The organism is Streptomyces sp. NPDC026575, from assembly GCF_055567415.1.
In genome coordinates this window covers 285,892-342,701 of sequence record NZ_JBVHQM010000004.1, presented here as the reverse complement: position 1 = coordinate 342,701, position 56,810 = coordinate 285,892, and the positions used below count along the sequence as shown (strand labels likewise).

Annotated in this window: 48 protein-coding genes, 1 tRNA gene and 1 riboswitch (1 of these 50 running past the window's edge); of the genes, 22 read left to right on the top strand and 27 right to left on the bottom strand. The window is 72.3% G+C overall.

The features are described from left to right. The 5 genes from ACZ4NB_RS07695 to ACZ4NB_RS07675 all read left to right on the top strand — a co-directional run. Positions 1-346 carry the 3' portion of a hypothetical protein gene (locus tag ACZ4NB_RS07695; protein ID WP_467659094.1) on the top strand. It extends 161 nt beyond the left edge of the window, so 346 of the gene's 507 nt are visible here — the last part of the coding sequence; the start codon falls outside the window, past its left edge; its stop codon occupies positions 344-346. Beyond that, a complete protein-coding gene (locus tag ACZ4NB_RS07690; protein ID WP_467659092.1) occupies positions 343-729 on the top strand; it encodes a transcriptional regulator in 387 nt (128 codons plus the stop codon). The genes ACZ4NB_RS07695 and ACZ4NB_RS07690 overlap by 4 nt, the downstream gene beginning before the upstream one ends. After that, the gene (locus ACZ4NB_RS07685; protein WP_467659091.1) at positions 726-1,679 is read left to right on the top strand and encodes an ABC transporter ATP-binding protein; all 954 of its coding nucleotides are present in this window, start codon (positions 726-728) and stop codon (positions 1,677-1,679) included. The genes ACZ4NB_RS07690 and ACZ4NB_RS07685 overlap by 4 nt, the downstream gene beginning before the upstream one ends. A 198-nt stretch (positions 1,680-1,877) precedes the next feature. Continuing rightward, the gene (locus ACZ4NB_RS07680; RefSeq protein WP_467659196.1) at positions 1,878-2,732 is read left to right on the top strand and encodes an ABC transporter permease; all 855 of its coding nucleotides are present in this window, start codon (positions 1,878-1,880) and stop codon (positions 2,730-2,732) included. A gap of 249 nt (positions 2,733-2,981) precedes the next feature. Beyond that, positions 2,982-4,316, top strand: a complete 1,335-nt coding sequence (locus ACZ4NB_RS07675) for a type III PLP-dependent enzyme domain-containing protein (RefSeq protein ID WP_467659090.1) — start codon at positions 2,982-2,984, stop codon at positions 4,314-4,316. Between the two features lie 35 nt (positions 4,317-4,351). On the opposite strand, the gene ACZ4NB_RS07670 is transcribed toward ACZ4NB_RS07675, so the two are convergent. The 3 genes from ACZ4NB_RS07670 to ACZ4NB_RS07660 form a co-directional block, all read right to left on the bottom strand. Next, complete coding sequence (locus ACZ4NB_RS07670; RefSeq protein ID WP_467659194.1) at positions 4,352-4,972, bottom strand: hypothetical protein; 621 nt, start codon at positions 4,970-4,972, stop codon at positions 4,352-4,354. Positions 4,973-5,193: 221 nt separating this feature from the next. Next, a complete protein-coding gene (locus ACZ4NB_RS07665) occupies positions 5,194-6,174 on the bottom strand; it encodes a MurR/RpiR family transcriptional regulator (RefSeq protein WP_467659089.1) in 981 nt (326 codons plus the stop codon). Positions 6,175-6,370: 196 nt separating this feature from the next. Further along, complete coding sequence (locus tag ACZ4NB_RS07660; protein WP_467659193.1) at positions 6,371-7,855, bottom strand: aromatic amino acid ammonia-lyase; 1,485 nt, start codon at positions 7,853-7,855, stop codon at positions 6,371-6,373. Between the two features lie 238 nt (positions 7,856-8,093). Between ACZ4NB_RS07660 and ACZ4NB_RS07655 the strand changes: the two genes are divergently transcribed. The 4 genes from ACZ4NB_RS07655 (at position 8,094) to ACZ4NB_RS07640 (ending at position 11,632) form a co-directional block, all read left to right on the top strand. Continuing rightward, positions 8,094-9,287, top strand: coding sequence for an ABC transporter ATP-binding protein (locus ACZ4NB_RS07655; RefSeq protein ID WP_467659088.1), 1,194 nt, complete (start codon positions 8,094-8,096; stop codon positions 9,285-9,287). After that, positions 9,284-9,961, top strand: a complete 678-nt coding sequence (locus tag ACZ4NB_RS07650; RefSeq protein WP_467659086.1) for an ABC transporter permease — start codon at positions 9,284-9,286, stop codon at positions 9,959-9,961. Before ACZ4NB_RS07655 ends, ACZ4NB_RS07650 begins: the two co-directional genes overlap by 4 nt. Positions 9,962-9,968: 7 nt before the next feature. After that, a complete protein-coding gene (locus tag ACZ4NB_RS07645; protein WP_467659084.1) occupies positions 9,969-10,640 on the top strand; it encodes an ABC transporter permease in 672 nt (223 codons plus the stop codon). A gap of 65 nt (positions 10,641-10,705) precedes the next feature. After that, complete coding sequence (locus ACZ4NB_RS07640; RefSeq protein WP_467659082.1) at positions 10,706-11,632, top strand: ABC transporter substrate-binding protein; 927 nt, start codon at positions 10,706-10,708, stop codon at positions 11,630-11,632. A 27-nt stretch (positions 11,633-11,659) separates the two neighbouring features. On the opposite strand, the gene ACZ4NB_RS07635 is transcribed toward ACZ4NB_RS07640, so the two are convergent. Next, a complete protein-coding gene (locus tag ACZ4NB_RS07635; protein ID WP_467659081.1) occupies positions 11,660-12,739 on the bottom strand; it encodes a sigma-70 family RNA polymerase sigma factor in 1,080 nt (359 codons plus the stop codon). Positions 12,740-12,970: 231 nt separating this feature from the next. Then, positions 12,971-14,020, bottom strand: coding sequence for a LacI family DNA-binding transcriptional regulator (locus tag ACZ4NB_RS07630; protein ID WP_467659080.1), 1,050 nt, complete (start codon positions 14,018-14,020; stop codon positions 12,971-12,973). 158 nt (positions 14,021-14,178) lie between these two features. Between ACZ4NB_RS07630 and ACZ4NB_RS07625 the strand changes: the two genes are divergently transcribed. The 4 genes from ACZ4NB_RS07625 (at position 14,179) to ACZ4NB_RS07610 (ending at position 17,691) form a co-directional block, all read left to right on the top strand. Continuing rightward, positions 14,179-15,150, top strand: coding sequence for an amidohydrolase family protein (locus ACZ4NB_RS07625; RefSeq protein WP_467659079.1), 972 nt, complete (start codon positions 14,179-14,181; stop codon positions 15,148-15,150). Next, complete coding sequence (locus tag ACZ4NB_RS07620) at positions 15,147-15,707, top strand: cysteine dioxygenase (protein WP_467659078.1); 561 nt, start codon at positions 15,147-15,149, stop codon at positions 15,705-15,707. Before ACZ4NB_RS07625 ends, ACZ4NB_RS07620 begins: the two co-directional genes overlap by 4 nt. Before the next feature lie 113 nt (positions 15,708-15,820). Continuing rightward, on the top strand, positions 15,821-17,233 hold the full coding sequence (locus ACZ4NB_RS07615; RefSeq protein WP_467659077.1) for a purine-cytosine permease family protein: 1,413 nt from the start codon (positions 15,821-15,823) through the stop codon (positions 17,231-17,233). A gap of 41 nt (positions 17,234-17,274) precedes the next feature. After that, positions 17,275-17,691 (top strand): hypothetical protein, encoded by a 417-nt coding sequence (locus tag ACZ4NB_RS07610; RefSeq protein WP_467659075.1) that lies wholly within the window; start codon positions 17,275-17,277, stop codon positions 17,689-17,691. 26 nt (positions 17,692-17,717) lie between these two features. On the opposite strand, the gene ACZ4NB_RS07605 is transcribed toward ACZ4NB_RS07610, so the two are convergent. Further along, a complete protein-coding gene (locus ACZ4NB_RS07605) occupies positions 17,718-18,344 on the bottom strand; it encodes an antibiotic biosynthesis monooxygenase (RefSeq protein WP_467659074.1) in 627 nt (208 codons plus the stop codon). Between the two features lie 351 nt (positions 18,345-18,695). Continuing rightward, on the bottom strand, positions 18,696-20,084 hold the full coding sequence (locus ACZ4NB_RS07600; RefSeq protein ID WP_467659072.1) for a cystathionine beta-synthase: 1,389 nt from the start codon (positions 20,082-20,084) through the stop codon (positions 18,696-18,698). A 193-nt stretch (positions 20,085-20,277) separates the two neighbouring features. Here ACZ4NB_RS07600 and ACZ4NB_RS07595 point away from each other — a divergent pair, with 193 nt between their 5' ends. The 3 genes from ACZ4NB_RS07595 to ACZ4NB_RS07585 all read left to right on the top strand — a co-directional run bounded on the left by ACZ4NB_RS07595 (position 20,278) and on the right by ACZ4NB_RS07585 (position 24,370). Then, on the top strand, positions 20,278-21,291 hold the full coding sequence (locus ACZ4NB_RS07595; RefSeq protein ID WP_467659070.1) for an SGNH/GDSL hydrolase family protein: 1,014 nt from the start codon (positions 20,278-20,280) through the stop codon (positions 21,289-21,291). Between the two features lie 232 nt (positions 21,292-21,523). Continuing rightward, entirely contained in the window at positions 21,524-22,744 is a 1,221-nt protein-coding gene (locus ACZ4NB_RS07590) for an acetyl-CoA C-acetyltransferase (RefSeq protein ID WP_467659068.1), read from the top strand. 669 nt (positions 22,745-23,413) lie between these two features. Next, the gene (locus ACZ4NB_RS07585) at positions 23,414-24,370 is read left to right on the top strand and encodes a hypothetical protein (protein WP_467659067.1); all 957 of its coding nucleotides are present in this window, start codon (positions 23,414-23,416) and stop codon (positions 24,368-24,370) included. Between the two features lie 70 nt (positions 24,371-24,440). Here the strand turns inward: ACZ4NB_RS07585 and ACZ4NB_RS07580 are convergent, their stop codons facing one another. Next, the gene (locus ACZ4NB_RS07580) at positions 24,441-24,800 is read right to left on the bottom strand and encodes a hypothetical protein (protein ID WP_467659066.1); all 360 of its coding nucleotides are present in this window, start codon (positions 24,798-24,800) and stop codon (positions 24,441-24,443) included. Between the two features lie 98 nt (positions 24,801-24,898). Between ACZ4NB_RS07580 and ACZ4NB_RS07575 the strand changes: the two genes are divergently transcribed. Next, entirely contained in the window at positions 24,899-25,126 is a 228-nt protein-coding gene (locus ACZ4NB_RS07575) for a DUF4287 domain-containing protein (RefSeq protein ID WP_384433449.1), read from the top strand. 133 nt (positions 25,127-25,259) lie between these two features. Here ACZ4NB_RS07575 and ACZ4NB_RS07570 read toward each other — a convergent pair whose 3' ends face one another. Then, on the bottom strand, positions 25,260-26,123 hold the full coding sequence (locus tag ACZ4NB_RS07570) for a Bax inhibitor-1/YccA family protein (protein ID WP_467659064.1): 864 nt from the start codon (positions 26,121-26,123) through the stop codon (positions 25,260-25,262). Between the two features lie 577 nt (positions 26,124-26,700). On the opposite strand from ACZ4NB_RS07570, the gene ACZ4NB_RS07565 reads away from it, so the two are divergent. After that, the gene (locus ACZ4NB_RS07565; protein ID WP_467659191.1) at positions 26,701-29,547 is read left to right on the top strand and encodes a bifunctional glycosyltransferase/CDP-glycerol:glycerophosphate glycerophosphotransferase; all 2,847 of its coding nucleotides are present in this window, start codon (positions 26,701-26,703) and stop codon (positions 29,545-29,547) included. Next, positions 29,547-30,716, top strand: a complete 1,170-nt coding sequence (locus ACZ4NB_RS07560; protein WP_467659062.1) for a glycosyltransferase — start codon at positions 29,547-29,549, stop codon at positions 30,714-30,716. Before ACZ4NB_RS07565 ends, ACZ4NB_RS07560 begins: the two co-directional genes overlap by 1 nt. Positions 30,717-30,817: 101 nt before the next feature. Here ACZ4NB_RS07560 and ACZ4NB_RS07555 read toward each other — a convergent pair. Then, positions 30,818-30,899 (bottom strand) — tRNA-Leu (locus ACZ4NB_RS07555). 481 nt (positions 30,900-31,380) lie between these two features. On the opposite strand from ACZ4NB_RS07555, the gene ACZ4NB_RS07550 reads away from it, so the two are divergent. Both ACZ4NB_RS07550 and ACZ4NB_RS07545 read left to right on the top strand, forming a co-directional pair. Continuing rightward, on the top strand, positions 31,381-32,163 hold the full coding sequence (locus tag ACZ4NB_RS07550) for an ABC transporter ATP-binding protein (protein ID WP_467659060.1): 783 nt from the start codon (positions 31,381-31,383) through the stop codon (positions 32,161-32,163). A gap of 51 nt (positions 32,164-32,214) precedes the next feature. Continuing rightward, a complete protein-coding gene (locus tag ACZ4NB_RS07545) occupies positions 32,215-34,749 on the top strand; it encodes an ABC transporter permease (RefSeq protein ID WP_467659058.1) in 2,535 nt (844 codons plus the stop codon). A 110-nt stretch (positions 34,750-34,859) separates the two neighbouring features. Here ACZ4NB_RS07545 and ACZ4NB_RS07540 read toward each other — a convergent pair whose 3' ends face one another. The 10 genes from ACZ4NB_RS07540 to ACZ4NB_RS07495 form a co-directional block, all read right to left on the bottom strand. After that, positions 34,860-36,182 carry a class I SAM-dependent methyltransferase gene (locus ACZ4NB_RS07540; RefSeq protein ID WP_467659056.1) on the bottom strand — a complete coding sequence of 441 codons (1,323 nt, stop codon included), beginning with the start codon at positions 36,180-36,182 and terminating at the stop codon, positions 34,860-34,862. A 207-nt stretch (positions 36,183-36,389) separates the two neighbouring features. Beyond that, positions 36,390-37,778 (bottom strand): NAD(P)/FAD-dependent oxidoreductase, encoded by a 1,389-nt coding sequence (locus tag ACZ4NB_RS07535; RefSeq protein WP_393487821.1) that lies wholly within the window; start codon positions 37,776-37,778, stop codon positions 36,390-36,392. A 465-nt stretch (positions 37,779-38,243) separates the two neighbouring features. Next, positions 38,244-39,209 carry a Ppx/GppA phosphatase family protein gene (locus ACZ4NB_RS07530; protein ID WP_467659055.1) on the bottom strand — a complete coding sequence of 322 codons (966 nt, stop codon included), beginning with the start codon at positions 39,207-39,209 and terminating at the stop codon, positions 38,244-38,246. Next, on the bottom strand, positions 39,206-39,748 hold the full coding sequence (locus ACZ4NB_RS07525) for a DUF501 domain-containing protein (protein ID WP_467659053.1): 543 nt from the start codon (positions 39,746-39,748) through the stop codon (positions 39,206-39,208). The genes ACZ4NB_RS07530 and ACZ4NB_RS07525 overlap by 4 nt, the downstream gene beginning before the upstream one ends. A gap of 108 nt (positions 39,749-39,856) precedes the next feature. Beyond that, positions 39,857-40,309 carry an FtsB family cell division protein gene (locus tag ACZ4NB_RS07520; protein WP_399149769.1) on the bottom strand — a complete coding sequence of 151 codons (453 nt, stop codon included), beginning with the start codon at positions 40,307-40,309 and terminating at the stop codon, positions 39,857-39,859. A 225-nt stretch (positions 40,310-40,534) separates the two neighbouring features. Beyond that, positions 40,535-41,821: a phosphopyruvate hydratase gene (gene eno / locus ACZ4NB_RS07515; RefSeq protein WP_467659051.1), complete on the bottom strand. Its 1,287-nt coding sequence runs from the start codon at positions 41,819-41,821 to the stop codon at positions 40,535-40,537. A 307-nt stretch (positions 41,822-42,128) separates the two neighbouring features. Continuing rightward, the gene (locus ACZ4NB_RS07510) at positions 42,129-42,782 is read right to left on the bottom strand and encodes a transglycosylase family protein (protein WP_467659050.1); all 654 of its coding nucleotides are present in this window, start codon (positions 42,780-42,782) and stop codon (positions 42,129-42,131) included. A gap of 7 nt (positions 42,783-42,789) precedes the next feature. Continuing rightward, positions 42,790-42,959, bottom strand: a riboswitch (cyclic di-AMP (ydaO/yuaA leader). Positions 42,960-43,209: 250 nt separating this feature from the next. Next, a complete protein-coding gene (locus ACZ4NB_RS07505) occupies positions 43,210-44,250 on the bottom strand; it encodes a LysM peptidoglycan-binding domain-containing protein (RefSeq protein WP_467659048.1) in 1,041 nt (346 codons plus the stop codon). A 279-nt stretch (positions 44,251-44,529) separates the two neighbouring features. Then, the gene (locus tag ACZ4NB_RS07500) at positions 44,530-45,804 is read right to left on the bottom strand and encodes a cytochrome P450 family protein (RefSeq protein WP_467659190.1); all 1,275 of its coding nucleotides are present in this window, start codon (positions 45,802-45,804) and stop codon (positions 44,530-44,532) included. 214 nt (positions 45,805-46,018) lie between these two features. After that, entirely contained in the window at positions 46,019-46,894 is an 876-nt protein-coding gene (locus ACZ4NB_RS07495; RefSeq protein ID WP_467659046.1) for a LysR family transcriptional regulator, read from the bottom strand. A gap of 140 nt (positions 46,895-47,034) precedes the next feature. On the opposite strand from ACZ4NB_RS07495, the gene ACZ4NB_RS07490 reads away from it, so the two are divergent. After that, positions 47,035-48,300 carry an MFS transporter gene (locus tag ACZ4NB_RS07490; RefSeq protein ID WP_467659045.1) on the top strand — a complete coding sequence of 422 codons (1,266 nt, stop codon included), beginning with the start codon at positions 47,035-47,037 and terminating at the stop codon, positions 48,298-48,300. Here ACZ4NB_RS07490 and ACZ4NB_RS07485 read toward each other — a convergent pair. From ACZ4NB_RS07485 to ACZ4NB_RS07455, 7 genes are all read right to left on the bottom strand, one after another. Further along, positions 48,290-50,560 (bottom strand): tetratricopeptide repeat protein, encoded by a 2,271-nt coding sequence (locus ACZ4NB_RS07485; protein WP_467659043.1) that lies wholly within the window; start codon positions 50,558-50,560, stop codon positions 48,290-48,292. The two genes, ACZ4NB_RS07490 and ACZ4NB_RS07485, sit on opposite strands and share 11 nt — an antisense overlap. Positions 50,561-50,594: 34 nt before the next feature. After that, positions 50,595-51,608, bottom strand: coding sequence for a nucleoside triphosphate pyrophosphohydrolase (locus tag ACZ4NB_RS07480; protein WP_467659042.1), 1,014 nt, complete (start codon positions 51,606-51,608; stop codon positions 50,595-50,597). Positions 51,609-51,716: 108 nt separating this feature from the next. Beyond that, on the bottom strand, positions 51,717-52,355 hold the full coding sequence (locus tag ACZ4NB_RS07475; protein WP_467659040.1) for a SurA N-terminal domain-containing protein: 639 nt from the start codon (positions 52,353-52,355) through the stop codon (positions 51,717-51,719). A gap of 120 nt (positions 52,356-52,475) precedes the next feature. Next, a complete protein-coding gene (locus ACZ4NB_RS07470; protein WP_467659038.1) occupies positions 52,476-52,700 on the bottom strand; it encodes a DUF397 domain-containing protein in 225 nt (74 codons plus the stop codon). Further along, positions 52,687-53,511, bottom strand: a complete 825-nt coding sequence (locus tag ACZ4NB_RS07465) for a helix-turn-helix domain-containing protein (RefSeq protein WP_467659036.1) — start codon at positions 53,509-53,511, stop codon at positions 52,687-52,689. The genes ACZ4NB_RS07470 and ACZ4NB_RS07465 overlap by 14 nt, the downstream gene beginning before the upstream one ends. 884 nt (positions 53,512-54,395) lie before the next feature. After that, positions 54,396-56,123 carry a protein kinase domain-containing protein gene (locus ACZ4NB_RS07460; RefSeq protein ID WP_467659034.1) on the bottom strand — a complete coding sequence of 576 codons (1,728 nt, stop codon included), beginning with the start codon at positions 56,121-56,123 and terminating at the stop codon, positions 54,396-54,398. Continuing rightward, positions 56,120-56,761, bottom strand: a complete 642-nt coding sequence (locus ACZ4NB_RS07455) for a hypothetical protein (protein WP_467659032.1) — start codon at positions 56,759-56,761, stop codon at positions 56,120-56,122. Before ACZ4NB_RS07455 ends, ACZ4NB_RS07460 begins: the two co-directional genes overlap by 4 nt. Between the last annotated feature and the right edge of the window lie 49 nt (positions 56,762-56,810).

Sequence of the window (56,810 nt, the reverse complement as noted above, 5' to 3'; positions counted from 1 at the left end):
AATCGACCTCCCCGACTGGGCCTTCTGGCTGGTGCTCGCCGCGTATGTGGCCCTGGTCAGCACCCTCGGAGTGCTCCACAACCGCCGCAGCAGGGTGCAGCTGCACCGCTCGCGGCACAGCTGGCGCTCGGTCGCCACCTTCTTCGCGGGCGGGGCGGTGACCCTCGCGACGATCCTGCTCTCGGGCTATGTCGTCGATTCGCTGGCGCTGCCGCTCGGCCATGTCATCCAGGCCACCGTCTCGGCCGCCGCGTTCGTACTGCTCGTCGGACCGGCCAACCGCTGGGCGGTCGGCGCGCTGCGCGCCCGCGGCGCGAGAGCCGTCCAGGAAGAGGTGAGCCGATGAGCACCCCGAGCGGGTTCGACGAACTGATCCACCCCTCCACCCGGCTGTCGGTGGTGGCGCTGCTCGCCGCGACGGAGTGGGCCGACTTCCCCTTCATCCGCGACAGCCTCTCGCTGAGCGACTCCGCGCTCTCCAAGCAGCTGCACACGCTGGAGGAGGCCGGATATCTGGAGATCCGCAAGGAGGGCGGCGGCCGAAAGCGCCGCACCAAGGTGCGGCTGACCAGCCGCGGGCGCACCGCCTTCGAGGGCCATGTGGCAGCGCTCCGCGCGATCGTCGAGGGCGCGGGTCCCACGGCTGCGCCGGTACCCCCGACACCATCCGCCGCGGGAGCGACCTCGGCTCCCCGGCACGACCAGCAGCACGCGGAGGCGGGCCGATGACGACGACCGAACCCCTGACGGCACAGCCGGCGCCCGGCGCCCCGCCGGCCGCCGCACCGCCCGTCATCCGGGCCCGCGATATGCGGATGTCGTACGGGGCCACCGACGTGCTGCACGGCGTCGATCTGGACATCCACCGCGGCGAGATCTTCGCGCTGCTCGGCCCCAACGGCGCCGGGAAGACCACCACCGTCGAGATCCTGGAGGGCTTCCGGCAGCGTTCCGCCGGTGAGGTCAGCGTCCTGGGGACGGACCCGGCGCGCGGCGGCGACGCCTGGCGCGGCCGGATCGGGCTGGTCCTGCAGTCCTGGCGCGACCACCGCCGCTGGCAGGTCGCCGAGCTGCTGACGCACTTCGCCGCGTACTACCCGCAGCCGCGCGATCCGGCCGGGCTCCTGGACCTGGTCGGCCTCACAGAGCAGGCCGGGCAGCAGGTCGACCGGCTGTCCGGCGGCCAGCGCCGCCGCCTGGACGTGGCGCTCGCCATCGTCGGCCGCCCCGAACTCCTCTTCCTGGACGAGCCGACCACCGGCTTCGACCCGGAGGCCCGCCGCGACTTCCACGACCTGGTGGAGCGGCTCGCCCGCGACGAGGGCGTCACGATCCTGCTGACCACCCACGATCTGGCGGAGGCCGAACGGCTCGCCGACCGCATAGCGATGCTGGTCAAGGGCCGGATCCGGGCCTGCGGCACCCCCGCGGAACTGGCCCGGCGGGCCGCCGCGCACGCCGAGGTCCGCTGGACGGCGCCCGACGGCACGGCCCGCCGCGAGCGCACCGACGACCCGTCCCGGCTGGTGTGGGAGCTCCACCGCGACACCGGCGGACCGGTGCCCGACCTGGAGGTCCGCCGCCCGACGCTGGAGGACACCTATCTGCACATGGTGCACCGGGACGAGACGGCCGGGGGCGCGGCCGGGGCACCGGACGGGGAGCGGCGGGCCGCATGAGGGGCACCCGCCGTATGAGAGACACGCGACAAACAGGGGGACAGAAGTGACAGGGGGACAGAAGTGAGCGCAGCACCGCACACAGCCACCGCCGTCGAGCCGAGCGCGCCGGCGGGCGGGACCGCAGGAGGCGGCACCCGCACGACGACCGTGAACACCCACGCCCAAGGCACCGGGCCGGCCGGGGCGGGACCCGCCCTGCGCCGCCGCTACTGGCGAGCCGGCTTCCAGCGCGGGGGGATCGAGCTGCGCCATCTCCTGCGCAACCCCAAGGAGATGAGCGGCCATCTGGTCAACATCGTCGTGGCGTTGCTGCTCGCCGGCTATATCAGCGGCGACGTGCCGGGCACGCACACGCCCATGGCCCATCTGACGCTCGCCGGCTTCGCCGCGTATCTGCTGTTCCAGATCGGGCTGGTCAACCTGCCGCAGATCCTGGTGACCGAGCGGGAGGAGGGCGCCCTGCTGCGGCTGCGCGCCACGCCCGGCGGTATACCGGCCTATCTCGTGGCCAAGTCGCTGCTGGTGGTCGCCATGGCCCTCGGCACCCTGGTGCTCCTCCTCACCACCGCCGCGCTGCTGGTGGACGGACCGCTGCCGCACGACGCCGGCGGCTGGCTGACGCTGCTGTGGGTCGGGGCGCTCGGGCTGCTCGCCGTCGTACCGCTGGGCGCGGCCATCGGTGCCGTGCTGCCCAACCCGCGCGAGGCGCTTGCGCTGATCATGCTGCCCGCGATGGGGCTGCTGGTCACCTCGGGCGCGATGTTCCCGCTCTCCTCCATGCCGGCGCTGGTCCAGAAGATCGCTTCGGTCTTCCCGCTCAAGTGGATGGCGCAGGGCCTGCGCTCGGCCCTGCTGCCGGACGCCGCACGCGCCGCGGAACCGGCCGGCTCCTGGGAGCTGCCCACGGTGGCCCTCGTCCTGGCCGCCTGGGCGGTGGCGGGCTTCCTGCTCGCCATACCCCTGCTGCGCCGCGCCGCCCGCCGCGAGTCCGGCTCCCGGCTCAGCGAACGCCACCGCAAGGCGAGCGCGGGCGGCACCCGCACCGCCTGACGGCACCACCCGCACCGCCTGGCGGCAGCACTCGCGTCTTCCGACCGCACCCACCCGCGCCGTTCGACCGCACCACCCGCACTGTCCCCCACAGACGCTCGCGCCGTCCGACACAGACGCTCGCGCCGTCCGACACAGGGGGCCGCGGCGACCGACGCGGGGGCCGTGCGGCCGAATACGGTCTCGGGCGCCTCGCCGCAGGCCGGTATGCGATGGCGCGGGTGCCCTGGCCAATGGTGCACTTGGGGCATGAGCTTCACGGACCGAGACCGTGCCGTACGGGCAGCCGTCGCGCAGGGGTTGGTGGGGGCCGACGAGCCCGTCGCCGGGCTGCTGGATGTGGCCGGGATCCGCCGGGCGGTGGGGGAACTCCGGGCCGCTTTCGAGGAGTTCACCGCGCCCGGCACTCCGGTCCTGCATGCGTTCGCGGTGAAGGCCGCCTCGCTGGTGCCCGTACTGCGGCTGCTCGCGCAGGAGGGGCTCGGCTGCGAGGTGGCCAGCCCCGGTGAGCTGGCGCTGGCCCGCGCCGCCGGGGTGCCGGCCGCCCGCACGGTCCTGGACTCGCCCGCCAAGACCCCCGCCGAGCTGCGCGAGGCGCTGGCCCTGGGGATCGCCGTCAACGCCGACAACCCCGAGGAACTGGCCCGTATCGACGGGCTGATGGCCGCCGCGCCGGGCACCGCCCCCGTCGGCCTGCGGGTCAATCCGCAGATCGGCGGCGGCAGCATCGGGGCGATGAGCACCGCCACCGACACCTCGAAGTTCGGGGTCGCGCTGCGCGACGAGGGCGCCCGCGACTGGGTCGTACGCGCCTTCCTCGGCCGCCCCTGGCTGACCCGGCTGCACGCCCACGTCGGCTCCCAGGGCATGCCGCTGGAGCTGATGGCGGCGGGTGTGCGGAGCCTGTACGAGCTCGCCGAGGAGATCAACGAACGGGCCGGGCGGCGCCAGGTCGACACCCTCGACATCGGCGGCGGCCTGCCGGTCAACTTCTCCTCGGACACCACCACCCCGACCTACCGGGAGTACGCCGCGCTGCTGCGCTCGGCCGTCCCCGGGCTGCTGTCCGGCCGCTACGGCCTGGTCACCGAGTTCGGCCGCTCGCTGCTGGCCAAGCACGGCACGGTGCTCGCCCGCGTCGAGTACGCCAAGTCGGCGGGCGGCCGACCCATCGCGGTCACCCACGCCGGCGCCCAGGTCGCCACCCGCACGGTCTTCGTGCCCGAGGCATGGCCGCTCAGGGTCGCGGCGTACGACTCCGAGGGCCGCCCCAAGACGGGCGAGCCGGTCGCGCAGGACATCGCGGGGCCGTGCTGCTTCGCGGGCGATCTGGTCGCCGAGAACCGCCCGCTGCCCCTGCTGGCGTCCGGCGACCACGCCGCTCTCCTGGACACCGGCGCGTACTACTTCTCCACCCACTTCGCCTACAACTCGCTGCCCCGCCCCGGGGTCTACGGCTATGCGGCCGCCCTCGACGGCACCGTCCACTTCGCGACCATCCGCACCCCGCAGACACTTCAGGAACTCACGGCGGAGAGCGGCGGCGCGCACACGGAGGCGCTGCGCGACCTCGGGAGCGAGTAGGGAGGACGGGCGAGGGAGCCGCCCACCGCCGCTCCTCAGCGGCCGACCCGCGCCGCCCGCGCCGCCCCGCCCCGCGCGCCCTGGGCCCGTGCGCCTCCTGTCCGCGCTCCCCCGGCTCGGGCGTCCCCGGCCGCCAGCCCGGTCAGCGCGTACCCGCGGACCTCCTTGCCCGCGGCGCCGCCCCGCCGGGCGGACTCCGTACGCACCCACAGCAGCGCCTCGTGCTCCCGCTCCCAGCGGCCCAGCCACAGGGCCTTGGCCCACAGCCCGAGCGCCGCCCCGGCCATCAGCAGACCGCCGGCCGCCGGCAGGGCGAACGACGAGCCGACCGCCGCCAGGAAGGCGAGCAGCAGCCACCAGCGGTGCGCCCGCCGCCAGACCCGGATGGTGACCGAGCGGTCCTGGAGGATGACGGCCTTCCCGGCGCGCGACGCCCCGCGCGCCAGCGCCGTATACCGCCCCCGACGCACCGCGAACACCGCGAACGCCGCGATCACGAACAGCGCCGCCCCCGCCGGCAGCCCGATCGCCCGCCCGGTCAGCCCCGGCACCAGCGCGCCGATCCCCGCGGCCAGCAGCCCCGGCCACCACAGCCAGCCGGCCGGCGCCCGCACCACCACCGCGACCCGCGCCAGCGCATACGCCCCGCGCCCCACGACAGACCTCCTCACCCAGAAGACCATCCGGCCGCCGTGTCGTACCCGTACGCCGGTGAACGCCTCGCGTCGTCCGGTGCCCGTACGGCGGCACGCCCCGGCGGCACACCGCTATGGGCGCCGGAGCGTAGCGGGCCCGGATGAGGATTCCCTGAGACGGCGCCCGGCCCTGAAGCGTCCGCACCACGCTTCAAGGGCTGTCCCGTAGCGGCGCCCGGCCCTCACTCCACGAACAGCCCGCGCGCCGCCGCCTTCGCGTCGAACTCCTCCAGGCGGGCCTGGGCGTCCGGGAGGGCGTCGCACATCGCCTCCAGCAGGACCCGGCCCAGGAGCATGGGGGCGCAGGCGGTGTCGAAGGCCAGTCCGGTGCCGACCGGGGCCGGCAGCAGCAGGTCGGTGTGGTGGGCGACGGGGGCGAAGGCGCTGTCCGCGACGGTGACGACGGTCAGGCCGGCCGTGCGGGCGTAGGCGAGGGCGTCGAGGACCTCGCGGGGGTGGCGGGGCAGGGCGAAGCAGAGCAGGGCGCTCGCACCGGCGCGTACGGCGGCGTCGATGCGGTCGGTGAGCATGGTGCCGCCCTCGTCCAAGAGGCGGACGTCGGGGTGGACCTTGCGCGCGAAGTAGCTGAAGCCGGCGGCCTGGGCGGTGGCGGCGCGCAGGCCGAGGACGGGCAGCGGGCGGGAGGCGGCGAAGAGCCGGCCGGCCTCGATGACCGGCGACGGGTCGGCGAGGGCGGCGGCCAGCTGGCGGAGGTTGTCGATCTCCGCCTCGACGGCCTGTTGGTACTCGTTGGCGGTGCCGGTGTCGCCGCGCTTGCCGGTGGGGGCGACCTCGCGCAGATGGCGGCGGAGCGCCGGATAGCCGTCGAAGCCGAGGGCGACGGCGAAGCGGGTGACCGACGGCTGGCTGACGCCGGCCAGTTCGGCCAGTTCGACGCTGGAGAGGAAGGGCGCGTCGGCGGCCCGGCGCACCATGCAGTGCGCGATCCGGCGCTGGGTGGGTGTCAGCCGGTGGCCCTCGAAGAGCTTCTGGAGGCGGGCGGCGGTGCCGGTGTCCGCGCCCTCGGCGGCGCCGGCCTCACGAGGCCGCGCCTGCCCGGCGGCCGGTGCCGTCCCGGCCGGCTCCCGCTCCGTCGTCGTGCCGGCCGGCCGGTTCTCGGCCGTGCCGCCGGTGCCGCCGGCGTTGTCCCCGTCCCCGCTCATCGCCTCTTCTTCCCGGCCCGGTGGGGGCCTTGTCCTGTGTCGACCGACTGTACGGAATTTCTTGCGCACACCGGGCCGCGGTACGCGTCGCGATCCGGCCGCGGTCGCCTGCCGTCCCGGCTCGCGGAGGCTGTCGGGGGTGCTCCCCCGCGCCCCGGATCGGCCCGATCCGCCCGGGGCCGCGCCCGGGCGGCCCTCACACCTGTGCCAGCGCGTCCAGGAGCCCCGCCGCCACCGCCACGTCGTCCGTCAGCGGCCGGTCCTCCATCCGGGGGTCGAGGGCGTCCGCCGCGAGGGCGTAGGCCGTGGCCAGGGGCAGTGCGGGCTCGGGTTCGAGGGAGCGCATGCGCAGGGCGCGCAGGGCGGCCACCAGTTCGCAGGCCAGGACCTGGCGGTAGTACGTGCAGGCGCGCAGCGTCTGGCGGGCGCCCAGGGAGGCGAAGCTGGCCTGCTCCTCGACGCCGCGGGAGAGCACGGCGTGCCCGAGCGAGGCCGGATGGGAGACGGCGCGCATCTCGCCGAGGGCGGCGCCCGCCGCGTATTCGAGGATCATCACGCCGGAGCTCGCCGGGGCGGCGTCGCCCAGGAAGGGCCGCAGCCGGGTGAAGTCCGGTTCGGAGAGCGCGGCGAGGCGGGCGGTGGACAGGCGGGCGGTCTGCAGGACGGCGAGCCGGAAGGTGTCCAGGGCGAGCGCGGCGTGCGCGGCGTAGAAGTTGCCGTGGTGGTAGGCGGCCTGGTCCTCGATGCTGATCAGCGGGTTCTCGGCGGCGGCGTTGACCTCGACGGTCAGCACGTGGTCCAGGGTGTCGGCGGCGTCCAGCGCGGGCCCGTGGATCTGCGGGATGCAGCGGAAGCCGTACGGATCCTGGATGCGGCCGAGGGGCGCCGTGGGGCGGACCGGTATGCCGGCCAGGGTGCGCATCCGGGCGGCGGCGGCCGCGGAGCCGGGGTGCGGGCGGGCGAGCATGACCGGTTCGGCGAAGGGTTCGTGGGAGCCGCCGACGGCCAGGAGGGAGAGCGCGGCGACGGGGAGCGCGGCGGCCAGCAGCCGGCGCATCTCGTCCAGGGCCAGCGCGGACTGGCCGAGGGTGAGGGCGTTGCTGCTGATCAGCGCGAGGGCGTCGTTGTTGTCCAGGGCGACGGGGGCCGGGGGCCGGGCTCCGGTCGTGCAGTGCCAGGGGTGTTCACCGGCCAGCGCGAGGCCGGTCTGGGCGAGCGCGGCCAGGTCGCCGGTGCCGACCGCGCCGTGTTCGTTGACGACGGGGTGGGCGCCGGAGTCCAGCGCGTCCAGGAGCGCGGTGATGACGGCGGGGTTGAGTCCGGCGCCGCCCGCCAGCAGCTGGTTGGCGCGGACCGCGAGCATGGCGCGGACCTCGCGGGCGGGCAGCGGGTCGCCGATGGCCCCGGCGTGGCTGCGCAGCAGCCGGAGTCCGTGTGCGGCGTCGGCGGCCCCCACGTCCTCCGTGCGGTTCGCGCCGACGCCGGTGCTGCGGCCGTAGACCCGTCCGGTGGCGGCGAGGCGGCGGGCGGTGTCCCAGGAATCCGCGGCGCGGGCCAGGGCCTTGGGGTCGGGCGGGGCGGGGCGCGCGGTGCGCTCCGCGAGGGCGGCGATATCGGCGGTGTGCAGACCGGTGCCGTCGAGTGCGATACGCGTCCCGGCTCGTCGGCCGTTGTCCAGCATGCGGGAAAGCAAGGGGCTCAACTCCCTCTTATAACGCTCTTTGTGGACGGAAGTCCGACACCACATTCCGTACGGTGACTCGAAGCATCGGGGGAAAATTTGGCGCCATAAAAGCAATAACTCGCGAGTAACACGCCATAAGGCGCGGTGTAACAGGTTGTTCACTCCCGCCTATTGACTTCTATTCACACACCTAAGACTGTGCATGACACTATGCAGGCCGGGCAAGGGGCAGCGGATGATCAAGTTCGACGCAGTCAGCAAGCGATACCCGAACGGCACCACCGCCGTGGACGAACTGACCCTGGATCTCCCCGAGGGCGGCGTCACCGTCCTCGTCGGGTCGTCGGGATGCGGCAAGACGACGACCCTGCGGATGGTCAACCGCATGGTCGAGCCGACGTCCGGCACGATCAGCGTCGGCGGCCGCGACATTCTGGAGGCAGACGCCGCCGAGCTGCGCCGCGGCATCGGCTATGTCATCCAGCAGTCCGGTCTCTTCCCTCACCGTACGATCCTCGACAACATCGCGACCGTCCCGCTGCTGCTGGGCTGGGGCAGGCGCAAGGCCCGCGCCCGCGCCGCCGAGCTGCTGGAGCTGGTGGGGCTGCCCTCGGACGCCGGCAGGCGCTATCCGCACCAGCTCTCCGGCGGCCAGCAGCAGCGCGTCGGCGTGGCCCGGGCGCTCGCCGCCGATCCGCCCGTGCTGCTGATGGACGAGCCCTTCGGCGCCGTCGACCCGGTCGTGCGCACCCAGCTCCAGAACGAACTGCTGCGACTCCAGGAGGAGCTGCGCAAGACCGTCGTCTTCGTCACCCACGACATCGACGAGGCGGTCCGCCTGGGCGACCGGATCGCGGTCTTCCGCACCGGCGGCCGGCTCGTCCAGTGCGCCGAGCCCGCCGAGCTGCTGGCCCACCCCGCCGACGACTTCGTCGCCGACTTCCTGGGGGCCGAACGCGGTCTGAAGCTGCTGACCCTCACCAGCCTCGCGGAGGTCCCCCACGCGCCCGGCCGGGCGATACGCGCGGACGAGCCGGTCGGCGCGATACCCCGCGACGGCGACCGCTGGCGCCTGGTGACCTCCCCGCACGGCGAACCGCTGGGCTGGCTGGACACCGACGCGCTGCCCGCTTCCGGCACGGCCGGCGAGGCCGCCCTGGAGGCCGTACGGCCGCTGCGCGACACCGACTCGCTGCTCTCGGCGCTCAACGAGGCGGTGTCCTCGCCGGCCGGCGCCGTCGCCCGTGTCACCGCGGACGGCGTACTGGCCGGCGTCACCTCACGGGAGGCGATCCACCAGCGCGCGCGGCGCAGCCACGCCGAGGCGGGCCGGGCGGCGGCGCCCACGGTGGCCCCGCAGGCCGCCGCGAGCACGTCCGCAGCGGCCCCCCTGCTCAAGACCGCGCCGGCCACGGAGCGCCCCGCATGACCGTCGAATGGGGCTGGTTCCCCGACCACGCCGACGAACTGACCCGGCTCACCCTCGACCACCTGGCCACCGCCGTGCCCGCCGTCCTCCTCGGGCTGCTGATCGCGCTGCCCCTGGCGGTCCTCGCCCACCGCGTACGGCCGCTGCGCGGCTTCCTCCTCGGCGCCTCCAACATCCTCTACACCATCCCCTCCCTCGCCTTCTTCGTCCTGCTGCTGCCGGTGACGGGGCTGACCCGCACCACCGCGATCGTCGGCCTGACCGCCTACACCCTGGTCGTGCTGGTACGGAACACCGTCGAGGGGCTGGACGCGGTGCCGGTCAAGGCCCGTGAGGCGTCGAAGGCGATGGGGACGAGGCCGCTGCGCACCCTGCTCACCGTCGAGCTGCCGCTCGCCCTCCCGGTGATCATGGCGGGCGTACGGGTCGCCACCGTCATGTCCATCTCCCTTGTCAGCGTGGCGAGTTACATCGGCTACGGCGGCCTCGGCCAGCTCTTCACCGACGGCTTCCAGCGCAACTTCCCCACCCCGGTCGTCGCCGGTGTGCTGCTGACCCTGCTGCTCGCCCTGGTCGCCGACGCCCTACTGGTGACCGTCCAATGGCTGTGCACCCCCTGGCGGCGCGGCCGCACCTCCCGTACGTCCGCCCCCAAGCTGTGGAAGCGAGCGTGATGCGACGATGCTCGAACTCCTGAAGAACCTCGCGTCCTGGCTGACCAGTTCGGCCCAGTGGTCGGGCCCCGAGGGCATCGCCACCCGCATCCTGGAGCACCTGGAGTACTCGGTGCTCGCCACCCTCGCCGCCGCGGTGATCGCGCTGCCGATCGGCCTGCTCATCGGGCACACCGGCCGCGGCGCCTTCCTCGCCGTCAACCTCTCCTCCTTCGGCCGGGCGCTGCCCACCGTCGGACTGGTCACGCTGGTCTTCCTCGCCGGCGGGCTGAGCGTCTGGCCGGTGTACGTCTCGCTGGTCGCGCTCGCGGTGCCCGTGATCATCACCAACACCTACGCGGGGATGGCCGCGGTCGACCCCGAGGTCAAGGACGCGGCCAAGGGCGTGGGGCTGCGCGGCCACCAGATCCTGTGGCAGGTCGAACTCCCGCTCGCCCTCCCGCTGATCATGACCGGCGTCCGGCTGGCGACCGTGCAGGTCGTCGCCACCGCCACCATCGCCGCCTACGTCAGCTTCGGCGGGCTGGGCCGCTATGTCTTCGACGGCCTGGCGCAGCGCGACCTGGTGCAGGTGCTCGGCGGCGCGGCCCTGGTCGCCGTGCTCGCCGTCCTCGCCGACCTGGCCCTGGGCGGTCTGACCCGGCTGCTGTTCCGCGGCCGCCCGGCCACCGCCCGCTGAAGCGCCCGCCGCCGTCGCGACGCGCCCGCCCCGCCCCCGTACGTACGTCCCGAGGAGCCCCTCCCATGAACCGTCGTACCGTCCTGACCTCTCTCCTCGCCGGCGCCTCGGCCCCGCTGCTGGCCGCCTGCTCCTCCGGCATCACCTCCCTCAAGGGGGACGGCGCCGGCGGCGACAGCGGCAGCAGCAGCGGCGGACTGACCATCGGCACCGCCAACTTCACCGAGAACCAGATCCTGGGCTACCTCTACGCGGGCGTGCTGTCGGCCGCCGGGGTGCGCACCACGGTCAAGCCCAACCTCGGCTCCCGCGAGATCGTGGTGCCCGCGCTGCGCTCCGGCGATATCGACCTGCTCCCCGAGTACCAGGGCAGCCTGCTGCTCTACCTCGACCGCAAGGCCACCGAGACCGAGGCGGGCGCGATGCAGAACGCGCTGGCCACCGTGCTCCCCGACGGCCTGGAGGTGCTGCCGTACGCGGCCGCCGAGGACCGCGACACCTTCGCGGTGACCCGGGCGACCGCGGACCGGCACGGCCTGCGCACGCTCGCCGATCTGCGCAGGGTCAACGGCGAGCTGGTCTTCGGCGCGGCCGCCGAGATGAAGAAGCGGGTGGTCGGGGTCGTGGGGCTCAAGGACGTGTACGGCGTGACGTTCAAGGAGTTCAAGGCGCTGGACTCGTCCGGGCCGCTGGTCAAGGGCGCGCTGAAGAAGGGCGATGTCGACGTCGCCAACGTCTTCACCACCGACGTCGACATCGCCGAGAACGGCTGGGTGCTGCTGGCGGACCCCGAGCACCTCATCCCCGCCCAGCACATCGTCCCGCTGATCGCCGCCCGCAAGGCCGACTCCAGGGTCCGCAAGGCCCTCGCCCGCCTCGGCAACACCCTGACCACCGCCCAGCTCACCGAGCTCAACCGCCTCGTGGACAAGGAGAAGCAGGACCCGGACCGGGTGGCCGACGCCTGGCTGAAGAAGCACAAGCTGGCCTGAGGCAGGCGGCGCGGGGACCGGCGGGACCTACGAGCCCGGCGCGGCCGGCGTCCGGTCCCCCGCGGGCGGGCCTGCATGGCGCGGCGGCAGCCCGAACAGCGGGAAGAGCCGCTCGGTGTCGAGGAAGGACTGCAGGGCGGTGACCCGCTCGCCATCCGTCTCGACGACCTGGATCGCCCAGGGCGAGCCGTCCGCGCGGTACTGGCCGAACGCCGGCCGGCCGTTCGCCGCGACCGGCACCAGATGCGAGCCCTCGCAGCCGCAGCCCGGACCGAGCAGCCACGTGAGGATGTCCGCGCGGCCGCGCAGCCACAGCTCGTAGGGCGGCATGGAGAGCGTGGAGTCCTCGTGCAGCAGGGCCGTCAGGGCGTCCATGTCGAAGCGTTCGAAGGCGTCGACGTAGCGCGTGAGCAGCGACCGCTGGGCGTCGTCCAGGGGGCGCGGCGGTGCGTCGGCCGACTCACCGCCGGCGGCGAGGGTGGCCCGGGCCCGCTGCAGCGCGCTGTTGACCGAGGCGACCGAACCGCCCAGCAGCTCCGCGACCTCGGCCGCCGACCAGCTGAGCACCTCGCGCAGGATCAGCACCGCCCGCTGCCGGGGCGCCAGCCGCTGCAGCGCGGAGACGAACGCCAGCCGGATCGACTCCCGGGCGACGGCGGTCTCGGCCGGGTCCCCGGCGGACGCCAGGACCCGCTCATCGGGCACCGGTCCGATCCAGGTCGCCTCGGGCAGCCCCGTTCCGATCGGGGTGTCCACGCTCGACGGGGAGGAGAGGTCCATCGGCCGGGCCCGGCGCCGACTGCCCTTGAGCAGGTCCAGGCAGACGTTGGTGGCGATCCGGTAGAGCCAGGACCGCAGCGACGACCGCCCCTCGAACCGGTCGTGTGCGCGCCAGGCCCGCACCATGGTCTCCTGCACGGCGTCCTCGGCCTCGAAGGCCGAGCCCAGCATCCGGTAGCAGTACCCGGTCAGCTCGGTGCGGTGCGCCTCCAGGCGGTCCGCCAACTCCCCTTGCGGCGCCGCCCGCTCACCGCGCTCACCACCGGTCGGCGCCGATACCGCCGATCCGCCCGCCGCCGTCGTACCGCTCGCCGAGGACCGCTTCATCGAGGACCGCCCATCCGCCCGCCGACCGACCACCGGCCGCCGCGCCCCGACGCTACCGGAGCGCCCGGCACCAGTCTGCTCCCCCGGCATGCCCCTCGCGAGCGGTGGGCGCTCGGGGGCGCGGGCCCGGCCAGGGCCCCTCGGACAGGCCCTGAGGTGCCGTCATGCCCGACAATGGCGGCGACCGCGAGGCGGGCGGCCTCAGGGGTCCGCGGCGCCCAGCCCGGCCGATCAGCCCGGCTCGGCCGCGCGCAGCGCCGAGCCCCGCTCGGACAGCCGCGGGGCGCACAGGATGCGCTTGCGGCGGACCCGCCGGCCCTCGATGGCGGCGACCGCGAGGCGGGCGGCCTCCTTGGCGATCTCGGTCAGGCCCCAGTCGACGGTGGTCAGCGGCGGGGTGAGGACCCGGGAGACGGGGTGGTCGTCGAAGCCGACGACGGACAGGTCGCGGCCGACGGCCAGGGACGCCTCGGCGGCTGCCGCGTAGACGCCGTAGGCGATGGAGTCGGAGAAGCAGAACACGGCGGTGGGCGGGGCGGGGCGCGCGGCGCGGCGCCGCCGGCCGTCCGGGTCGCCGGTCAGCACCCGGCGGGCGACTTCGGTGGCCTCCCCCAGCTCCTGGGCGCAGGGCAGGACCTCGACCTCGATGCCGAGGCGGTCGGCGGCCTCGCGGACGTAGACGTCGGCGGGGCGGTCGGGGGTGGAGGGGCCGGTGGGCGTCAGTACCGTGACCCGGCGGTGGCCCAGGCCGCGGAGGTAGTCCAGCACCGCGTCGATGCCGGCGCGGTTGTCGAAGAGCACCTCGCCCGCGGTGCGCGCCCGGCTCAGGGCGTCGCCGATGGAGACCACCGGCACCGCTTCGGCGATCTTCGACCAGCCTTCGGCGGAGGGGTCGACGGGCGAGACCAGCAGACCGTCGACGCGCTGGTCGCGCAGCTGCTTGGCGAGGGCGAGCTCGCGCTCGGGGTCGCCGCCCGCGTCGAGGATGAGCGCATAGCGGTCACCGGCCAGCAGTTCGCGCCCTATGGCGGCCATCAGCTGCTGCTGCCACAGGTCCTGGAGGTCTCCGGCGAGCACGCCGACCGTGCTGGTGCGGCCGCTGGCCAGGGCGCGGGCGATCGGGTCCGCCTCGTAGCCGAGGTCGGCGGCGGCCTTGCGCACCCGCTCCTCGGTCTCCTTGGAGACGTGCTTGCCGCGCAGCGCGTATGAGACGGCGGCGGTGGAGAGTCCGGTGGCCTCGGCCACCTCGCGGAGGGTGGTGCGCTTATTGGGCCTGGCCATGTCCGGAAGCCTACCCAAGGAGGCGGCCGCCTCCCGCGCAGGAGGCGGCCGCGGGCTCGGGCGGATGCCGCGCTCCCTTGACAGCCGAGTCGGTTAACCGCTTCACTTAATCGCATCAGTTAAGCGGTTAAGTGAAGCGGTCGAGGAGGTCGCCGCCGGTGCCCACCGACGTCCATCAGCACATCTGGCCCCCCGCGTTCCGGGCTCTGCTGCGGGCCCGCAGCGCACCGCCGCGGCTGGACGGCTGGACGCTGCACCTGCCCGGTGAGCCGCCGTACGCCGTCGACCCCGCCGATCACGACATCGCGGCCCGCACCGCCCTCGCCCGCGCCGACGGCCTCGACCTCGCCCTGGTGTCGCTCTCCAGCCCGCTCGGCATCGAGTACCTCCCGACGGAGGAGGCCGCGCCGCTGCTGGCCGCGTTCCACGACGGCGCGCTGGAGCTGCCCGCCCCCTTCGGCGTCTGGGCCTCGGCCTGCCTGTCCGCGCCCGAGCCGGACACCGCCGCGCTGCGGCACGAGCTGGCCCGCGGCTGCGCGGGGCTTCAGCTCCCGGCCACCGCGCTGCTCGACGCCGACGGCTGGGCCCGCTGCGCACCGCTGCTGGATGTCACCGCCGAGCTGGGCAAACCGCTCTTCGTCCACCCCGGCGCCGCCCCGCCCGCGGACGGCGCCGCACCGCCGTGGTGGCCCGCGCTCGTGCCGTACGTCCAGCAGATGCACGCCTCCTGGTTCGCCTTCCGCGCCTTCGGCCGGCCGCGCCACCCGGATCTGCGGGTCTGCTTCGCGGCGCTGGCGGGCCTGGCGCCGCTGCACGGCGAGCGGCTGGTGGCCCGCGGCGGCGGGCAGGACCGCGGCCGGGTGGACCACGACGCCTTCTACGAGACGTCCTCATACGGGACCCGGGCCGTGGACGCCCTCATACGGGCCGTCGGCATCGACGTCGTCGTCAGCGGCAGCGACCGCCCCTACGCCCAGCCCCTCGCCCGCCACCGCCCTCCACGGGAGGCGCTGCGCGCCGCACCTCTCGATCCCGCCCTCCCCGGCCTCGGCGGGGACGCCGCCGTCCACGCCCTGCGTACCGCCAACCCGGCCCGCCTGCTGGGCCCGACGAAAGGAGCCCGCCCATGACGTCCGCCGCCTCCCAGGCCGACGCCGCCCGTGAGGTCCCCGACGGCGAGTCGCCGTTCGCCACGCTGCCCGCACGCAACCTCGACAAGCGCGAGCTGCGGTCCCTGGTCGACCGCCTCGCGGCCCGCCCGGACCTGTGGCGCGGGGACGTCGCGTTCTCCGACACCGAGCGGCACTACGCGTCCCTGTACCGCGACGAGTTCGTCGACGTCTGGCTGCTGTGCTGGACCCGGCAGAACGACACCGGCTGGCACGACCACGACCTCTCCTCCGGGGCGGTGCGGGTCGTCCAGGGCGTGCTGACCGAGTCCAACCCCCGGATCGGCGGGGAGCATCTGGCCACCGCCGTCGGCGCGGGCGCCTCCTTCTGCTTCGGGCCCGAGCACATCCACCGCCTCACCGGCGCGACCGACGACGCGGTGTCGGTGCACGCCTACTCGCCGCCGCTGTGGCGCCTGGGCCAGTACGACATCACCGAGGACGGGCTGATGCGACGCGTCTCGGTCTCGTACGCGGACGAGCTGCGCCCCCTGGACGGCCCGCCGGCCGCCGCCTGAGCGACGGACCACCGCCACACCTCAACCGCCGTTCCGGCCCCACCTATTGACCTTCCATTCACAGACGCCGATCCTGCATGAACTCATACATGCGACAAGGCGAGGCGGCACTCATGGCAGGTGTGGTCGAACGGCGCTCCATCGACGTCGTCCCCGACGACGAACGGCACGGCAGCGCGGTCAGCCAGTTCACGCTCTGGCTGGGGGCCAATCTCCAGATCACCGCCGTCATCACCGGTGCGCTGGCCGTCGTCTTCGGGGCGAACACCTTCTGGTCGCTGATCGGGCTGCTGCTCGGCAACCTCCTGGGCGGTGCGGTGATGGCGCTGCACTCGGCGCAGGGACCGCGGCTCGGACTGCCGCAGATGATCACCTCGCGGGCGCAGTTCGGCGTCCGCGGCGCGGTGGTGCCGCTCGCCCTGGTCATCGTGATGTACATCGGGTTCTTCGCCAGCGGCAGCGTGCTGGCCGGGCAGGCGGTCGGCCAGCTGACACACCTGGGCGCCACGCCCGGGATCGTGCTCTTCGCCGCGGTCACCGCCGTCGCCGCGACCGTCGGCTACCGCCTCATCCACACCCTGGGCAGGATCGCCGGCCTGGTCTGCGCACTGGCCTTCGTCTACCTCGGCGTCCGCCTGGCGCAGCACGCCGACCTCGGCGCGCTGCTGGCCGACCACCGCTTCGGGCTGCCGGTCTTCCTGCTCGCGGTCTCCCTCTCGGCCTCCTGGCAGCTGGCCTTCGGCCCGTACGTCGCGGACTACTCGCGCTACCTGCCGCGGCACACCTCCGCGCGCGCCACGTTCTGGTGGACGCTGTCCGGCTCGGTGCTCGGCTCGCAGTGGTCGATGACCTTCGGCGCGCTGGCGGCCGCCGCGGCGCCGACCGCGTTCGTCGGCCACGAGGTCGGCTACGTCGTCGGCCTGGGCGGCACCGGGCTGATCGCCTCGTTCCTCTTCTTCGCCATCGCCCTCGGCAAGCTCACCATCAACATCCTCAACACCTACGGCGGCTTCATGTCGCTGGTCACCAGCGTCAGCGGCTTCCGCAGGCAGCGGACGCTCTCGCCGCGCGGACGCTCCGCGTACATCGCCGGGATCATGGTGGCCGGCACCGCCGTCGCCCTCCTGGGCAAGGACTCCTTCCTGACGTCCTTCAAGGACTTCCTGCTCTTCCTGCTGGCCTTCTTCACCCCCTGGTCGGCGATCAACCTCGTCGACTACTACCTGATCTCCAAGGAGCGCTACGACATTCCGGCGCTCAGCGACCCCACCGGCCGCTACGGCGCCTGGAACGTCCGGGCACTCGCCGTCTACACCCTCGGCGTGCTCGTCCAACTCCCGTTCCTGGCCACGCACTTCTACACCGGCCCCCTGGTGGCCCGCCTCGGCGGCGCCGACGTCTCCTGGCTGGTCGGACTCGCCGTACCGGCCGTCGGGTACTGGCTGGCCGCCCGCCGCGACACCGCGCGCCTCCCGGAGGCGGCGGCGGACGACGGGCGGAAGGCCCCCGCCGGTTCGGGGGGTTAGCCCTACCGCGCGGCGCCGTCGAGGTCCGTAACCTCGTCAGCATGGCGACACACGACCCCGAACTGCGCAAAGAACTCGACGCGACCCTCCAGACCCGAAAGGAGCTGGGCCCGTCGTACGAGTCGGAGCTGGTGGAATCCTTCCTGGAGAAGCTCGACGAGAGCGTGGAGCGGCGGGTGCGGCGGCAGCTCGCCGAACAGCAGCTGCACGTGGCACGCGGCGCCCGGCCGCCGCATACCGCGCAGAGCGCCGACCGCGACTTCTGGGAGCGCTTCGGGGTCGCCGCGCTCTCGCTGGTGCTGGCCGTCCCGCTCTCCGCGATAGCCGTGAGCAGCGCCGAACTGCCGGGCCTGGTGGTGTGCTGGGCCGGCATAGCCGCCGTCAACGCCGTGCACAGCGTGGGCATCCGCCGATTGCTGCGACGGCGCGACGAGCGCCGGGACGGGGAGTGGGACTGACAGGGACCGCTGACGGGGACCGCCCCTCAGGAGCGCTCCGGCCCGCCGCCCGCACCCTCGGCACGGCCGTCGCGGAAGGAGTCGCGGCCGTCGCGGAAGGCGTGAAGGAGCGTATAGCGCTTGAAGGCCGGGCCGTCGGCGGCGGCCGCCTCCTGCGCGGCGGCGTCGGTCCACTCCGTGACGACGATCGCGCGCCCGCCGTCCGCCGTCAGATGGATGTGCCCGGCGAGCAGGCCCGGCGCCGCCCCGACGGCGGCCTCCGCCCGGTCCGCCGCCGTCGTGGCGACCACGAGGACACCGGGTTCCCGCCCCGCGTCGTGCACCACGCTGCGGTGCAGGCGGGTCCGGTCGAGCCCCGGCCGCTCGATACCGGGCACCAGCGCGTCCACGCGGCCGACCACCGCGGGGCGGCGGGCGCGGGCCCACGCCAGGTGCGCCTCGTCGCTGGTCCACTGTGCGTAGTGGAGCAGTCCGCTGCCGTCGGTGGAGAGGAACACATGCTGGGCGAGGAGGGCGGCGGGCGGCTCGGCCGCCGCCCATTCGTCGATCATGGCGTCGGCGGCCGCGCGCGCACGCGCGGCGGTGCCCGTGAGCCACTCGCTCATCAAGGCCGTACCGGCGTGCGGGTGGACGAGATCCAGAAAGTGCGTCATGAGCGTCGACCCTGATACGTCAACCGCACTTGAGGTCAAGGGGGAAGTGTGGCGGGGACCGCCGCACCCCGGCCGGGGCCGGGGGCGGGACGACGGCGGTCCCCGCAAGGGACGCGCTCCGGGTCAGGGCCGGTCGTCGCATCCGGGTGGCGATCGAGGAAGTCCGGGAGCCGCTCCGGAGGTCCGTATCGCCGTGCACATCAATGTGCCCGACGAGTGTTAAGCCCGTGCTGCCAGCACATGACGCATACGTACACCTTGCGGCGTCGGCCCGTTTCCTGACGGCAACTTGACGCCGTGACGGACGCGCGGGCCGCGGCGGCCGCCCCGGAGAGCGGCCGCCCGGAGCCGCTACTTACCGGCTTCGCGCGCCAGGTAGGCCAGCAGGTCCTGCCGGCTCACCACGCCAGTCGGCTTGCCCTCGACGAGGACGATCGCCGCGTCCGCGCTTTCGAGGACGGCCATCAGGTCGGAGACCGACTCGCCGGAGCCGACCTGCGGCAGCGGCCGGCACATGTGCTTCTCCAACGGGTCGGTCAGCGAGGCCCGCTGGGTGAACAGGGCGTCCAGCAGCTCGCGCTCGACGACGGAGCCGACGACCTCGGCGGCCATGACGTCGGGGTGCCCGGCGCCCGGCTTGACGATCGGCATCTGCGAGACGCCGTACTCGCGCAGCACCTCGATCGCCTCGCCGACGGTCTCCTCGGGGTGCATGTGCACCAGCGAGGGCAGCGCGCCCTCCTTGTGCTGGAGCACATCGCCGACCCGGGCAGCGGTGCCGCCCTCCTCCAGGAAGCCGTAGTCGGCCATCCACTCATCGTTGAAGATCTTGGACAGATAGCCCCGGCCGCTGTCCGGCAGCAGCACGACCACCACATCGTCCGGACCGAGCTTCGCGGCGACCTCCAGCGCGGCCACCACGGCCATCCCGCAGGAGCCGCCGACCAGCAGGCCCTCCTCCTTGGCCAGCCGCCGGGTCATCTGGAAGGCGTCCTTGTCCGAGACCGCCACGATCCCGTCGGCGACCGTACGGTCGTAGGCGGTCGGCCAGAAGTCCTCGCCGACGCCCTCGATCAGATACGGGCGCCCGGAGCCGCCGCTGTAGACCGAGCCCTCCGGGTCGGCGCCGATGACCTTGACCCGGCCCTCGCTGGCGTCCTTCAGATAGCGGCCGGTGCCGCTGATCGTGCCGCCGGTGCCCACGCCCGCCACGAAGTGGGTGATCCGCCCGTCCGTCTGCTCCCACAGCTCGGGACCGGTGGTCTCGTAGTGCGAGCGCGGGTTGTTCGGGTTGCTGTACTGGTCGGGCTTCCAGGCGCCGGGCGTCTCGCGCACCAGGCGGTCCGAGACGTTGTAGTACGAGTCCGGGTGCTCGGGGTCGACGGCCGTGGGGCAGACCACCACCTCGGCGCCGTAGGCCCGCAGCACATTGATCTTGTCCGTGGACACCTTGTCCGGGCAGACGAAGATGCACTTGTAGCCCTTCTGCTGGGCCACGATCGCCAGGCCGACGCCGGTGTTGCCGGAGGTCGGCTCGACGATGGTGCCGCCCGGCTGCAGCTCACCCGACTGCTCGGCGGCCTCGATCATCCGCACGGCGATCCGGTCCTTGACCGAACCTCCGGGGTTGAAGTACTCGACCTTCGCCAGGACGGTGGCCTGGATTCCTCGGGTGACGCTGTTGAGCCGCACCAGCGGGGTGTTGCCGACGAGCTCAATCATCGAATCGTAAAACTGCACGGTGGTCTCCGCGGTCGGGGGCACGCTCTCCTGCGCCCGTGCCGCCAGCCTATTGCCCGGGTGGGTTGGACGGCGGATGCGTTGCGTTCCGTGCGCGAACGGGCAACACCCTGTTGTGGGAGTTCTTGCCGATTCAAGAGCGCGCCCGGCTCCGCCGCGGCGCGCCCGCGCTGCACGGGGAGGTGCCCGGCCGATGCCGATGACCATGTCCAGGGCGAGGGTGGCCCGGCGGATCGCGACCGCCGCCGCAGTCGGCGGGGGCGGGATCGGCCTGCTCGGCGTCGCCACCGTCGGGGTGCTGCTGACCGAGGTGCGGCTGGCCCGCCGTACGGTCGGCGGCTCCAGCGACATCCCGCCCTGCGCCGACGGCCGCTACGGCGCCGCCTTCGGCCACCGCACCGACCCACCGCCCCTGCGGCTCGGCTTCCTCGGCGACTCCACCGCCGCCGGCCAGGGCGTGCACCGCGCCTCCCAGACGCCGGGCGCGCTGCTCGCCTCGGGCCTGGCCGCCGTCGCCGAACTGCCCGTCGAATTCCGCAATGTGGCACTGCCCGGCGCGCAGTCGGACGATCTGGCGCGCCAGGTGGAGCTGATGCTGGCGGAGGGCACCGAGACCCCGGACGTCTGCGTCATCATGATCGGCGCCAACGATGTCACTCACCGGATGCCGCCCGCGCAGTCCGTACGCCACCTGTCCGAGGCGGTGCGCGAGCTCCACGCGGCGGGCTGCGAGGTGGTGGTGGGCACCTGCCCTGATCTGGGCACCATCGAGCCGGTCTACCAGCCGCTGCGCTGGGTGGCCCGGCGGCTCTCCCGGCAGCTCGCGGCCGCCCAGACCATCGGTGTGATCGAGAGCGGCGGGCGGACGGTCTCGCTGGGCGATCTGCTCGGGCCCGAGTTCGAGGCGCATCCCCGGGAGCTGTTCGGGCCGGACAACTACCACCCGTCGGCGGAGGGCTACGCCACCGCCGCGATGGCGGTCCTGCCGACGCTGTGCGCCGCGCTGGGCCTGTGGCCGGAGGAGGAGCGGCCGGAGCCGGCCCGCGGCGAGGGGCTGCTGCCGGTCGAGCAGGCGGCCGCCGAGGCGGCTTCCGAGGGCGGTACGGAGGTCACCGCCTCCCGTGCGCCCTGGGCGCTGCTCAAGCACCGCAGGCGCCGCCAGCTGCCGGAGCCCGAGCCCACGGACCCCTCGTCGATCACGGGCTGACGCGCCCCGCGACGGGCGGCGGGGAGGGAGCCGGACGGGAATACCCGGGGTTCCCTCCCCGTTCCCATAAGCGCTCGCTTAGAAAAGAGGCCCGCATCACAGCGCGCACCCCGTGACCTCAGCACTACGCGCAGGTAACTTCCATCACAGTCCATCCCACCCGTGACCCGACCACCGCCCCCCAACGAGGCGCTGCGCGCCGCCCCTTCACATCGACCTCCCTGGAGCCGTGATGCCCGAAGCCGTGATCGTCTCAGCCGCCCGCTCCCCGATCGGCCGCGCCTTCAAGGGCTCGCTCAAGGATGTGCGCCCGGACGACCTGACCGCGAAGATCATCGAGGCCGCCCTCGCCAAGGTCCCCGAGCTGGACCCCACCGACATCGACGACCTGATGCTCGGCTGCGGCCTCCCCGGTGGCGAGCAGGGCCACAACCTCGGCCGCATCGTGGCCGTCCAGATGGGGATGGACCACCTCCCGGGCTGCACCATCACCCGTTACTGCTCCTCCTCGCTCCAGACGACCCGGATGGCACTGCACGCCATCAAGGCCGGCGAGGGCGACGTCTTCATCTCGGCCGGTGTCGAGACGGTCTCGCGCAGCGTCAAGGGCACCTCCGACGGCCTGCCCGAGACCCACAACCCGCTCTTCGCCGACGCCGAGGCCCGCACCGTGGCGCGCGCCGAGCAGGAGGGCTCCGACTGGCACGACCCGCGCGAGGACGGCCTGATCCCGGACGCGTACATCGCGATGGGGCAGACCGCGGAGAACCTCGCCCGCCTCAAGGGCGTCACCCGCCAGGACATGGACGAGTTCGGCGTACGGTCCCAGAACCTCGCCGAGCAGGCGATCAAGAACGGCTTCTGGGAGCGGGAGATCACCCCCGTCGAGCTGCCGGACGGCACGGTCGTCTCCAAGGACGACGGCCCGCGCGCCGGCGTCACCCTTGAGGGCGTCTCCGGCCTGAAGCCGGTGTTCCGCCCCGACGGCCTGGTGACCGCCGGCAACTGCTGCCCGCTCAACGACGGCGCCGCGGCGCTGGTCATCATGTCCGACACCAAGGCCCGCGAGCTGGGTCTGACCCCGCTGGCCCGCGTCGTGTCCACCGGTGTCTCCGGCCTCTCCCCCGAGATCATGGGCTACGGCCCCGTGGAGGCCAGCAAGCAGGCCCTCCAGCGCGCCGGCCTGTCGATCTCCGACATCGACCTGGTCGAGATCAACGAGGCGTTCGCCGCCCAGGTGATCCCGTCCTACCGGGACTTGGGCATCGACCTCGACCGGCTGAACGTCAACGGCGGCGCGATCGCCGTCGGGCACCCCTTCGGCATGACCGGCGCCCGCATCACCACCACCCTCATCAACTCCCTCCAGTGGCACGACAAGCAGTTCGGCCTGGAGACGATGTGCGTGGGCGGCGGCCAGGGCATGGCGATGGTGATCGAGCGGCTGAGCTGAGCTGAAGCGGAGGGTAGGGGTCGGGCGCGAGGTACGAGTGCCCGACCCCTACCCGGAGCGGAAGCGAAGCCCAGCGCGACCAGAAGGCACGAGCGGCTGAGCTGAGCTGCAGAGGGCGAGGCGGCTGAGCTGACGGCTCGGCGGCCCGCCTCCCGGGGGTGTGCGCGGGCAAAGGGACCAACTCCCGCCCGGCGCACACCCTTCGCTGCCGCACGGACACGGGCGGCGACACGGCGTGAGCCGTGTCACGCGTTAACAAGATCGCGACCCAATCTCCCCCAGGATTGTGACCAACGCCCTGGGGGATCGGCGTTCTTGCAGGTCAGCAGGGGGTGGTCGGCCTCCGTAAGGCCCACCGCCTCCAGCATTTCCGGACATAGTGCACCGGGTGCGGTCGCCGACCCCCGGCAGGCTGATGTAGGAAGTCGGAGAACATTCTGTTAACGGGAGTACGCCGGTGATCTCGTGGTCACCAGGAGTCGCCCCGTGGCAGGCGCGTCAAGGGGGGCACCCCGGCCGACGGCCGGGGGAAGTCCGAGTACCGAGGCGCGGCCCGTGCCGAGCGGGTCGCCGAGCGAAGTGGGGAGGACGCATGAGCGAGCGCCGCGGGCGAATCACCGAACGCTGCGCGTCTCGCGCATGCGGGACCGAGCGAAGAGAGGTTTCGGCATGAGCGTCACCACCCTCGTCCTGCTAGCGGCCGCGGCCATCGCCGTGGCGCTGGGGGCCGCCGCCCTGCGTACCGCCCGTGCGCTGCGCGGCCAGATCGCCGAGCTGCACGCCGAGCTCGTCGCCGCCCGTCAGGACGCCGTCGCCTGCGCCCAGGCCGCGGACGCGGCACCGGCGGCCACCGCGGCCGTCCCGGCCGCCCGTACGCACCCGGCAGCCGAGACCCCGCTCGCGGACATACGCGCCGCCGTCGCCGACGCACTGGCCGAGGAGCGGGAGCGCGAGCTGGCCGAGGCGCGCGCCTTCTGGGCCGCGCAGGAGGCCAGGGACGCCGCCGACGCCCCGTCGCTGATGGGCGGCCTGCCCGGCCTCGGCGACGAGAGCCCGCTGGACGCCCGCGCCGATCACCGCGAGCTGTCCGAGCGCCCGGAGTTCGACCGGCTCGACACCCAGCCGTTCCTGCCCCGCCAGGCGGACTTCGCCGGTATCGAGCCGCTGCTGGGGCCGGACGCCCTGGAGTCCGTGGAGGCGCTCGAAGCCCTCGACGCACCGGAGTTGGAGCCCGTCGAGGAGGCCGAGTCCGCCGAGCTGGCCGCCGCCCGCCGGCGCCACCCCTCGCACCCCGACTTCTCGCCGCACCCGGTGATCAGCGATCACGAGCGCACCGTCGCACGCCTGGAAGAGCTGGCCCAGGACGGCACCCCGGTCGCCGACGTCCGCCCCGGCCCGCTGGGCACCCTGGACGTCTATGTCTTCGCCGACGGCACCACGCTCTGCCTGACCCCCGGGCAGCGGGAGGCCGCCGAGCGTGTCGCCGGCGCTCTGCACTCCGGGCGCACGCCGGTGCTGCTGGGCGGCTCCGGGATCTCCGGCGCATACGCCCTGACCTTCTCCTGGGGCGAGAGCCGCGAGGAGAGCGTCTACCTCCTCGCCGACCGCGTCATCGCCTCGCTCTGACCGGGCGCTGCGGCTCAGCTGGGGCGGTCCCCCGGGATCTGTCCCCAGGGGGAGACACCCCAGTCACCCCCTAGCAGCGCTCCGCCACCGCCCGGACGCATCGCACGGCCTCCGCCAGCTCCTCGGCGGGGGCCACTTTCGCGTCAGAGTCCGCGGCGTCGCCGGCCGGGCGGGCGGCCGCCGCCCGCAGCGCCTCGACCAGGTCGTGTCCGGCCACCGCCAGCTGGTCGCCGACCGCGAACATCCCGGCGTCCGGCAGCTCCCGCGGGGGCTCTTCGGGCCGCTCGATCAGCTGCGCACGGGTCGCCAACCACCGCGCCAGCTCCAGCCCTTCGGCCGCCGCGCCGCGGCCGAGTCTGCTCTGCGGCAGCGACCGGAGGCGGTCGGCCAGGGCGTCCACGGCGGTCTGCAAGGGGGTCACGTCAAGCACGCCGTGAGCCTATGCGCCACTCCCGGGTGGTTGCCAACGGCAGAACGCTCAGGCACGGTGTGCTGAAGAACCAGCATCGACCGCGTCCGGAGGCGCCGATGTCTCAGCTCTTCTCCGAAGAGACCCACCGGAATCTGCTCTCCCGTATCCCGGACTGCACCGGCCGGGAAATCTCCGAATGGCTCCGCACCGTTGACGAAGGCCCCGCCTTCTTCCGTTTCGACGAAAAGGTCAGCTGGCTCCGTGGCGAGCACAACCTCGCGTACGGGCACGCCAAGGCGATCGTCCATGAACACGACCTCAGGCGCGCTGCGCGGAAGTTCTGACCCGCGATGACGGGCTTGGCGTCCGTCCGGCTCGGGACATACGACACGCTCCCGCACACGACAAGGGCCGAAGGGCCCGCAGGCGTTCGCCTGCGGGCCCTTCGTGTGTCATGCGCCGTGGCGGCCGACCGGGTCAGTCGCCTCGGAGGATCGAGATCAGCCGCAGCATCTCCATGTAGATCCACACCAGCGTCAGGGTCAGGCCGAACGCCGCGAGCCAGGACTCCTCACGCGGGGCGCCGTAGGCGATGCCGTCCTCGACCTGCTTGAAGTCCAGGGCCAGGAACAGCGCGCCGAGGACCACGCCCACGATGCCGAAGACGATGCCCAGGCCGCCGCTGCGGAAGCCGAGGCCGTCGCCGCCGCCGAACACCATGAACATCAGGTTGACCAGCGACAGCAGGACGAAGCCCATCGCCGCGATCATCACGAAGCGGGTGAAGCGCGCGGTGACCCGCACGATCCGCGTCTTGTAGGCGACCAGCATCGCGACGAACACCGCCATCGTGCCCAGCACCGCCTGCATGGGGGCGCCGTTCAGCTTCGGCAGGTCGTTGATGAAGCCGCTGAGCGCGCCGAGGAAGACTCCTTCCAGCGCCGCGTACCCCAGGATCAGCGCGGGCGACGGCTTGCGCTTGAACGACTGCACCAGCGCCAGCACCATCGCCACCAGACCGGCGCCGATGGCGAAGCCGAGGTTCTCGGTCAGGAACAGCCAGCCGACGGTGGCACCGGCGATGACCGTGCCGAGCGTCATGCCCGTCCGTGCGACGACGTCGTCCATCGTCATCGGGCGGGACTGCGGCGCGTACTGCGGCGGTGCCTGGGTTACGGGCTGCTGGTCCTGGGCGTAGGGGTTGCCGCCCTGCGCGTAGGGGTTCGTGCCGGCGTACGGGTTCGCGGTGGGGCCCCCGGCCTGCGGCGGTGCGTTGAAGCCCGCGTAGCCGGTGTCGCGGCTGAACCCCCGACGCGAGAAGACCGGGTTGCTGCTCCTCATCTCACTCCTCCATGGCCGCCCTGCGCGGCCTTGACGGCAAGCGTAATGGCTTGGCAAAGGCGCGTCGCTAGTTCTTGAGCAGGATCTTTCCCCGAACCGGGTGCAACACGTCCTCCAGAAGGAGGACGTCCGGGACGCCGCGAAGGTGCCCGGGAGGCGGCGGGCGCCGACCCGGCGCGGGCCGCCCCGCCGCCCGCACAGACCCCCCGCTTCCGACATTCCGGGTATTCGATCTCGGTCCCCCGTGATCGAACGGCCATTTCCCTCCGTACCGCCGCCGGGTGGAATCCGATAAATGTCTGATCGCAAGTGCTCCGCGCACCGCCGGGCAACCCACGTCACATGCCCGCAGGCAACCGATTCACCACAGGAGCCGTCTTCCCTTCCGGCCGGAACCTGCCCCGGTGGATCGATCTCCTGAGATGACGCATGGTCAAGATCCGAACACCGGAGTGCCCCTTCACGCTGCACCGATGGCTTACTGTATGTAGCGATGCGGGCGCGATCGGTTGTTATCCGAGGGTACAAACGGGTCTATTCTGGCGGAAAACAGTAGCGAAAGAGGGTTGAGGTGCCTGTGCCTGACGTCTCAGTAGTCGTCATCGTCTACAACGACGCCGACCGGTTGCCGACCGCAGTCCAGTCCGTGCTGGACCAAACGCTCCGGGACGTCGAGGTGGTGATCGTCGACGACTGCAGCACCGACCGCTCTTTCGAAGTGGCGCAACACCTCGCGGCCGCCCACCCCGGCCGCGTCAGAGCCTTCCGGCTGCCGGAGAACAGCGGCGCCGGAGGCGAGCCGCGCAACGCCGGCATCCAGCACGCCGCGGGCCGCTACGTCATGTTCCTCGACAGCGACGACGTCCTGGAACTCAACGCGTGCCGGAATATGCTGGAGGCCGCCGAGGAGACCGGATCGGACATCGTCTCCGGTCTGTGCGTCCGGCTGCACAAGGACACCCGCAACCAGAAGCGGGACGAGTGGTACGCCTGGCTCTATTCCACGACCCGTACGCTCGAATCCGTAACGGAATTGCCGGACCTGTTCGTATGGGACACCCTGTCCACGAACAAGTGCTATCGGCGCGATTTCCTCATCGAGCACGACCTCCGCTTCCCCAAGGGAATGTTCTACGAGGACCTGATGTTTATCGCCGACGCCTATCTCGCGGCGCGGCGCATCACCCTGATTCCCAATCAGGTCTACTTCTGGCACGTGTTCGAGCGGGCCGCCGTGAAATCGGTGACGAACCGCCGGCACGAAATGACGAACTATGCGCACCGGCTGGAAATCCACCGGCGCATCGACGCATTGCTGGCCGAACGCGGGCTGACCGAGATGCGGCTCGCCAAGGACGTGAAGTTCCTGAAGCACGACCTGGTGCTGCATCTGCGGGACCTGCCGTTCCGGGACGAGTCCTACCGCCGGGAATTCGCCGAACTCTCCCGCGAATACCTCGCGGGCATCTCTCCCGAGGCGTACGAGCGCGTCCAGCCGATCCAGGCCATCTGCGCCTACCTGCTCCAGCGGGGTGACTGGGACAACCTGATCCCGGCGGTCGACACGCTCATCAACCGCGACAAGCTCTCCTCGCCGCTCGCCGAGCACGACGGCCGGATCTACTGGTGCGGCGGCCACCTCGACGACGCGTTCGGCCGCGAGGTGCTGGACGTCACCGACATCGGCTACCACGAGAAGCCGGTCAACCAGCTGTTCCTGCGCAACCAGCTGACCCGTTACCGCCAGTCGGGCGGGGCCGTCTCCCTGACGGGCCGGATCACCAATCCGCTCGGCGTCATCCCGCCCGGTGCCCGGCTCAAGGGCGAGCTGGAGTTCAGCGCCCGGCGGCGCAGTCTGCAGTCCTTCCAGTTCCCCGTGCGCGCGGTGCGCCACGACGGCGACGGCATCCACTGGGAGGCCGTGGCGGACCTCACCGCCAAGCTGCGCCCGCTGGGCATCGTCGACAGCATCTGGGACGTCCGGCTCCGCCTGGACGTGGACGGGGTGCGCACCACCACCCGGCTCACCGTCGCCGACACCGAGCTGTCCGGCGGGCTGCCGATCCGCCCGCGGCTGACGCGGATGGTCGCCGACCACCTTGAGCCGCACGCCTCCGCCAAGGGGCATCTGGCGTTCCGCCTGGTCAGCGAGGGCCGCAACGCCGAGCGCGTACAGGAGCTGATCACCCGCGGGGTGCGCGGCACACCGGGGACGCTGGCCAAGACCGGCTTCCGCAAGGCCAAGGCGCTGCGCAGGAAGGTCACCTCCGGCGACACCAAGCTCCGCGCCTACCACGAGGTCTTCAGCCGGCTGCCGATCAAGAAGCGCACGGTGGTCTTCGAGAGCCATCTGGGCAAGCAGTACAGCGACAGTCCGCGCGCCATCTACGAGGAGATGCGCCGGCAGGGCCTGGACTTCGAGGCGATCTGGTCGTACGCCGGCTCCCCGAAGGACTTCCCCAAGGACGTCACCCTCGTGCGGCGCTGGTCGCTGCCGTACCTCAAGGCGCTGGCCCAGGCCGAGTTCTGGGTGGACAACCAGAGCTACCCGCTCAAGCTCACCAAGCGCCCGGAGACCACCTACCTCCAGACCTGGCACGGCTCGGCGCTGAAGAACATGGGCTTCGACCAGCCGTCGCTGAAGGCACAGACCCGGCAGCAGCAGGCCGAGCAGCAGCGCTCGCTGGACCGCTTCGACCGCTTCCTGATCCGCTCCGAGCACGACGTCCACACCCTGGCCAAGGCGTTCCGGCTCCAGGAGAAGACACTGCTGCGCGTGGGGTACCCGCGCAACGACGCGCTGGTGCGCGCCCGGCAGCGCGAGGCGGAGCTGGGAAAGCGTGAACGCGGGCCGCTGGCCGCGGAGTTGGGCATTCCCGAGGACAAGACCGTGCTGCTCTACGCGCCGACGTTCCGCAAGGCGGGGGGCCGGCACGGGCGCTTCGCATTGCCCTTCGACGTGGAGCGTTTCGCCGACCAGTTCGGCGACCGCTATGTCCTGCTGGTGCGTTCCCACTACCTCAATCACGTGGTGCTGCCACCGACCGTGCAGGGCCGGGTCATCGACGTATCGGCGCGCCATGACGTGACGCCGATCCTGGAGCTGGCCGATGGTTTGATCACGGACTATTCGTCGGTGATGTTCGATTATGCGCTGCTCGACCGGCCGCTGATGTTCTTCACCTACGACTACGACGAATACGTCCACGAGGGCCGGGGTACGTACTTCGATCTGCTGGAGCACGCGCCAGGCCCGGTGGTCCGCACCGAGGACGAATTCCACGAGACGATCAAGTCGTTCGAGACGCAGGCGCTGGAATACGCGAAGCGCCGCCAGGAATTCGTCGCCAGGTTCGGGGAATACGACCGGGGCGACGCCGCCAAGAGCATCGTCGATCAGTTCTTTGCGCAGTGGAGCCGTTGATGACCAAGTCGTACGCAGCCGAACCGCGGGACATCTTCTTCGTCTCCAACAGCGTCAACGAGATGGGCGGCATCACCAGCTGGTCGCACCAGATGGCGCGCCTGTTCAGCGAGCGGGGCCACCGGGTGCACATCGTCGGCATCGTGCCGCCGCCCGAGGGCCGGGTCCACGAACTCGCCGACGACCTGCCGTTCAAGACCACCACGCTCTACAGCGAGCACCCGCCGAGCGTCCGCCCCGTCCACGGCCTCAAGGACCGGCTCAACATCGCCGAGCAGCGCCGCCGGACGGCCCGCGAGGCCGGTATGCGCGAGCAGGCGGCCAAGATGAGCGCGCTGTTCCGGGCCGCCAAGCCGGGCGGAGTGGTGATCGTCACCCAGGTCTGGGCGATGGAGTGGGTGGCGCAGGCCGACACCGCGGGGCTGACGGTGATCGGTATGAGCCATGAATCCTTCGAGACCTGCCGCAAGTCGTCCCGTTTCGCTCGCGTCAAGCGGTTTTACGCGGACGTCGACCGGATGCTGACGCTCACCCGGGAGGACGCCGACCGCTGGATCCGTCAGCGGATGGACAATGTCGGCTTCATGCCGAACCCGCTGCCGTTCTTCCCCGACGTCCCCTCGGACCGGTCCCGCAAGTGCGTGGTCAGCATCGGCCGGCTCCACGAGGAGAAGGGCGTGGACCTGCTGCTGGAGGCCTGGGCGAAGGTCGCCGGGCAGCACCCGGACTGGACGCTGCGGATCTACGGCTCCGGTGAGGAGGCCGAGGCGCTGCGCAAGCTGGCGGCGGAGCTGGGGGTGGCCGCGTCGGTCGAGTGGATGGGCCGTACCGGCGATGTCCCCGGGGCGCTGCGGGAGAGCGCGGTGTTCGCACTGAGTTCGCGCGGTGAGGGCTTCCCGCTGGCTCCGATGGAGGCGATGGCGACCGCCGTGCCGTGTGTGGCCTTCGATGTGGCGCCGGGCGTCCACGAGATCATCACGGACGGCGAGGACGGGCTGCTGGCCCCTCCGGGCAATATCACCGAATTCGCCCGGCATCTCGACACCCTGATGTCCGACAAGGAGCTTCGGGACACGATGGGCGAAGCCGCGCGGGAGAACATCCAGCGGTTCTCCACGGAGGAGATTGTCGGCCGCTGGGAGAGCCTGTTCGCGCTTGTGGAACGCTGAGCCGACAACGCACAAAGCGAGGAGGGCCGCCGGGATTCCCCGGCGGCCCTCCTCGTTGAATTTTCAGCCAGTGCCTGTCTTTGGCCCGCCGCTCGCGGGAGTGCCCGGAGCCGGACTTGAACCGGCACGGCCCGTAGGCCAGCGAGGTTTAAGCTCGCCGTGTCTGCATTCCACCATCCGGGCCTGGGATCCCCCATGCCACCTCAAAGAGGGCAGCACGAGCGTAGCCCGCAGTGCACGACGCGGATCGGCCACTCATCCCGAGGTTGTCTTATTTTATTGGCAACTGAGGGCGCATCAGCGCTGGTACTGGCCCTAGGCACATGCCTGAGGTCTGTCTTAGCCGGGAGCCGCCGCGGCGCAAATTCGTGCCCGAATTGACGTAAACTCGACGCCCCGTCAGGGCCGCTCTCACCCCTGCGGGTGTCCCCCCCTCGGACCGCCCTCGGCGCCGGGCCGGCGTCAGGGTTCGGTCTCCTCCCCAGGGATGACCGCATGGTCCGCGGATACGCCCCAGGGCTGGTCGAGGACGGGCACAGGGGTTGACGTCCACCCCCCTTCTCCTGACCCACGATGGAAACCGTCCGCTTGATGTCCGCGGTGTGCGCCCAACCGGCCGCCCGCGGAGCAGATGGTCCCCTCGTCCCGACAGGAGCTCCTTCCCGTGACCACCACCCACTCCGGCGTCTCCACCGCCAGCCGCGCCACCGCGGTGGCCGCCCGCGCCACGGATCTCACCAAGGTCTACGGACAGGGCGAGACCCAGGTGGTCGCCCTGGACGCGGTCTCCGTCGACTTCCGGCAGGCCCAGTTCACCGCGATCATGGGCCCCTCCGGGTCCGGCAAGTCGACCCTGATGCACTGCATGGCCGGGCTGGACTCGATCTCCGGCGGCTCGGCCAGGATCGGCGACATCGAGCTGACCGGCCTGAAGGACAAGAGGCTCACCCAGCTGCGGCGCGACAAGATCGGCTTCATCTTCCAGGCGTTCAACCTGCTGCCGACCCTGAGCGCCCTGGAGAACATCACCCTGCCCATGGACATCGCCGGCCGTAAGCCGGACCGCGCCTGGCTGGACCGCGTGGTGGAGACCGTCGGGCTGAGCGGCCGCCTCAAGCACCGCCCCAGCCAGCTCTCCGGCGGCCAGCAGCAGCGCGTCGCGGTCGCCCGCGCGCTCGCCTCCCGGCCCGAGATCATCTTCGCCGACGAGCCCACCGGAAACCTCGACTCGCGCTCCGGCGCCGAGGTGCTGGGCTTCCTGCGCAACTCCGTACGCGAACTGGGCCAGACCGTGGTGATGGTGACCCACGACCCGGTCGCCGCCTCCTACGCGGACCGCGTGATCTTCCTCGCCGACGGCCGGATCGTCGACGACATGCCCGACCCGACGGCGGACATGGTGCTCGAACGCATGAAGGGCTTCGACGCCAAGGGCCGTACGAGCTGACCGCCGGCAGCCATCCGCAACCCGGACCTCTCCTCCAGGACTGACCCACCCATGTTCCGTACCGCCCTGCGCAATGTGCTTGCGCACAAGGCCCGGCTGCTGATGACCGTCCTCGCCGTGATGCTCGGCGTGGCCTTCGTCTCCGGCACCCTGGTCTTCACCTCGACCATCTCCGACGCCTTCCAGGCCAGCTCCCAGAAGGGCTACGACAACGTCGACGTCGCCATCCAGCCGAAGTCCCCGGACAACGGCAGCGGCGCGCCCGGCGCGGTCCCCCACCTCGACCAGAAGCTGCTCCAGGCGGCCGGCCGGGTTCCCGGCGCCGCCTCCGCCACCGGCACCGTCTCCGGCTTCACCGCCATCGCCGACAAGAAGGGCGAGTTGATCGGCGACGGCTTCTCGACCCGCGGCGGCAACTACTTCCCCGGCGCCGACGGCAAGGACGCCCGCTACCCGATGCGCAGCGGCGCCGCCCCCAAGGGCGCGCACGAGTTCGCCCTGGACGCGCACACCGCCGACAAGGCCGGCTACAAGGTCGGCGACACCGTCCGGATCTCCGTCGACGGACCGGTCCGCGCGCAGAAGCTGACCGGCGTCTTCACCACCGACGACGGCACCGTCGCGGCCGGCGGCAGCCTCGCGCTGTTCGACACCCGCACCGCCCAGCAGCTGTTCGCCACGCCCGGCGCCTTCAGCGAGATCGACGTCAAGGCCGCGCCGGGCACCTCCCAGACGGCCCTGAAGTCCGCGGTCGACAAGGTGCTGCCCAAGGACGGCGCCGAGTCCACCACCGGCAAGCAGCTCGCCGACGAGCAGGCGAAGTTGATCGCCGAGAGCATGGACGGCATGAAGACCGGCCTGCTCGCCTTCGCCGGTATCGCGCTCTTCGTCGGCGTCTTCATCATCGCCAACACCTTCACCATGCTGGTCGCCCAGCGCACCAAGGAGCTGGCGCTGCTGCGCGCGGTCGGCGCGAGCCGCCGGCAGGTGACCCGCTCGGTGCTCATCGAGGCGTTCGTCGTCGGCACGGTCGCCGCGGTCACCGGCCTGGTCGCCGGCATCGGCATCGGCGCCGGGATGCGCGCCCTGATGAGCGCCACCGGCGCCACGGTCCCCGACGGCCCGCTGGTCGTCTCGCCCTCCACGGTCCTGATCTCGCTGCTGGTCGGCATCGTCGTCACCGTCCTGGCCGCCTGGCTGCCGGGCCGGCGCGCCGCGAAGATCCCGCCGGTCGCCGCGATGAACAGCGTGCATGCCACCGCCACCACCAAGTCGCTGGTGGTCCGCAACACCATCGGTGCGCTGTTCGCGGGCGCCGGTGCGGCCGGTGTCCTGGTGGCCACCGGCATGGACGACGGCAAGGCCGTGATGGCCGGCGGCGCGGCGCTGCTGCTGATCGGTGTGTTCATCCTGACGCCGCTGCTGTCCCGCCCGCTGATCGCGCTGGCCGCGCCCGTGCTGCGCGCCTTCGGGATCTCCGGCGCGCTCGCCCGGCAGAACGCGGTCCGCAACCCGCGCCGTACGGCCGCCACGGCCTCCGCGCTGATGATCGGGCTGACACTGATCACCGGCATGACGGTGATCGCGGGCAGCGTGCAGAAGGGCATCGACAAGATGGCCACCGAAGCGCTCAAGGCCGACTACGTCGTCTCCATGGCCAGCCAGACGCCGCTCTCCCCCGACGTGGCGAAGAAGATCGCCGGCGTCGACGGGGTCACCGCGTCCAGCCCGCTGCGCAACTCCCCGGCCCGGGTCGGCACCGACACCGAGTACCTGACCGGCGTCGACGGCCCGGACTTCGGCAAGCTCACCCGGCTCGACTTCGTCAAGGGCTCGCTGGGCGACCTGCGCGGCGACCGGGCCGTGGTGGACGACGCCACCGCCAAGGAGAAGGGCTGGCAGCCCGGCTCCCGTTTCCCGGTGACCTTCGCCGACGGCAAGAAGGGCACGCTGACGGTCTCCGGTGTCTACCAGGGCAACGAGATGCTCAACGGCATCATCCTGGACAACGCCACGCTGGCCCCGCACCAGAAGCAGATCACCGATATGAAGGTGATGGTCAAGACCAAGGACGGCGCCACCGACGCCGCCAAGGACTCGCTGGTCAAGGCGCTCGGCAAGAACCCGGCGATCTCCGTCCAGGACAAGCAGGACGTCTCCGACGGCATAGCCAAGATGTTCAACCTGATGCTGAACATGCTCTACGGGCTGCTGGCCATGGCCGTGATCGTCGCGGTGCTCGGGGTCATCAACACCCTGGCGATGTCGGTCTTCGAACGCTCGCAGGAGATCGGCATGCTGCGCGCCATCGGCCTGGACCGGCGCGGCATCAAGCGGATGGTCCGCCTGGAGTCGCTGGTGATCTCGCTGTTCGGCGGGGTGCTCGGCATCGGCCTGGGAGTGTTCTTCGGCTGGGCGGCCGGCGAGCTGATCGGCGGCTCGCTGCCGACGTACGAGCTGGTCCTGCCCTGGGCCCGGATCGGCGTCTTCCTCGCCCTGGCCGCACTCGTCGGCGTACTGGCCGCGCTGTGGCCGGCCCGCCGGGCGGCGAAGCTCAACATGCTCGCGGCGATCAAGGCGGAGTAACCGGCCGCCCCCGGCGTCGTCCGGCGCCGGGGCCCGTCCCGCCGCTGCTCCCCCAGTGCCTCAAGTGCGTGGGGGAGCAGCGGCGATGACGTTCACAGGCCCAGGGGGAGTCAGCCGAGCCCGGCGGCTCCCCACACCCGCGTCCGCAACGGCACCCCGGAGGCCCCGCCCTCCGGGGTCCGGACGGCCAGGACCTGGTTGACTCCTATCCGGTTGCGCTCGAAGGACAGGGCCGACGCGGCCATGTACAGCCGCCAGACCCGGGCCCGCCCCTCGGACGTCAGGCGCACCGCCTCGTCCCAGCGCGTCTCCAGGTTGGCGACCCAGCTGCGCAGCGTCCGCGCGTAGTGCTCCCGGATCGCCTCCACGTCCCGTACCTCGAAACCGGCCTCCTCCAGCTGGCCGACCGTCCGGCCGACCGGCGCCAGCTCCCCGTCCGGGAAGACATAGCGGTCGATGAACTCATCGACCTGGTAGGTCTCCTCGTCCGCCAGCGGACGCCGGGCGATCTGGTGGTTCAGCAGCCGCCCGCCGGGCCTGAGCAGGGAGTACAGCGCGCTCGCGTACTCGGCGTACTGGGCGCGCCCGACATGCTCGGCCATCCCGATGGAGGAGATCGCGTCGAACGGCTCGTCCTTGATCTCGCGGTAGTCCTGCACCCGGATCTCGATCCGGTCGGCGAGCCCGGCGTCGGCGATCCGCTTGCGGGCGAAGGTGGCCTGCTCCTCGGAGAGGGTGATGCCGACCGCCCGTACGCCGTACTCACGGGCCGCGTGCAGCACCATCGAGCCCCAGCCGCAGCCCACGTCCAGCAGCCGCTGGCCCTCCTGGAGGCCGAGCTTGCGGCAGATCAGGTCGAGCTTGTCGCGCTGGGCGTCCTCCAGGGTGGCGTCCGGGCCCTCCCAGTAGGCGCAGGAGTAGACCATGGACGGGCCGAGCACCAGCGCGTAGAAGTCGTTTCCGACGTCGTAGTGGTGGCTGATGGCTTCCTTGTCGCGGCGCAGGGTGTGCAGCGGACCGCGGCGGCGCCGGACCTCCTCGGCGGGCGGTGTGGGCGGTACCGGGGCGCCGGCCAGGGCGAGCAGCTCCCGGGCGGCGGAGCGGATCTCCGGCCGGGACAGCGCGCGCAGCACGGCGGCGCGCTGCGGCTTGGGGGCGTCGCCGCCGCGCTCCCAGATCATCCCGGCGAGCAGATCGAGCGCCTCGTAGAGGTCCCCGTCGACATCGATGTCGCCGGCGACCCAGGCACGGGCCAGGCCCAGCTCACCGGGCTTGAACAGCAGCCGGCGCAGTGCGCGGCGGTTGTGGATGACGAGTACGGGTGCCCCCGGCGGCCCGGACTCGCTGCCGTCCCAGGCGCGGACGCGCACCGGGAGCGGGTTTCCCAGCACCTCCTCGGCGAGCTTGGTGAGCCGTCCAGCGGCGTCGGCCATGTCGCACACCTCCGTGTTGACGAGTCGGGCAAAGAAGTTTCACCCACCACGTAAACGCCAATGGGGCGCCCAGATAGTCCCGTTCACACGCAAGAGAACCGCAAACCGCCCGGCTTTCGCCAGAGCGGACACGCCGAAGGGCGCCCGCCCCACGGATGGCGGACGCCCTTCGGGCTGGTCGGAGTACTCCCGTACCCGACCGGTGAATCAGCTTGCCTTGGCCTTCGGCTTGTCGCCGGCGCCGGCAGCGGCCGGCGCGGGGGCCGGCTTGGCCGCCTCGTAGAACTCCTCGCGGGGGTTCTCCATGGCGCCGAGCGAGACGACCTCGCGCTTGAGGAACATCGCCAGCGTCCAGTCGGCGAAGACCCGGATCTTGCGGTTGAACGTCGGCATCGCCATGCCGTGGTACGCGCGGTGCATGTACCAGGCGAGACGGCCCTTGAGCTTGATCTTCATCTTGCCCATGACGATCATCGCGACGCCCTTGTGCAGGCCCAGACCGGCGACCGCACCCTTGTTGGCGTGGCTGTACTCCTTCTGCGGGAAGCCCCGCATGCCGGAGACCACGTTGTCGCCGAGGACCTTGGCCTGCCGCAGCGCGTGCTGCGCGTTCGGCGGGCACCAGGCGTTCTCGTTGCCGTTCTTGCGGCCGACCAGGTCCGGGACCTGGGCGTTGTCGCCCGCGGCCCAGATGTAGTCGGTGCCCTGCACCTGGAGGGTGGCACCGGTGTCGACGTGACCGCGCGGGCCGAGCGGCAGACCGAAACGGGACAGCGCCGGGTTGGGCTTGACGCCCGCGGTCCACACGATGGTGTTGGAGTCGACTTCAAGGCCGTTGTTGAGCTTCACATGGCCGTCGACGCAGGAGTCCATGCCGGTCTTGAGGTAGATCTCGACGCCGCGGCTCTCCAGGTGGTCCTTGCCGTAGGCACCGAGCTTCGGGCCGACCTCGGGGAGGATCTTGTCGGCGACGTCGACCAGCAGGAAGCGCATGTCCTCGCGCTTGACGTTGGTGTAGTACTTCGCGGCGTCGCGGGCCATGTCCTCGACCTCGCCGACGGTCTCCGCGCCGGCGAACCCACCGCCGACGAAGACGAAGGTCAGGGCCTTGCGGCGGACCTCTTCGTCGGTCGTGGAGTCGGCCTTGTCCAGCTGCTCCAGAACGTGGTTGCGCAGGCCGATGGCCTCTTCCACGCCCTTCATGCCGATGCCGTTCTCGGCCAGGCCGGGGATCGGGAAGGTGCGGGAGACCGCGCCCATCGCGATGACCAGGTAGTCGAAGGGCAGCTCGTACGCCTCGCCCACCAGCGGGGCGATCGTGGCGACCTTGCGGTCCTGGTCGATGGTGGTGACCCGGCCGGTGAGGACCTCCGCCTTGGGAAGCACGCGTCGCAGCGGGACGACGACATGCCGCGGGGAGATGCTGCCGGCGGCGGCTTCGGGCAGGAAGGGCTGATAGGTCATGTACGACCGCGGGTCGACGACCGTGACGGTCGCCTCGCCGTAGCGCATCTTCTTGAGGATGCGCCGAGCTGCGTACAGGCCTACGTACCCACCGCCTACTACGAGGATCCTGGGACGCTCCGTGGTGCTCATGCATCGAGTATCCACCCCCACATGGGGGGTCGCTCGTGAGCCCCTTCACAAGCAACGAGGGGGCATCTGCTACACTCCGCCGGCTTCGTGACCGACGCCATAGTCCGGACCGGAACCACCGTAGGGCCCGAGGCGTTGGAGACCCCCGTTGATCAGGGCTTGTCGGGCCCCGGCCGGCCGAACCACTCCCGCCAGGAGTGCGCCGCTCACGCTCCGGTACCCACGCATCCTCCGGGTCGAAGGGTCTTAGGACCTTCGAATGAGGGTCGGACGAGCAGATTGTTCGCCCAACAGGAGGCTTTTTCATGTGAAGGATTTCACGAACTTTCTTCGCGGACCCCTCCACGGAACCCTCCCAAGCCCCCCGGAACGCCCTCGGACGGGCCTGCCGCCCGCTCAGAACGCCGGTCGGCAGAGGCCGTTGCCGACCCCTGCCGCACCTGTGCGGCGCCCCCGGCCGGCGACTCAGCCGGCGATGCTCCAGGCGATGCCGTCGAGGATGTCGTGCTCGCTGACCACGACCTCCTCGGCGCCCATCCGCTCCATGATCGACAGCAGTACGAGCGCGCCCGCACCGATCACATCGACCCGACCCGGATGCATGACGGGCAGGGCCGCCCGCTCGGCGTGGGTGGCCGACAGCAGCTGCTCGGTGATCTCGCGGACCTTCGCCAGCGAGATCCGCGCGTGGTGGATGGCCTCGGAGTCGTAGTGGTCCAGGCCCAGCGCGATACCGGCGACGGTGGTGACCGAACCGGCCAGGCCCACCAGCGTGGCGGCCTCGCTCAGCGGAACGGTCCGCTCCGCACGGTCCAGCGCCGCGGCGATGTCCGCCTTCATGGCGGTCATCTGCCCCGGGGCCGGCGGGTCGGTGATCTCGCCGCCGTGCAGCAGATGCCGCTCGGTCATCCGTACGCAGCCGACGTCGACGGAGCACGCGGCGCGGTAGGAACTGCGCGGCGAGGCGTCCTGGGAGTCGCCGAGGACGAACTCGGTCGAGCCGCCGCCGATGTCCACCACCAGGAAGGGCTTGGCCAGGTCCGGGCGGCCCGCCAGCTCCTTGGTGGCGCCGTTGAAGGAGAACTCCGCCTCCTGGTCACCGGTGATCACCTCGGGCTCCACGCCCAGGATGTCCACGACACCGCGGACGAAGTCCTCGCGGTTCTCCGCGTCCCGGGAGGCGGAGGTGGCCACGAAGCGGACCTGCTGCGCGCCCAGGCCGGCGATCACCGCGGCGTACTCCCGGCAGGCCGCGAAGGTCCGCTCCAGCGCCTCCGGCGCCAGCCGGCCGGTGCGGTCCACGCCCTGGCCCAGCCGGACGATCTGCATCCGGCGGTCGAGGTCCTTCAGCTCGCCGGTCTCCGGATCCGCGTCCGCGACCAGCAGCCGGATGGAGTTGGTACCGCAGTCGATGGCGGCGACCCGCTTCACCGGGACCCTCCCTTGTCGTCCTCGGCGCAGGGGCTCACGCACGGCCCCTTCTTCCACCACTCCGGCAGCATCGCGAGCGCCTCGTCCCCGAGCGGGTTGACGCCGGGACCGGCCGCCAGCGAGTGGCCGACGAGGACGTGCAGGCACTTGACCCGGTCGGGCATGCCGCCCGCGCTCGGGAAGCCCTGGAGCACCTCGATGGCGTCCCGCCGCCGGATGTAGTCCTCGTGGGCCGCGCGGTAGGCGGCGGCCAGCTCCGGGTCGGTCGCCAGCCGCTCGGACATCTCCTTCATCACGCCGTTGGCCTCCAGCGTGCCGATCGCGGAGGCCGCGCGCGGGCAGGTGAGGTAGTAGAGCGTGGGGAAGGGCGTGCCGTCCTCCAGGCGCGGCGCCGTCTCGACGACGTCCGGCTGGCCGCAGGGGCAGCGGTGCGCGATGGCGCGCAGCCCGCGGGGCGGGCGGCCGAGCTGCTCCTTGAAGGCCGCGATGTCCGCGGCGGTGGGCTCGGTGGGCTCGGTCTGGGGCGGAGGGGTTTCCATGTGCGCTTTCGGTGAGGTGGGTGGTGGGGCGGCGGTGCGGACCGCCTGGTGTCGACAGTACGGGCTGCCCCGCGCCGGCGGTACGGCCCGAGGCGTACCGGCGCAGCCCTACCGCTTGTCGGCCGCGTCGACGGCGCTCCACAGATTCTCGTACCAGGGGCGCCGCGCCGCCTGCGGTCCCCTCGGGGCGGCGGCGGAACCGGAGCCGTCCTGGACGAGGTAGCCGGTCTCCCCCGGCATGACGTAGTGCAGCTGCCGGCGGGCCTGCTGGCGTACGTACTCCGGGTCCTGCCACCGGGCCCGCTGCTCGCGCAGCCGGTCCAGCTCGGCACCGGCGTCCTGGGCCTTGCGGCGCTGTTCGGCGATGTCGGAGCGCTGGGAGATGTACTGCCTTATCGGGTACGCGAGGGCGACCACCAGGGAGCACATGACCAGCGCCAGCAGGGCGGCGCGGCCGGTGAGGCGGTTGCGGCGGGGCGGGCGGGCTCGGTAGACGCGGGCGGCGGCCTGCTCGCCGAGCGCCTTGAGTCGGGTCGCGGTCGAGAACCGGTCCGCGGGCACGTCGTCTCCCCTTCACTGACTGACGCCGGACTGCATCAAGCAGGTACGTCCCCGGCAACGGTACGGGACCGTCGCCGAGGACGTACGCAGGTGCTCGGCCGTAACGTCAGCCGATCAGCCGTGACTCAGTTCGCTGAGCGCGGCACCGATTCAGTTCGCTGAGCGCGGCACTGATTCAGTTCGCAGAGCGCTGCACTGATTCAGTTCGCAGAGCGCGGCACTGATTCAGTTCGCAGAGCGAAACCGCGGGAAGGCGGAGCGGCCGGCGTAGACCGCGGCGTCGTCGAGGATCTCCTCGATGCGCAGCAGCTGGTTGTACTTGGCGACGCGCTCGGAGCGGGCCGGGGCACCGGTCTTGATCTGGCCGCAGTTGGTGGCGACGGCCAGGTCGGCGATGGTGACGTCCTCGGTCTCACCGGAGCGGTGCGACATCATGCACTTGAAGCCGTTGCGCTGGGCCAGCTCCACGGCGTCCAGGGTCTCGGTCAGCGAGCCGATCTGGTTGACCTTCACCAGCAGCGCGTTGGCGGAGCCCTCCTCGATGCCGCGGGCGAGGCGCTCGGGGTTGGTGACGAACAGGTCGTCGCCGACCAGCTGGACCTTGGCGCCGAGCTTGTCGGTGATGACCTTCCAGCCGGCCCAGTCGTCCTCGAACAGCGGGTCCTCGATGGAGACCAGCGGGTAGGCCGCCACCAGCTCCTCGTAGTACTCGGTCATCTCGGCGGCCGAGCGGTCCTTGCCCTCGAACTGGTACTTGCCGTCCTTGTAGAACTCGGAGGCGGCGACGTCCAGCGCCAGCGCGATGTCCTGGCCGGGGGTGTAACCGGCTTCCTTGATGGCCTCAAGGATGAGGTCCAGGGCCTCGCGGTTGGAGCCCAGGTTCGGGGCGAAGCCGCCCTCGTCGCCGAGGCCGGTGGCCAGGCCCTTGGCCTTCAGGACCTTCTTGAGGGTGTGGTAGACCTCGGCGCCCCAGCGCAGCGCCTCGGAGAAGGACTCCGCGCCGATCGGCGCGATCATGAACTCCTGGATGTCCACGTTGGAGTCGGCGTGCGAGCCGCCGTTGAGGATGTTCATCATCGGCACGGGCAGCACGTGCGCGTTCGGGCCGCCGAGGTAGCGGAACAGCGGGAGGTCGCTGGCCTCGGAGGCGGCGTGCGCGACGGCGAGGGAGACGCCGAGGATGGCGTTGGCGCCGAGCGAGCCCTTGTTGTCGGTGGCGTCCAGGTCGAACATCGCCTGGTCGATCAGCCGCTGCTCGGTCGCGTCGTAGCCGACGAGCTCCGGGCCGATCTGCTCGATGACGGCCAGGACGGCCTTCTCGACGCCCTTGCCGAGGTAGCGGTTCGGGTCGCCGTCGCGGAGCTCGATGGCCTCGAAGGCGCCGGTCGAGGCGCCGGACGGCACGGCGGCACGGCCCGTGCTGCCGTCGTCGAGGCCGACCTCGACCTCGACCGTGGGATTACCTCGCGAGTCGAGAATTTCGCGGGCTACGACGACGTCGATGGACGGCACGTTGTCTCCTTCATGGGTGTCTGGAGTTCTGCAGCACGAGCCTAACGGCCCCGGCCGCGTCCGCTTGCCCTTGGCCCGCTCCGTGGGACGAAAAGATGCCCAAAGGCGCAGTTCACGGGATGTTTCGCCACATTGTTCGCTGAGCGGAGAAAAGTGCGGGACGCGGCTGGTCACGGCGGTGCGCGCCGCACCTCATGGAGAAGCCCCGCCGCGGCGCGCTGGGGGGAGTGGCGCGCCGGACGGGGCGGTCTCACGGAGGAACGGGGCCCGCGGCTTCGGCGGACGGGAGTCCCGGTGAGCGGACGGCTCAGATGCTGAGCTGCTGACCCGGGAAGATCAGGTTCGGGTTGCCGCCGATGACCGACTTGTTGGCCTCGTAGAGCGACTTCCAGTTGGTGCCGTGGGCCTTGGCTATCTTGGCCAGGGTGTCGCCCGCCTTGACGGTGTAGTCGCCGCCGCGCTCGGACTTCTTCGGGGCCGGCTGGGCCTTCTCGGCCTTGGGGGCGGCCGGGGCCTTCTTCACCTCGGGCTTGGCCTCGTCCTGCTTCGGGGCGGACTTGGTGGAGGTGTCGAGGTCGGGGGACGGACCACCGGAGGTCAGGCCGCCGGCACCGGCGCAGGACCAGGCGCCCGGGCCCTGGATGGCGAGGAGCTTCTCGGCGGCGGCGATCTGCTGGGCCTTGGTGGCCAGGTCGGCGCGCGCCGCGTACTGGGTGCCACCGGCGGCGGCCCAGCTGGAGTTGGAGAACTGCAGGCCACCGTAGTAGCCGTTACCGGTGTTGATCGACCAGTTGCCACCGGACTCGCACTGGGCGACCTTGTCCCAGGTGGCGACCGAGGCGGCGGAGGCGGACGTGGCGCCCATCAGCGGGACGGCGACGGCGGCACCGGCGACACCGGCGAGGGTGGCGACGCGGACGGCCTTGGAGGGACGACGGTGCTTGCCCTTGTTGATCAGCATGGTTCGTTCGTTTCCTCACCGACGCCTACGAGGTGAGCTGTCGGGTTCGGGCTGTGAGTCGCCCGGCCCGGCGCGCGTGGCGCACCTGGCTTCACCCCAAGCCGGCTGACCCGCTTTCACGGGCCTGACCGGCGCCTACCTTGGTTCCCCCGCTCCTGCCTTCGGCGCTTGCGCGTCAACTGCCTCCGACCACCGGCAGGATTCGGCGTGTGATCGAAGGGGCCCGCTTTGGCGAGCGGTCCTGACCGTAAGCAGTAATCCCCTTGGTGTTCAAACCCCACCTTCTGAACCAAGTTGACCGTTTTTGATCACGGGTTGGTCACATATCTGCAGGTGAGGGCCGTTATGGCAGCGGCGGGCGAATCCGCGCGCCCGCCGCCCAACGAGAGCCTTGTCTCACTTTCCCAAAGGGGACGAAGGCGGCGAACTAGCCCTCCGCATGCCCGAGATCGAGCCGCTGACCCGGCTGGATCAGGTTCTCGTCGGCCCCGATGACGCCCTCGTTGCGCTCGTAGAGCGCGGGCCAGCCGCCCGGCAGCCGGTGGGCCGCGGCGATGGCTGACAGGCTGTCACCCGGGCGCACGGTGTAGTCGCCGTCCGCCGGGCCCGTGCCGCGCCCGCCGTCGCCGCGCGAGGCGTGCCGGCCGCCGGGCGTCCGGTCGCCGTCGTCGCCCTCGTCCGGGTCCGCGTCGCCGCGGTGCTTGCCCTTGCCGGACGCCTGGCCGGGCGTACCGCCCGGGTCCGTGCGGTCGGCGTCGCCGGAGGGGTCGGCGGGACGGGAGGCGTCGTCGCCCTGGTCGTCGGGGGTGGCGGAGTCGGACGGCTCCGGGGTCTCTGGGGTGTCGCGGCCGTCGGACTCGGACGGCGCCGGCGTCTCCTGGGACGGCTCGTCGCCCGCGTCGCCGCGCGAGCCGTCGGACGACCCGTCGCGGGAGCCGCCCTGGGATCCGTCGCGGGACCCGTCGCCGCTCCCGTCACCGGACCCCTCGCCCTCGCGGTCGCCCTCATGGGCCTTGGAGTCGTCCGGGCCACTGGGCTCGTCGGACGAGCCGGTCGAGGGGGACCGGTCCCAGGGGGCCGGGTCGACGTCCTCGTCGGACGGGGTGGGCCGCGGCGTGCTCGTGCTGCCCGGGTCGACCTTCGGCGCACGGCCGTCCTTGGTGAGCCCGGCGTTGACCGCGCAGCTCGGCCAGGCGTCCGGGCCGCGGTCGTCGAGGATCGATTCGGCCACGGCTATCTGCTGGGCGCGGCTGGCGAGATCGGGGCGCGAGGCGTAGGCCCCGCCGCCGTAGTCGTCCCACATCTCCTGGGTCAGCTGCAGCCCGCCGTAGAAGCCGTTGCCCGAGGCGGCGCTCCACACCCCGCCGCTCTCGCACTGGGCGACCCGGTCCCAGGTCGCGGTGTCGGCGGCGTGTGCCCCACTGGCGGAGACCAGGGGCAGTGCGAGGCCCGCGCCGGTCACTCCCACCGTGACAAAGATGGCCGGTGCTTGACGGGGGCGACGGTGTCGGCCGTTCCCGGAACGCATGCGGATGCCTTTCGCGCGGCGGTTGAGTTGTTCGACGACCGTTCGATTCCCCACCCCATCGAGCGTCCGCTTATGCGGGTGCCCGCGTGAACGAATCGTGAATCCTTTCGACCGTCGGTCGAAAGGTAGCCGGGGTCACGGGTAGTCACAAGCCGGTGTAGCGCAGATCACGCGGAGGTCACGCTGCTGACGCTGCGTCACCTTCGATGGCGCCCCCGGTCAGGACCGCTCGGGCGTGAACTCCACCGGAAGGGACCGCAGTCCGCGCATGATGAGCCCGCCGCGCCAGCGCAGATCATCAGGATCCGTGGCAAACCGGATGTCCGGGAGCCGGGTCAGCAGCGTGGCGAGCGCGGTCTGCCCTTCGAGCCGGGCGAGCGGTGCGCCCAGGCAGTAGTGGATGCCGTGCCCGTATCCCAGATGCTGATTGTCACGTCGGGTCAGATCGAGAACATCGGGTTCGACAAAGCGTGACGGATCACGGTCCGCGGCGGCCAGCACCACCAGTACGGGATCGCCCTCGGCGATCCGCTGCCCGCCGAGCGTCAGATCCTGCGTCGCGAACCGCCAGGTCGCCAGCTCCACGGGCCCGTCGTAGCGGAGCAGCTCCTCGATGCCGGTGGTCAGCAGCTCGGTGTCGCCCGCCGCCATCGACTTCTGCAGCAGTTCGCGCTGGGCGGGGTGGCGCAGCAGCGCGTAGGTGCCGTTGCCGATGAGGTTGACGGTGGTCTCGAAGCCGGCGAAGAGCAGGATGAACGCCATCGCGGCGGCCTCGTTCTCGGTGAGGTGCTCGCCGTGGTCGGAGGCGCGGATCAGACCGGATATCAGGTCCTCGTCCGGCTCCGCCGTCTCCCCCAGGGACGCCCGCTTGCGGTGGATCAGCTCGGCGAGGTAGCCGCGCATCTTCTTCACGGAACGGGCGACCCCGCCGCGCGGCCCCCCGCCGTGGCGGATCATCATGCCCGCCCAGTCCCGGAAGTCGTCCTGGTCCTCGCGCGGCACCCCGAGCAGATCGCAGATCGCGTAGATGGGCAGCGGAAAGGCGAACTCATGGATCAGATCGGCCTCGCCGCGGTCGGCGAAGCCGTCGATGAGGTGGTCGGCCAGCTCCTGGACGCGGGGGGCGAAGGCCGCGACCCGGCGCGGGGTGAACGCCTTCGACACCAGCCGGCGCAGCCGGGTGTGGTCGGGCGGGTCGATGTTGAGCAGATGTGTCATCAGGTTGGCGCTGCGCTCGCCCGGGATGCCGACCTTGCCCTTGCCGTGCGCGGACTCGCTGTGGTGCACCGGGTTCTTCGACAGCCGGGCGTCGGCGAGCGCCTGCCGCGCCTCGGTGTAGCGGGTCACCAGCCATGCCTCGACGCCGCTGGGCAGCGCGGTCCGGTAGACCGGCGCATGCCGGCGCAGCCAGGCGTACGCGGGGTACGGGTCCGCGGCGAACTCCCAGGTGAACAGCTCGGGGGCCGGGCCGGCGGCCGCGGCGGACGACGTCACTGGGCAGCCCGTGGGCGGCTCGGCCCCGGCGCCGTCCGGCGCGCTCGCGCGGGAGTCGGCCGGTGCTTCGGCGGGGGCGGTGGGGTCAGGAGTGGCGTCCGGCTCGTCGTGCACCTTCCGACCGTAACCGGTGGGCGCACCACGGCGCGTCCCCCCGCCTCACGCGAGGTGCGGTGCCGGACGCCGCGGGCCCGGGGAGGTCGGAGAGACACCCCTACCCCGCCTGCACCCCCAGCCCCGCGAGGAACGCCACGGCCGCCGGCGACGGGCCGAGCCCGCTCCACACCACCCGCTCGGTGCGCTCCGGCGCCGGCCGCGCCCGCACGATGTGCAGCCCCGGCAGATCGGCGGCGATCGCCTCCGGCACCATGCCGATCCCCAGCCCGGCCCGCACCAGCTTCGCCAGGAACTCCACCGTGGTCACCTCGAACGCCACCTCCGAGGCCAGCCCCGCGGCCCGGAACGCCTCATCGCGCTGCCGCCGCGCCGCCGAACCCGCCGTGAAGTCCACGAAGGTCTCCCGTGCCAGCCGCGTCAGCGTCGTCCACTCCCGCCCGGCCAGCGGATGTCCCGGCGGCACCACCGCCACCAGCTCACCGCGCGCCAGCTCCCGCTCCCGTACGCCGTCGGTACGCGCACCGGGCACCAGCCCGACGAAGGCGACGTCCAGCGTCCCCTCCCGCACCTTCTCGATCAGCGGATCGCTCATCTCCATCTGCAGACTGACCCGCACCCGCGGATAGCGGCTGCGGAAGGCGCCCAGCTCGCGGGCGAGATCGACGGCCGCGACGGTCGAGATGGCGCCCACCGCCAGCCGGCCGCGTACCTCGCCGGTCGCCGCCGCCACCTCGGCGCGGGCCCGCTCGGCCGCCTGGAGCGCCTGCCGGGCGACCGGGACGAACGCCTCGCCGGCGGCCGTGAGCCGGACGCTGCGGCTGGTGCGGTCGAAGAGCCGGGCACCCAGCTCCTTCTCCAGCCGGGCGATCTGATGGCTGAGCGCGGACTGCACCACATGGCAGCGCTCGGCGGCCCGGGTGAACCCCCCGGTCTCGGCCACCGCGACCACGTACCTCATCTGCTGCAGCTCCATGCCCACCGATCCTAGGCGCATCGATCTCGATTCACGATGGATGAGATGACAACGATGTGTTGGACTCATCGACGGCGGGGCCCCAGGCTGGGAGACGCCCGCCGCCACAGTGGCCGCGGCGCATCACGGGGAGGTCGTCCATGGAACCCGAACAGGGACCGGAACCGCGCCGACTGGGCCGCGGCACCCTGCTGCTGATGTCGGTCGCCACCGGCCTGTCCGTCGCCGGCAACTACTTCGCCCAGCCCCTCCTGGGCACCATCGGCCACGACCTGCACCTCTCCGCCGCCACCGCCGCACTGGTGGTCACCGTCGCCCAGGTCGGCTACGGCCTCGGCCTGCTGCTGCTCGTCCCCCTCGGCGACCTGCTGGAGCGCCGCCGTCTCGCGGTGACGCTCTGCGCGGCCACCGCCGTGTTCCTGACCGTCACGGCGAGCGCGCCGAACGCCGCCCTGCTGCTGACCGGTACCGCCCTCACCGGCCTGGCCTCGGTCGCCGCGCAGGTCGTCGTGCCGTACGCGGCGACCCTGGCGGCCCCCGCCGAGCGCGGCCGGACCGTCGGCACCGTCATGACCGGACTGCTGCTGGGCATCCTGCTGGCCCGTACGGCCGCCGGGCTGCTCACCGAGCTGGGCGGCTGGCGCACCGTCTACTGGGTCAACGCCGCCCTGATGCTGCTGATGGCTCTGCTGCTGCGGCTCCGGCTGCCGGCCCTGCGCACCACGGCCGGACTGCGCTATCCGGCGCTGCTGCGCTCGACGCTGGCGCTGTTCGCCCAGGAGCCGGTGCTCCGGCGGCGGGCCGTACTGGGCGCGCTGACCTTCGCGGGCTTCTCCGTGCTGTGGACCGCGGTGGCGTTCTTGCTGTCCGGCCCGGCGTACGGCTGGCAGGAGTCGGCGATCGGGCTGCTGGGGCTGGTCGGGGCGGCCGGTTCGCTGTCCGCGTCGATGGCGGGGCGGCTGGCGGACCGCGGCCTGGCACACCGCGTCACCGGCACCGCGGCGTTCCTGCTGCTGGGCTCGTGGGGCCTGCTGGCCGCCGCCGGCGGGGGCGGCGCCTGGTCGCTGGCGGCGCTGCTCGCCGGGGTGGTCGTACTGGACCTGGCCGCCCAGGCGGTCCACGTCAGCAACCAGAACCTGGTCTACGGGGTCCGCCCCGAGGCCCGCAACCGCCTCAACTCGGCCTATATGACCAGCTACTTCGTCGGCGGGGCGGCGGGGTCGGCACTGACGTCGGCGGTGTGGGGCGCGGGCGGCTGGGGCGGGGTGTGCGTCCTGGGGACGGGGCTGGCGGTGGGCGTCGTGGCGGTGTGGACCTTCGACCGGCTGCGGCCGGTGCCGTCGGGCGGACGGCGGACGGCCGTGTCCGTCCCGGAGCCGGAGCCGGAGCCGGCGGTCACTCGTTGACCGTCCCGGCGGGCCCTCGCCGCTCGGCCAGGGCCCGTTCGGCGCCTGGGTGCCCCATCTCTGCGGCCCTGCGGTACCAGCCCAGGGCCGTCGCCCGATCGCCCTGCCGCTCGGCCAATTCGGCCAGACGGAAGGCGCCGTAGGCGTCGCCCTGCTCCTGGCCCTTGAGGTACCAGTCCCTGGCCTCGTCGGCGCGGCCGTGCGTTTCGAGGAGTACGCCGAGGTTGACGACGTCCAGGCCCCGGCCTCCCGCGAAGAACTCCACGGCCTCGTCCAGGGTGTCGATGCGGTTGTTCGCCCCGGGCCTGAGCGCTTCAGCAGCCTCTGCGTCGCCCGCGTCGGCCGCGCGGCGCAGCCAGACATCGGCCATCATCGGCTCCTTCCACAGCATGTGGAGCTGGGCAAAGCTCAGGGCGACCGGGGCATACCCGGCATTGGACGCGTCCAGATAGCAGCTGAAGGCATCGTCGGTGTCCCCGGCACCCAGCAGGTGGTCCCCCAGCAGATGCGCGGCCTCCGCGCTCCCGCCCTTCTGTCCCGCCGACAGCCACTTGTTCGCCCGCTTCCGCAGCACCTTGCCCAGCAGCGTCGCCGCCTCGGCGTCCCCCGCCTCGGCGGCCTGCTCCAGATACGGCTCGGCGCGCCTGCCCTCGCCCCGTGCGGCGAGCATCCGTCCCAGCCGGCCCGCGGACCCCGCCTGGCCCGCCTCCGCCGCACGCCGGAACCATTCCTCGGCCTCCTCCCCCTCACCGAGGGATTCCGCGAGCAGGCCCAGGTTGTGCAGGGCATGGCTGTCGCCTTCGTCTGCGGCGCGCCGGAAGGCCGCACGCGCCCCCGCCGCGACCTTCGCGAAGTCCCGCGCCTCGTCCTCGCGGGCCGCTTCCAGGGCGCAGCCCCAGACCTGGCCGTCCACGGCCGGGAAGGTCTCGTGCCGGGCCGCGGCCTCGACGAGGAAGGGCGCGGCCCGCCAGGTGTCGCCGGTGACGTGGACGAGCAGGCGCAGCCCGTGCCGCGGCTCGGCCGCCCAGGCGAGGGCGTCCGCCACCGACTCGCGGTCCATCCCGGTCACGTCCGCGTAGCCCTCGTGCACCTTCAGCAGCAGGTCCATGGGCAACGGCCCGTCGAGTCCGCAGCGGGCCAGGTCGAGGGCCGCCCGCACCAGGGCGTGGCCGCGCGGATGCCGGTCGGCCCGGCGGGCGCGCCACCACTCCTCCCAGAGCAACGGGCCCAGACCGAGGTACGCCGCGAGGCCCTCCGCTCCGCCCGAAGCCACCGCTGCGATCAACCGGAAGTCCCCCGTGCGCCCGGCGCTCTGTGCCAGCAGGGCCCGCTCGGCCGGACTCCACTCCCGTGCCAGCTCCACCGTCCGCGCGAGGTCGAGCACCCGGCCGTGCGGCTCATGGCGGTGCTCGTCGTACGCCTCGTCCCGCATGGTGGCGAGTACGACCACCCGCAGGGCGCTCAACTGCGCCAGCAGCCGCGGCTCCAGCCCGCCCTCGCCGAGGTGCCCGTCCAGGTCGTCCAGCCATACCGCGTACCGCCCCGGGCGCCCCTGCAGGAGCGCGGGCAGCCCCCGCAGATCCGCGCCCCGGGCCGGCGCGTACACCCGGAAGCCGTCGAGCTGGTCGGCCAGCGCCGCCAGTGCCGTACGCGACTTGCCGGCGAACGGCTCCCCGAGCACCAGCACCAGTCCGCCCCGCGTACGGGCCTGTGCCACGGCCGCGTTCAGTTCGCGGTCACGGTCGCGGCCGACGTACGGCGGAAGCGGGGGCAGGCCGGATTCCCGGTGGGTCGGCCGCACCCCCAGCGCCAGGGGATCCGCGTCCCCGGCTGCGGGCCAGCTCTCGGGGTCGATGAGCGTGCCCTGGTGGTACACGGGAGCCTGCACGGTGATCGCGCCGACCGAGCCCGCCTGGATGACGCTGCCCTGGGTGCCGCCGGAGAGGGTGTTGTGCACACCGGGGCCGGTATGAGGGCCGCTCGGGAGTGCGTCGTACCCCACCGGCAACTCCCCCAACTCCGCCAGGATGGCGCGCAGTTCCCCGGGTGCCTCGGGGTCGATCGTCAGCAGGTTGCGCAGGCTCAGCTCCACAGACCGGGCGGACACTCCGCCCTTCCCACGCCCCTCGGGAAAGTTGAGGTCGTACCTGGAGAACAGCTCCCTGACCCGTAACCGCACATCCGCCCAGGCATCCGTGCCCGCGGCCTCTGCCAGCGCCATCGCCGCATCGGCCGCCAGCTCCCGCAACTCCCGCTCCACCGCGCCCCCTCAGCCCGCCCGTCCCCCAACGGTACTAATCCGCACCGCCCTCGGCGGCCACTACGGCATCCCGATAGGCCCGCGCCGCCGCCCGCAGCGCCGCCTCGGGGTCCACCCCCTCGGCCTCGGCCCGTACCGCCATCGCCAGCAGCTCGTAGCCGATCCCCGCACCGGTCGGCAGGGCGACGTCGAGGCCCGCCGTGCGCACCCGCGACGCCAGCTTCGCCGCGAGCGCGAGTCCGGGCTGGCCCAGCGGAACGCCCTCGGTCACCGACTCGCGCTGCTTCTCCTCGGCCTTCGTCCGCAGCCAGTGCGCCTTGACGTCCTCCGGGGTCTGCGCCGTCTCCTCCCCGAAGACATGGGGGTGGCGGTGGATGAGCTTCTCCACGATCGTGCCCGCCACGTCGTCGATGGAGAACGGCTCGTCGGGGTCGTCCTGGGCGATCCGGGCGTGGAAGACGACCTGGAGGAGTACGTCCCCCAGCTCCTCGCGCAGCTCCACCCGGTCGCCCGCCTCGATGGCCTCGACCATCTCGTACGCCTCCTCCAGGCCGTACTTGGCGAGGTCCTGGTGGGTGCGGATGCTGCTCCACGGGCACTGGGCGCGGATCTGGTCCATGACCTGGACGAGGTCGAGCAGGCGGGCCCCGGGCAGGTCGTAGGAGCCGGGCAGCAGCTCCAGGTCGGGCATGGTCTCCCGACCCGAGCCGGCCAGCCGGGCCAGGCCGTCGGTCAGCGCGCTCTCCCCCTCCGCGGAGGTCAGGACCACGGCCGTACGGCCCTCGGGCACGCAGTAGTCCACCAGTTCACGGGCGCTGGGGGCGGCGATCTCGACGTCGATGCCGGTCTCGCGCAGATAGGGCAGCTGCGGATGGCCGGCATCGGCGCACAGCACCCGCTCGGCCGTACGCAGCACCTGCCATGCGGGCCAGGACAGGAGCCCGGGGGCGACCCGGTGGCTGGTGGTGAGCAGGACCAGGCGTCCGGTGCCGGTGCCCTGGGGGCGGGCGTCGGCGCCGGAGTCGGCGGCAGAGGCGTCAGCGTTCACGCATCGAACGTAACGCACCCCACCGACACCGCCCGGCGCCGGTCGGCGCTCCCCGCCCGGCGCCTGCGGGGAGCGCGGCGGGACGCGGGTCCCGCGGGGCGGCGGCGCTCAGACCTGCTGCCGCACCGGCTCCGTCGTGATCCACGGTTCCTTGGTCTCCCCCAGGATGACCTGCTGGTCGTCCCACTTCCCGAACCGCGGATTGACGTCGATGCCCAGCGAGCGGGACGTCGCGGCCAGCGCCTGGGCCAGCTTCCGCTGCCCCTCCGGCGTGCCCCGGTCCGCGCCCAGGTGCTTGGCGACGCCGTCCAGCAGCAGTTGGTTGCGCACCGTGCCGTCGGCCTCCTGTGGCGCGATGCCCTGCTGGAGCCACATCGCCTTCAGCCGCTCCGCGCCGCCGGCCTGCTTCTCGGCCTTGGACCGCCACTGCTGGATGTCGCCGCGGGTGACCGTCACCCCGGCGTCCTTGGCGCTGCGCGCCAGCACCTCGTCGAAGATCATGCCGTTGAGGGTGGCCAGGCTCAGCCGCCCGGTGTTCATGATCAGCTGGGCGCCCTGCGGGGACTTGGCCTGCGCGGCCCGTACGTCCTTCACCTTCGCCTGCAGCTGCGCGACGGTGATCCGCTTCCCGTCCACGATGGCCGCGGCACCGGGGTGCGCCTCGCTCCCGCAGGCGGCGAGCAGCGGGGCCGCCACCAGCAGGGCGGCGGTGGCGGATACGGAGAGCGCTGTCCTACGGCGGAACACATGGCCTCCCGGCAGATCGTGCGACGGAGTCTCGACCTTGAGTGATCGATGCTAAGGAGTCGTCGTGGCCCAGGCCACTGCTTCGGCCAACGATCTGGACGGGGGTCGGTTTCTCCAGCCTCAGAGAGGCAGCTTCCCGCGCTTGACGGCGGAGACGAACGACGACCAGCTCTCGGCCGGGAAGAGCAGTGCCGGGCCGGTCGGACGCTTGCTGTCGCGTACGGGCACGTCGGCGTGGCCACGGGCGACTTCAAGGCATTCACCTTGACCGCCACCGCTGTAACTGGACTTGTACCACCCGATGAGGGTCGACGAGTCGGAGACCGTGTGCTCACTGCTGACCATGCGCGTGTTCCTCTGCTGCCGCCCTGACGAGGGCCAGTGACTCCTGTTGCGACAACGCGTCGCTCAGGGCCAGAGCGTAGGCGGTCTGGCAGGTGCTCACCAGGGCCGGATCATCCATGAGATTCCCGCTCAGGAAGCCCTCGACATAGGCCGCTGGGGCGGAGTCCTCGAAGCTCATCAGCGTGAGCAGACTCTCCATGAGCGAATGCGCCCCAACGCCGTACGGAATGACGTGCAGGCGCAGCCGCCCGGCCTCCGCCGTGTCTGCGATCTTGCCCAGCTGTTCCGCCATGACCAAGGGGCCGCCGACGCTGCGCCGTAGTACGGCCTCATCCAGCAGTGTCCAGACGACCGGCTGCGTCGGCCCATCGAGAATCCGACGACGCTTTGTTCGGATGACAACGGCCTCGTCAAGTGATTCGGCAGTGTGATTCGGCCGGTATGCACGGAAGAGGGCACGCGCGTAGTCGTCGGTCTGAAGCACACCGGGGATCAGCGAGAGCGCGAACTGCTGGATCAGCGTGGCCTGTTGCTCCAACTCGGCAGCCGCAGCGAAATGGTCGGCGTACTTCGACTCCAGATCCTCCAGCCACCGCACGAAGAAGCCGTCCGTCCCCAACGCCCGGTCGATCCGCGCCGCGTCATCCGGTTTGGGCAGCCGGCGCCCGGCCTCGAAATGAGAGATCAACGTGGGCGAGCACACCACGAGCTCACTCAGTGCTTCCTGCGTCATTCCAGCGGCTACACGGCGGAGCCTCAGCTCCTCCCCGTACTTCTCCCTGGGGGTACGTGGCCTGCGGTCGATCTCCATGGGCTGGCTCCCCGAGTTGATAGGTGCGTTGTCAGGCTCGCCCTACTAGCAGCGTAGCCAGAACGACCTCGACTCTGTGAGGGAAGCGCCACACAGCGTGATGAAACGCAGGACCCTCGCGACCGGCGTGCACCGGCCCGAGGGCGTGGCCACCAACCCCCTGGAGGTTGACGACATGACCGAGCCTATCCAACGGCTCATCGCACTGCTGTTGCGATGGCTACTGCCCTCGTCGGGCCGACACCGCGCAGGCGCCCCGCCCGCATCAGCACAGAGCGGAGGAGCGCCGACATTCGCGCCCTTCAGCTCCTCAAGTCGCCCGGCGCTGCTATCGGCCCGCGACGAAGGCGCGCCCCTAGTCCGCCCGTACGTTCTGTCTCCCGAGGAATGGCAGGAATGGCAGGAACGGCGGGAGCGGCGCTTGCAGCGCGGACGCCGGCGGGCGCTGTGGCTGGCCGTGCACGGGTACGACGCCGAGCCGCGCCGGATTCACGGTGTGGAGGTGGCGGGTTGATGCCCCGCATCTGCCGCCCCGTTCACCTGGGGGAACCAGTAACAGAGCCCGATCCCGAGCCGGCTGCCGGGTGCGATGTGTGCGGGGCCCTGGCCGCGCAGCGCGCGAAGGCCTACGCCCTAGGAGACAGGTCGAAGGTGACCGACTGCAACGTCGAGATCAGCCGCCATCCGCATCCGAAGGCGGTGCGTTGCAAGCAGTGAGCGCGAGTGCCAAGACCGCGGCCGAGGCGGCAGGCCGAGCCGTGAACTTCGTACGCATGATGCGTCGTCCCCCGTCATGGGAATCGCCCGTTCCGGCGAGCGCGGAGGACCATGACTCGCGGCTGAACTCCGTGGTGCGGTGTGGGTTCTTCGCCGTTTCGGACCGCTCAGCCCTGCACCTGGCTCAGCCAGTACAGCGTGCGGCGCAGTTCCTCCGGGAAGGCGTGGTGCGGGCCGTGGAGGCGTTCGGCGTCGTAGAGGAGGCGGGAGAGGGTCTCCTGGGCGGCGCCGCGTTCGCCCTGGGCCAGTAGCAGGTGGCCTATGGAGCGGCGGATTTCGAGCGGGCGGATGGGGTCGTCGGCGTAGTGCTCGAAGTACGGGAGCAGCGCGCGGTACTCCTCCAGGGCCTGGGCGACCTCGCCGAGTTGTTCCAGGCACTGGGCGGCCTCGTAGTGGAACTGCAGGGCCTGGCGGGTCGCGCCCGCCCCCGATTCCTGGCCGAACTCCTCGGCGAGGATGCGGAGTTCGGGCAGGGCGCGGCGGTACTGGCCGTCGTCCATGAGGGTGGCGGCGTACTGCTTGCGCAGGGTGCGGACGACCGGGGAGTGCGCGCCGTGGCGTTCGGCGGCGGCGGGCAGGATGCCGCCGAGGATGTCCACGGCGCGGGTGATCCGGCCCTGGTCGAGCAGGCTCTTGACCTCGTCGACGGCGGACGCGACGTCCGGCCCCGGCGCGGGGGAGGAAGGGGAGGAAGCAGAGGAGGGGGCCGGGCTGGGGAAGGGAGTTGCGGCGGAGGTCCAGGCGCCGGGGTGGGGGGCGGAGGAGAGGGCGACGGAGGTGCGGGGGTCGGGGTCCGGGCGGGCGGGGCCGGTGGTCACGGGGGCGCCGGGCTCGGGGGCCGGGACCAGCGGCGTGGACAGTGCCGTCGGCGTCGGGGCCGGGGCGGGGCCTGCCGTGGAGCGTACGGGCCAGGGAGCGTGGGGCTGGCGGAAGGGGCGGGTGGGGTCCATCGGGGCGAGCGGGGTGGCGGGGCCCTGGGCGGCGTGCGGGCCCGTGGCGGCGGCCGGCAGCAGGGGGGCCAGCGCCCGGTAGACCTCCTGGGCGTCCGCGGGGCGGGCCTCGGGGTCCTTGCGCAGGAGGTGCAGGACGAGGGCTTCGAGGGCCTCGGGGACGTCGGGGCGGAGCTTGCGTACCGGGACGGGCTCCTCGTGGAGGTGGCGGTGCAGGACGCCGAGGGCCGTGGAGCCGGCGAAGGGGACCTCGCCGCTGAGGAGTTCGTGGAGCAGGATCCCCAGGGCGTAGAGGTCGGTGTGCGGGCCCACGGCGCCGCCCATCGCCTGCTCGGGCGCCATGTAGGCGGGGCTGCCGATGGGCGAGCCGGTGTGGGTGAGGCGGGTGGTGTCGGTGTCCAGCGCGGAGGCGATGCCGAGGTCGAGGATGACCAGCGAACCGTCCGGGCGGATCATGACATTGCGGGGCTTGAGGTCGCGGTGGACGATCGGGACGGCGTGGACGGAGGCCAGCACGGCGCACAGCTGCGCGGCGACCGAGACCGCCCAGGGCCACGGGTAGGGGTCGTGCTCGGCGAGGTGGTCGGACAGGTCGGCGCCCTCGACGTACTGCATGACCAGATAGAGGTCCTCGTCGTCGCTGCCGGCGTCGTGGACGGTGACCAGGCCGGGGTGGTCGACCTGCGCGGTGACGCGGCACTCGCGGACGAAGCGGCGGCGCATCTCCTCGCCGTCCGGGGTGCCCGCCACCCGGTCGGGGCGCAGCAGCTTCACGCCGACCCGGCGGTCCAGGCGGCGGTCGTAGCCGATCCAGACCTGGCCCATCCCGCCCTGCCCGAGCAGCGCGGAGAGTTCGTAACGCCCGCCGATGACCCGGCCGTTCACCGCCCCTCCTCCTTGCGGAGGTAGTCGCTGAGTTCGTCCAGCTCGGCCCGTACGCGGTCGATGCGCTGCGGCTGCGGGCGCTCCTGGGGCGCGGCGTAGGGGTTGGCGGGCGCCGGTGCGGGGCGGGCCGGGGGCGCGGGCAGCCGGGTCTCGGTCATGGCGTACGGGTTGACCGGGGCCGCTCCGTGCGCGACGTAGGGCTGGGTCTCCTGGGCGTACAGCGGGAGCGGCGCGGGCGGTTGCGGCGGGCCGTAGGAGGGCGCGGCCGGCGCCGGGCCGGGGTGGCCGACCGCCGGGCCGTGGGCGGTGGCCTGCGCGGCGCGGATGTCCACGGCCAGGTAGTAGGCGACCGCCGCGGCGATCTGGATCAGCAGCAGCCCCACCCCGAGGTTGGTGCGCCAGTCCGTCGTGTCGTAGCCGGTGATCAGCGCGCAGGCGGCGACGATCGCCACCAGGTCGCCGGCGAACAGCCACCAGCCCAGCCGTCCGCGCCGCACGATCGCGGCCCGCAGCAGCGGCGCCCAGGACAGCAGTCCCAGGCTGAGCACCGCGGCGGCCACGAGGACCACCCGCAGCGCGATGACCGTCCCCCGCGCCGGGGGACGGTACGGCGAGTGGGCGGGCACAGGGCCGTGCATTACTGCTCCTGACGGATCGGGCATGGCGGACGAGGCGGTCTCCGTAGCG

What these genes read in the sequence shown, in the direction of transcription:
- ACZ4NB_RS07635 (WP_467659081.1), bottom strand. Translation starts at nt 12,739, where the DNA reads ATGAAGCGGTCCTCGGCGAGCGGTACGACGGCGGCGGGCGGATCGGCG.
- ACZ4NB_RS07650 (WP_467659086.1), top strand. Translation starts at nt 9,284, where the DNA reads ATGACCGTCGAATGGGGCTGGTTCCCCGACCACGCCGACGAACTGACC.
- ACZ4NB_RS07590 (WP_467659068.1), top strand. Translation starts at nt 21,524, where the DNA reads ATGCCCGAAGCCGTGATCGTCTCAGCCGCCCGCTCCCCGATCGGCCGC.
- ACZ4NB_RS07610 (WP_467659075.1), top strand. Translation starts at nt 17,275, where the DNA reads ATGGCGACACACGACCCCGAACTGCGCAAAGAACTCGACGCGACCCTC.
- ACZ4NB_RS07465 (WP_467659036.1), bottom strand. Translation starts at nt 53,511, where the DNA reads ATGGAGATCGACCGCAGGCCACGTACCCCCAGGGAGAAGTACGGGGAG.
- ACZ4NB_RS07655 (WP_467659088.1), top strand. Translation starts at nt 8,094, where the DNA reads ATGATCAAGTTCGACGCAGTCAGCAAGCGATACCCGAACGGCACCACC.
- ACZ4NB_RS07675 (WP_467659090.1), top strand. Translation starts at nt 2,982, where the DNA reads ATGAGCTTCACGGACCGAGACCGTGCCGTACGGGCAGCCGTCGCGCAG.
- ACZ4NB_RS07630 (WP_467659080.1), bottom strand. Translation starts at nt 14,020, where the DNA reads ATGGCCAGGCCCAATAAGCGCACCACCCTCCGCGAGGTGGCCGAGGCC.
- ACZ4NB_RS07660 (WP_467659193.1), bottom strand. Translation starts at nt 7,855, where the DNA reads ATGCTGGACAACGGCCGACGAGCCGGGACGCGTATCGCACTCGACGGC.
- ACZ4NB_RS07595 (WP_467659070.1), top strand. Translation starts at nt 20,278, where the DNA reads ATGCCGATGACCATGTCCAGGGCGAGGGTGGCCCGGCGGATCGCGACC.
- ACZ4NB_RS07560 (WP_467659062.1), top strand. Translation starts at nt 29,547, where the DNA reads ATGACCAAGTCGTACGCAGCCGAACCGCGGGACATCTTCTTCGTCTCC.
- ACZ4NB_RS07665 (WP_467659089.1), bottom strand. Translation starts at nt 6,174, where the DNA reads ATGAGCGGGGACGGGGACAACGCCGGCGGCACCGGCGGCACGGCCGAG.
- ACZ4NB_RS07620 (WP_467659078.1), top strand. Translation starts at nt 15,147, where the DNA reads ATGACGTCCGCCGCCTCCCAGGCCGACGCCGCCCGTGAGGTCCCCGAC.
- ACZ4NB_RS07540 (WP_467659056.1), bottom strand. Translation starts at nt 36,182, where the DNA reads ATGGCCGACGCCGCTGGACGGCTCACCAAGCTCGCCGAGGAGGTGCTG.
- ACZ4NB_RS07645 (WP_467659084.1), top strand. Translation starts at nt 9,969, where the DNA reads ATGCTCGAACTCCTGAAGAACCTCGCGTCCTGGCTGACCAGTTCGGCC.
- ACZ4NB_RS07535 (WP_393487821.1), bottom strand. Translation starts at nt 37,778, where the DNA reads ATGAGCACCACGGAGCGTCCCAGGATCCTCGTAGTAGGCGGTGGGTAC.
- ACZ4NB_RS07510 (WP_467659050.1), bottom strand. Translation starts at nt 42,782, where the DNA reads ATGCTGATCAACAAGGGCAAGCACCGTCGTCCCTCCAAGGCCGTCCGC.
- ACZ4NB_RS07615 (WP_467659077.1), top strand. Translation starts at nt 15,821, where the DNA reads ATGGCAGGTGTGGTCGAACGGCGCTCCATCGACGTCGTCCCCGACGAC.
- ACZ4NB_RS07455 (WP_467659032.1), bottom strand. Translation starts at nt 56,761, where the DNA reads ATGCACGGCCCTGTGCCCGCCCACTCGCCGTACCGTCCCCCGGCGCGG.
- ACZ4NB_RS07470 (WP_467659038.1), bottom strand. Translation starts at nt 52,700, where the DNA reads ATGGTCAGCAGTGAGCACACGGTCTCCGACTCGTCGACCCTCATCGGG.
- ACZ4NB_RS07495 (WP_467659046.1), bottom strand. Translation starts at nt 46,894, where the DNA reads ATGGAGCTGCAGCAGATGAGGTACGTGGTCGCGGTGGCCGAGACCGGG.
- ACZ4NB_RS07640 (WP_467659082.1), top strand. Translation starts at nt 10,706, where the DNA reads ATGAACCGTCGTACCGTCCTGACCTCTCTCCTCGCCGGCGCCTCGGCC.
- ACZ4NB_RS07570 (WP_467659064.1), bottom strand. Translation starts at nt 26,123, where the DNA reads ATGAGGAGCAGCAACCCGGTCTTCTCGCGTCGGGGGTTCAGCCGCGAC.
- ACZ4NB_RS07605 (WP_467659074.1), bottom strand. Translation starts at nt 18,344, where the DNA reads ATGACGCACTTTCTGGATCTCGTCCACCCGCACGCCGGTACGGCCTTG.
- ACZ4NB_RS07575 (WP_384433449.1), top strand. Translation starts at nt 24,899, where the DNA reads ATGTCTCAGCTCTTCTCCGAAGAGACCCACCGGAATCTGCTCTCCCGT.
- ACZ4NB_RS07685 (WP_467659091.1), top strand. Translation starts at nt 726, where the DNA reads ATGACGACGACCGAACCCCTGACGGCACAGCCGGCGCCCGGCGCCCCG.
- ACZ4NB_RS07525 (WP_467659053.1), bottom strand. Translation starts at nt 39,748, where the DNA reads ATGGAAACCCCTCCGCCCCAGACCGAGCCCACCGAGCCCACCGCCGCG.
- ACZ4NB_RS07690 (WP_467659092.1), top strand. Translation starts at nt 343, where the DNA reads ATGAGCACCCCGAGCGGGTTCGACGAACTGATCCACCCCTCCACCCGG.
- ACZ4NB_RS07545 (WP_467659058.1), top strand. Translation starts at nt 32,215, where the DNA reads ATGTTCCGTACCGCCCTGCGCAATGTGCTTGCGCACAAGGCCCGGCTG.
- ACZ4NB_RS07585 (WP_467659067.1), top strand. Translation starts at nt 23,414, where the DNA reads ATGAGCGTCACCACCCTCGTCCTGCTAGCGGCCGCGGCCATCGCCGTG.
- ACZ4NB_RS07490 (WP_467659045.1), top strand. Translation starts at nt 47,035, where the DNA reads ATGGAACCCGAACAGGGACCGGAACCGCGCCGACTGGGCCGCGGCACC.